Genomic DNA, 57671 nt, shown 5'->3' on the forward strand with positions numbered 1-57671 from the left:
CGCCTCCACCTCCCCCACCCCAGACCATGCTCGACCAGCGCAGCTCGCGGATCCCGAGGTCGGCTGCGAGCACGGGTCCGCTGTGCTCGCCCCCGGCGTAGGAAGTGAACCCGTCGACGTCTCGCGGTGAGATCCCCGCGTCGGCGCATGCCTCCAGGATCGCCTGGAGCACGAGCTCACGCTCGCCGCCCGGCGCCTTGCCACGTGGGTGGTGGATGTCGGCGACCCCCACCACCGCGGTCGTCCCTCGCAGGCTCATCGGTCCTCCCCGCCCGTGAGACGCCAGCGGAGCACCGGCCACTCGGCATTCGTAGGTTGCTGGACGACTCCGGTGACACGGTCTCCGATGGCCGGACGCGGATCTTCGCCGAGGAGGATGCCCAGCAGTCGGACGGGCGCGTCGTCGAGCCGCACCAGGACCGTGACGTACGGGACGGGGACGTCGAGCTCGCTCATGAAGGCGCGGGCGCTGCGCACCCAGGTGTGGACGGTGCCCTCGGGGGCGACCGGAGCCCAGTCGGTGTCGAAGGACCAGCACGCCGCGCACATCGCTCTACCGAGCGGGCGCCACTGCCCACAGGCAGCACACCGCGGCAGCAGCAGTCGGTCGTCCCGCAGCCCTTCCCAGAAGGGCCGATCGCTCTCATCGAGGGCGGGGCCCGCCGGAAGGGTCTCTGGCGCAGCAGCCGTCATCGTGCGCTCGACGGGTCGAAGTTCTCCAGGATGTCAGCCTTCCAGACGCCGTCGACGAGCGCCCAGCCCGAGCGCAGGCCGATGGTGCCGTCCGGGGTGGTGTAGACAGCCTCGCCCACGCGCCGGTCGCCGTCGACCCGCACCGAGACGATCTCGGCGCCGTCGACGTCCTCGCGCGGGACCCGGACACCGACGAAGACCGCGGGGACCGTGCCCGGAGCCATGTCGGCGAGCACCGCCTTCAGGTCGCCGGCGACGACCCCGTCGACGTGACGGCGGTAGGTGGTCTCGAAGTCGGGTGTGGTTGCGGTCATCGGAGCTCTCCTCGCGTAGGAATTTCAGGACGGGTCGAAGGTGGCATCTGCCGAGACATCGAACTTGGCGCCGGCCAGGTCCTCGGTCGTCAGACGCTGGACGACCTCGGGGGCCTCCGATCGCGCCAGCGTGCGGGCGCCTCCGGGCGTACGGAGCGCGGCCATCGCCGTCACCGGCCGGCCCTCGCGGTCGTGCGCGACGGTCCATGCCTCCAGCTCGGCGGGCCCGGTGTAGGTCGGGGCCACCTGAGTGGGAGCGACCGCGTCGGCCTGTGCCTGCGCCGAGGCCCGACGGAACCCGTCCCCGGGCGTGGGCGCGTAGATGCCGACGGCGTGCTTGGTCAGATACCCGCTGTTGGCGGTGACCAGCCCCGGCCGCTGGGTGCGACGCACCTCGCCCAGCATGGTGGCGATGGCGTGGGTGCTGTAGTTGTTCCACGGCCCCCCGGCGAACGTGAGGCCGCCGGTGACGGTGAGCGGGCGAGCAGGGTCGTCGATGGACAGCCCGAGCGCATCGGCGGCGACCTGCACGGCGGAGGGGAAGCAGGAGTAGATGTCGACCGGTCCGAGGTCATCGAGGGTGAGGCCCGCGAGCTCGAGCGCGGTCCGGCCGGCCGCGGCGATCGCGGGCGAGGCATCGAGCCTCGGACGCGCCGCGATCTGGGCGGTGTCGGAGGCCTCGCTCCCCGAGCGAAGGAAGACCCACCGGTCCTCGGGCACACCGTAGCGACGGGCTGCCTCGACGGAGCAGACGAGGACGGCGGCGGCCTGCTCGACGCTGTTGTTGGAGTTCATCAGCTTCGTGTAGGGCGAGCTGACCATCCGGTTGGCCGGTGAGGCGGTGGCGATCTCCTCGGCCGTGCAGGGGCGCTGCACCCAGGCGTCGGGGTTGCCCACCGCGACCTGATTGAAGCGCGCCCACAGTCCTGCGATGACGTCTCGGTGCTCGTCGATGCTGCGCCCGGATGCGACCCGGATCGCCTGTTCGAAGAGGGGATAGACGTAGGCCGGACGGTCCAGGCCCGCCGCGACCTCGGTGGGATCCTTCATGGGGACGTCGGGACGGGTCTCGGGAACCGGCACGGAGTCGTCCTGCCGTGTCCAGTCGGGTCGCTCGCCGCGGGCCTTGAGGCTCATCCGGGTCCGCCATGCCTCAGCACCGCCGACCAGCACGACATCGCAGCGCCCGGAGGCGATGTCCTCGGCGGCGTCGTTGACCAGGGCCTGAGGATGGCTTCCCCCGTGGCCGGTGTAGACGGTGTGCCGCACCCGAGCTGCCAGCCGCTGGGCCACGAGCAGACCCGGGTCGCGGTAGCGCCACGACAGCATCCCGACGATGCGGATCGAGTCGATGCGCTCGACCAGCTCCGCGGCACTGGCGTCCGCGGCCGCGAGCCGAGCCGCCCGGACGATCATGTCGACCGGCTCCACAGGCTCTGATCGCTGGTTGAGCTGCCCGCCGCCGACGAGAACAGGGGTACGTGGATCCAGACTCATGCGCCGGCTCCTGACCGCGCCACGGCGAGCATCTCCTCGACGTCGACCAGCTTCACGCGCGGGCGTCGTGCCGCCCTGCCGGCACCGGTCTCATAGGTGTCGATCTGGCGCCAGCCGTCGAACCCGACATGGCCGGGCAGCCGCGCCTCGATGTCGTCCGCGGGGTCCTGTGGCGAGGGCAACCTACCCGCGTCGAAGTCGTCCAGCAGGTGGCCGACGGTCTCCCGGGCGCACTGCTTGTTGGTTCCGATGACCCCGCTCGGGCCTCGCTTGATCCAGCCGGTCACGAACAGCCCCGGAACCGTCTCACCGGCTTCGTCCACGCGTCCATCGACGTTGGGCACCACGGCACGTACGTCATCGAAGGGCATGCCCGGCACCGCTGACCCGCGGTAGCCGATCGACCGGAGGAGCAGTCCGCACGCGAGCTCCTCGAGGTCGCCGGTCGGCACCGGGCGGACCGTGCCGGAACCGTCGGCCTCGAGCCGGTTGTGCTGCAGCCGGATCCCCGAGACCCAGTCCTCGCCGAGGACGCTCTCGGGCGAGGCGAGGAAGCGGAGCACCACACGGCGCGGAGCGGTCAGTGGGCGAGCGAGCAGCTCCTGCAGCAGTCGCTGCTTCTCTGCCGCGGCGGACCCGAGAGGTGCCGGCTCGGCGAGAGCGAGCTCCTCGCCGCGTACGACGACGTCGATCCCTGGCGTCTGGATCAGGCCGAGCAGCTCCTTGGTGGTGAACGCCGCCTCCTGGGGCCCCCGACGACCGACCACGACGACCTCGCGGATGTTGCTCTCCCTCAGCTGCGCGAGCGCATGGTCGGCGATGTCGGTACCCGCCAGCCGCTCCGGGTCCGAGGCGAGGATCCGGGCCACGTCGAGGGCGACGTTGCCGTTGCCGATGACAACAGCACGGTCGCTGGACAGGTCGAAGGTGCGGTGGGCGAAGTCGGGATGACCGTTGTACCAGGCGACCAGCTCGGTCGCCGAGTGACTGCCGGGAAGGTCCTCCCCCGGGATGCCGAGGCGACGGTCGTCGAGCGCGCCGACAGCGACGATCACGGCGTGGTAGCCGGCGCGCAGCTCGTCGACGGTGATGTCCCGCCCCACCTCGGTGTTGAGGAAGAGCCGCAGGCCCTTCCGCTTCAGTGTTCGCGCGAAGGCGACCGACGTCTGCTTGGTGTCCTGGTGGTCGGGAGCGACCCCGAAGCGGACGAGCCCGCCCGGGATCGGCAGCCGCTCGAACATGTCGACGGCGACGTCGAGGCCGCGCTTCGACAACAGCTCCTCGGCCGCGTACGACGCTGCCGGACCGGATCCCACGATCGCCACCCGAAGCTGCTCCCCCGTCCGTCCGGTCCAGGTCGTGGACCGGGCTTGGACGGGATCCTGCGCGTAGTCGCGGCGCCCGTCACCGTCGAACCAGGAGGCGTTGATCTGCTCGTACGGCTCCTGGTCGGCGGCGAGGTCGTAGTCGGCGCTGATCGCACCGACCGGGCACACCTCGACGCAGGCGGCACAGTCGATGCACACAGCGGGATCGATGTAGAGCATCTCGGCGGTGCCGTAGTCCGCCTCGTCCGGTGTCGGGTGGATGCAGTTGACCGGGCAGACCGGTACGCAGCTGGCGTCGTTGCAGCAGGCTCGGGTGACGACGTGGGTCATGTCGGCTCGTCAGGCGGAGTAGTCGATGACACCGCGGAGGTTGACCCCGGCGTGCATGTCCTCGTAGCCCTGGTTGATCTCCTCCAGGGCGTAACGACGGGTGATGAGCTCCTCGAGCTTGATGTTGCCCTGGCGCCACAGCTCCAGGATGTCCGGCACCGCCCGGGTGGGCTGCATCATCCCGAACAGCGACCCCTGGATCCGCTTCTGGTACATCGCCAGCTCGAACAGGCTCACCGGGATGCCGTACTCGGTCACGTTGCACATGCTGGTGAGCACCACCGTGCCCGCCTTGCGGATCGCTCCGAAGGCCTCGGCGACGTGCTCGCCGTTGGCGACGCCGACGGTCACGATCGCCGAGGCGGCGCCCTGGCCGTTGGTGAGCTGCTGGGCACGGTCGGTGGCCTGGGCGATGTTGACGAACGCCTCGGTCGCACCGAGCTCGAGCGCCTTCTCCCGGTGGAACTCCACCGGGTCGACGGCGAGGATGTGCGAGGCGCCGGCGAACTTGGCGCCCTGGACCGCGTTGATCCCGATGCCGCCGATGCCCATGACCACGACAACGTCGCCAGGACGTACCTGGGCGGCGTTGACCGAGGAACCCCACCCAGTCGGAACCCCGCAGCCGATCAGCGCGGCGATGTCGAGCGGGATGTCGTCGTCGATCTTGATCGCGCCCCACTCGGGAAGCACGGAGTACTCGGAGAACGTCGAGACCAGAGAGCACTGACCGACGTCGGTGCCATCCTCGGTGTGCAGGCGGAAGGTGCCGTCGAGCTGGGTGCCCATCATCATGTAGGCGCCGTTGTCGCACAGGTTCTGCATGCCGCGGGCACACCAGGTGCACCGCCCACAGCCGGGGATGAAGGCGGCCACCACGTGGTCGCCGACCTTCAGGTCGCGTACGCCCGGACCGACCTTCTCCACGATGCCGGCGCCCTCGTGGCCGCCGGCGAACGGGTAGGCCATCGCGGGGACGTCCCCCTGGGCGTAATGATCGTCGGAGTGACACAGACCTGCGTGCGTGAACCGCACCAGGACCTCGAACTCCTTGGGCTCGTCGACCTCGACCTCGATGACATCCCACTTGCCGGGGCCGTCGAGGAGAACCGCTGCTCGTGATTTCATCTGCTCAGATCCTCACTCGAAGTCGATCTTGGCCATGGTTTCCTGGATGTACATGAACGCAGGCATGTTCTTGAGCATCTGCGCCATCTTGCCGCGCACGCGCAGCTTGCCCCGGGTCATCGCGACGGTGGGGTTGATGCTTCCGTCGAAGCAGCCCTTCCAGGTGTCGCTGGAGCCGCTGATCAGGAAGTCGGCGTTGTCGAGGTCCTCCTGGCTGGCGTCACGTACGGCGGTCACCTGGCCCTTGTCGAAGCTGACGAAGAACTGGCCCTCGAGCGGTGCCTCGTACTTGTAGGCCATGTTGAAGTCGATGTTCTTGCCCTTGTCGGCCCAGACCGGGTCGCTGTTGAGGGCATCGCCCATCGCCTGGTAGAACTCCACGGTTCCGAACTTGACGGTCATCTCGGGTACTCCTTTGTTGTGGGATGCGAGTTGTGGTGCGGCGGGTCAGAGGGACTCGCCGAGGATGAGCGGGAGCGAGACCACGCCCTTGACCTGGCTCAGGTGCCGCTCCGGCGCGTTGTCGGGGTCCAGCCGGTAGTCCGGGATCCGGCGGTGCAGCTCCTCGAAGGCGACCCTCAGCTCGAGCCGGGCCAGGTGGGAGCCGACGCACCGGTGGTTTCCGGCCCCGAAGGCGAGGTGCGGGTTGGGGTCGCGGGTCAGGTCGACCACATCGGCGTCGGGATACACGCTGGTGTCGTGGTTGGCCGAGCCGAACGGGATCAGGATCTTGTCGCCGGCCTTCAGCTGTACGCCGTCGAGGACGTAGTCCTCCTTGACGACCCTGGCGGGACAGACCGCCGACTCCCAGCGGAGCATCTCCTCGACCGCGGTGGGCACCAGCCCGGGGTCGTCGACGAGTTGCTTGCGCACCTCGGGGTGCTCGGCGAGGTAGATGACCGAGTGGGCCAGCTGGCCCTGCACGGTGTGCAGTCCGCCGATGAGGAAGAGGAACAGGATGTTGAGCACCTCGAACTGAGTCAGCTCGCGGTCCTCGAAGGTGCCGTTGATGAGGATCTGGGTGATGTCGTCGGCATCACCGGACTCGGCACGCTCGTCGATCATCTCGCCGAAGTAGGCGTAGACCTCCATCGCGGCCGCCATGCGCACCTCGGTGGCGCGCTCCTCGCTTGCGCCCGGCTCCCCCAGCACGATGGTGTCGGCCCAGTGGTTGAACCGGGCGCTGTCCTCGAGGTTCCAGCCCATCATCGCCAGGAAGACCCGGCTCGGGAACTCCTTGGCGAAGGCCTGGATGAAGTCGACCTGCTTGTTCTCCAGCATCTGGTCGATGAGCTCGTTCGCGATGTCACGGATCTGGGGCTCCAGCGCCGCCATCCGCTTCGGCGAGAACAGCGGGTTGATCAGCTTGCGGTAGATGCCGTGGTCGGGCGGGTCCACCTCGATCGGGATCATCGGCCCGTCCTGCCCGATGGTGCCGGGCACGTTGACCGACTCGCTGGAGAAGACCGTCGGGTTCTTCAGGACCTCCTGGATGTCGTCGTACTTCGTCGCGACCCAGTGCCCGCCGTAGTGCGAGCTGTGGGCCACGGGGCACTTGCTCCGCATCTCGGCGTAGACGTCATAGACGGTGTCGGCGATGTCGGGTGAGTGGATGTCGAAATCGGTCTGGATCTCCGGGCTCTCGGCGTCCTTGAGCTCGCTCATGACGGTGTCTCCTTCTTCCGGGTGGGCTAGTGCGTGGCTGCGGAGGACGCGAACGCGATCGCGCGCTCCGGACAGTTGTTGACGGCGCGTTCGAGGGCGGCGGTGTCGCCCGGTGTCGTGGCCTCGCCGACCACGACGCCGAATCCCTCGTCGTCGGAGTCGAAGACCGCGGGCGCCGACATGTAGCAGCGGCCGTGGCCCTTGCAGAGCTGACGATCGATCGATGCCTGGCTGTGGTCGCTCATGCTCACTCCCATTCGCTGCCCACGACGCCGTACGCGCGCAGGTCGATGTCGCGGTCCAGGGCCGTGTAGAGGCTGCGGACCTTGGTGTAGGCGAGGAGGCCGTCGCGACCGTTCTCCTGGCCGACGCCGCTCATCCCGCGCCCGGCGAGCGGGGTCTTGGTCACGTCCGCCTGGGCGGCGTCGTTGATCCAGGTGAGCCCACCCCGCATCCGCAGGGCGACCTCCCGGGCCCTGACCAGGTCGTTGCCCCACACCGCGGCGGCGAGGCCGTAACGGGTGTCGTTGGCGATCCGGATCCCGTCCTCGACATCGGAGTAGCGGATCACCGAGAGCACCGGCCCGAAGATCTCCTCGTGCGCGGCAGGGTTGTCGTTGTCGAGGTCGACCAGGACGGTCGGGCTGACGTAGTGGCCGCCGGCGGGCACGCCCGCGGGGGCGTCACCACCGACGATCGCGCGGGCACCTGCCTCCAGCCCGGCGGCGACGAACTTCTCGACCTTGATGCGGGCGGCGTCCGAGATGACCGGGCCGACATCGGTGGCGAAGTCGGCGGCATGGCCGACGTTCAGCACCTTGGCCCGCTGCTCGAGCAGCTCGACGAACTCGTCGTAGCGCGAGTCCGGCACCAGCATCCGGGTCAGAGCCACGCAGGCCTGGCCGGCGTGCATCATGCTGGAGAAGAGCATGCCGCGCACGGTCAGCTCGGCGTCGGCGTCGGGCAGCACCAGGCCGGCCGACTTGCCGCCGAGCTCGAGGATGACGTCCTTGGCGGTCGCGGCGGCCGAGGCCATCACCTGGGTCCCGACCGCAGTGCTGCCGGTGAAGCTGACCAGGTCCACGTCGGGGTGGGCGACCAGTGCCTCGCCGGCGACTCGGTCGCCGTGGACCAGGTTGATCACGCCGGCCGGAATGCCTGCCTCCAGGCTGGCGGCCGCGAGGGCCTCGGGTCCGATCGGGGTCAGCGGTGAGGGCTTCAGGACCACCGTGTTGCCGGCGAGCAGCGCCGGTGCGATCTTCCAGACCGTCATGAAGAGCGGGAAGTTGTAGGGCGTGAACGCCCCGACCACTCCGACCGGCTCGCGGTGCAGCTCCCACTGGCCCAGCGCCGGTCCCGCCTGAAGCGGGAAGGACTCCGGGGTGTCCAGGTGGTGGGCCATGTCGGCGAAGTCGCGCAGATGGGCAAGAGGCGCGCCCACCTGCAGCATCGGGGCGAACCGAGCCGTCGCGCCGGTGTCCATGATCAGCTCCTCGACCAGCGCGTCGAATCGCTTCTCCAGCACACCGGCCAGACGGCGCAGCGCCTCGGCGCGGTCACCGACCGACATGCGGGCCCAGGGTCCGTCGAAAGCTGTCCGCGCGGCCCGGACGGCGGCGTCGACGGTGGCGGCGTCGGAGTCCGGGACCATCCCGTAGACCTCGCCCGTGGACGGGTCGTCGGCAGGGAGCACGCCCTCGGCGTCGATCCATTCGCCGCCGATCAAGTTCCTGAATGCACGCATCACATGTCCTTCGTTCACTTGCTGCACGAGGGAGCCGGTGTGGCGCCCCTCACAGTCGCAAAACTTATACAATTAGGTTTAAGCGGTCAATGCCCTGCCCGGCACACGGCGTGGCGATCCGTTCTCAGAGGGGCCTGACGTAGAGAAGGTCCGACTGGTCATGCTGAAATCCGAGCTCCCTGGAGGCGCCCACGAAGGCCTCGGAGAGCGCATCGACGTACATCTGGGCAACCCGGGCGCCGTCGGCCTGAACGCGCAGGAGCGCCGTTGCCAGCAGGGTTCGGAGGTCGCCGGCACTCGCGTCCTCAGGGTCGAGGGCGATACAGGCCGACTGCCCGGCCGGATCGGGCCCATCGACGCCGACGAGAACACTTCCGACAGGAGTGGCCAAGCGGGTCCGCCCCCGAGCGAGCACGGATCGCTCGCCGGGCGCGATGCCGGTCAGATGCCCCTCGACCATCTCGGCCGGACCATCAGGGGCGGCCTCGACGGCCACCCCCGCACCGTCCCCGGCGAAGGGACGGGACCCTCCGATGAACCGCAGGGTCTTGAAGAGCGCATGGTCCGTACGAGCGCCGAACCGCCGTGCCATCCGTTCAGCGGCGGGGTGGGCGCCGTGCGACCAGGCCCGGAGGCGGCGTACGCCGGCGATCGAGGACCACCCGGTCGGCTGCTCGTCGAGGAGCTCGGCCAGCAACGTCGCCACTCCATGGGAACGGAACTCCGGACGCACCACGAGCTGGACGTCGGCAACGTCACCGAGCACGTCGAGGCGCAGATAGGCCACCACGGGCACATCCGGCAACCGGTCGAGCGCAACGCTCCCCCGCTCTCCGGGCGGTGCGATCGAGACCAGCAGGTGATGGACCTCCCCGCGTCCCGCCGCGGCCGGGGTGGCGGTCGAGAAACCCGCCTCGGCGTCATACTCCACCGCCTGCTCGAGCAGGCTCTCGACGTCCTCCAGCTCGGCGCCGGCGAGCGTCGTACGCCATGCGTAGGTGATCATGCGTCGTCCGCCTCGGCCAGGAGGCGCTTGAGCAGGCGCCGGAACACCTGGTTGGCGACCTCGTTGCGACCCAGCACCATGGACCCGGCATCGCTGCTGCCCAGGGCGCGTTGAGAGTCACGCAGCACCGGGAAGTCCTCGGCGTGGAGCACGGCGAGGAGGATCTGCCAGTTCTTCTCCCACAGGTACTCCCAGCGCTCCTGCGTGATCCCGGCCTCCTCCGCCGACGGCACGATCAGGCGCATCTCCATGACGGAGTGGGTCGGCGAGGTCGGATGCGGGCGGAAGGTGAGCAGCTGGAAGTGGTCGGGCTGCTTGAGCAGCGTGCTGTTCGGACCGAGGAAGTGGGTCTCGGTGACGTCGTCCACCAGACTGCGGTCACCCGGTTCCTCCTCCAGCCAGCGGTCGATGCTCTTACGGGGCGCGATGAACCGGCAGTGCCGATCGAAGTCCTCGAAGACCATCACGTTGGTGTGGATGTACTTCGCGGCAGAGTTCGGGTGGGCGTACTGGATGTGGTAGCCATCCAGGAAGGCGTCCTGCATCACCTTCCAGTTCACCGGCTCCTCGAAGCCCTCGGCGCGAATGCAGCCGAGTCCGTCGAGGTGGTAGCCGGCGAGGATCTCGTCCATCTCCGGCCCCAGCCAGGAGGCGACGTCGATCTCCGCGTCGGCATTGTCCACGACCCAGACGAAGCCGTGGCGCTCCTCGGCAGGGAGCTCGACGAGCCCGTAATCGGCCTGGTCGAGGTCTCCGACCGTAGTGTCCCGGGTGATGGTTCGCAGCGTGCCGTCGATGTCGTAGGACCAGCGGTGGTACGGGCACGAGAAGAGCCGGCGCTTGCCGCAGGGGTCCCCCTCCAGGAGGCCGCCGCGGTGGCGGCAGAGGTTGACCAGAGCCTTGACACCCCCGTCGCGCTGACGGGTGATGATGATGTTGTTGCGCGGCAGCTGCACGGTCTTGAAGTCGTACGTCTTCACGATCTCGGATCCATGGGCAACGATCGTCGGCACCCGGCCGAAGATCAGGTCGCGCTCCCGTGCCGCCAGCTCGGGGTCGGTGAACTCGTGTGCTTCGAACGGCTCGACCTTCTCGAACTGATCGGTCGTGTCGTTGCGAAGGTGGTCCAGAGCACGCCTGATCCGCGCTTCGCGGTCGATGCTGACGTCGTCCGTCACGACATACCTCCTCTTAACTAATGATTTTAGATATCTCGAGCTATGAATGTACGCCGCCGACCCAACGGGCACCGGCGGGTCAGGTCCTTGCGGTGCCCTCGGGCCGGCGCAGCATCGACTGCCACGAGAGCCGCTCGGAGACGGCCGTGCGCAGCTTCATGAGCGGGCCGGTGCGGTCGAAGCCGAAGGCACCTACCAGCTGGCCGTCGTAGCGGTACTGGGCGAGGAACGGGTCGGTGGCGCCACCATGGCCGACGAGCTCGACCTCGTCGGCCGGCTCGCCGAGGAGCTGGAGCTTGTGGCCGTACCACTCCGACCAGAAGTACGGCGTGATGCTGCACGGCCGGCGGTCGGTGGTCAGCGCGTTGCGCACGACGAACTCGGCCTGTTCCCCGGTGGAGGTCCAGTGCTCCATCCGGGTCGACAGACCATTCCACGGATTGACCCACCGGGCGACGTCGCCCACGGCGTAGACACCGGGGACCGTGCTCTCCAGGTAGGGCGAGCAGGCCACCCCATCGCTGATCGCCACTCCTGAGCCGCGTAGCCATCCGGTGGCCGGCTCGACACCGATGCCCACCACCACGAGGTCGGCCGGAACGGTGGTGCCGTCGCTGAGCGACACCTTCTCCGCCCGGCCGTGGCCACGGATCTGGCGCACCTTGGTGCGCGTGAGGAGCTCGACGTCGTACTGCCGGTGCAGATAGGCGAGGCGCTCGGCGACGAGCGAGCCCACCGCACCCACCAGGGGAAGCTCCAGGGCCTCGACCAACGTCACGTCCGCGCCGCGGGCTCGAGCACTGGAGGCGACCTCGCCGCCGATGAAGCCGGCTCCCACGACGACGACGCGTACGCCCGGCTCGAGGGCCTCTCTGATGGCGCGTGCCTGGTCCAGCGTACGCAGCGTGGTGACCCCCTCCAGCTGGGCGCCCTCGACGTCGAGGGGCCGAGGCTGCGCACCCACGGCGATCACCAGCGCGTCGTAGTCGATGTCCCACTTGTCGGTGCGTACCCGCCGGTTGCGGGAGTCCAGGGAGAGCGCCTTCGTGCCCGTGAAGAGCTTGACACCTTGCGACTCAGGGTCGGGAAGGTGCCAGAACGGCGCGGGGTCGTCCTCGCCCGTCCTGAACTCCTTGGCTAAGAACTCCTTGGTGAGCGGCGGACGGTCGTAGGGTCCGTGCGGCTCCTCGCCGATGACGGTGATCTCGCCGTCGAAACCGATCCGGCGCGCCTCCTCCACGACACGCGCGGCACCCAGCGACGCGCCCACGATGACGAGCCGCCGGACCCCGTCGACCAGCTCGACGTCGGCCATGTCAGCGGCCCTTCCACTCAGGATCGCGTCTCTCGGCGAATGCCCGGGTGCCTTCTCTGAAGTCCTCGGAGCGCATGATCCGGGCCATCGCCCGGTCGTTGATCTCCCAGGGCTCCCCGTCCCAGTCGGAACCGGCTGCGAGGGTGCGGTGAACGGCTTCCTTGGTCGCCGCCACCGACAGCGGCGCGTTCGCGGCGATGCGGTCAGCGAGCTCCAGAGCGACCTCGAGCGCGGTTCCGCTCGGGGCCACCCGGTTGGCCAGGCCGAGCTCGACAGCCCGCTCCGCGCCCACCGGGTCGCCGGTGAGCGCGATCTCGAGGGCGTGCTTGAGCGGCACCTGCCGCTGCGTGCGGATCACGCCGCCCGCCGCGGCCATCAGCCCACGCCTGACCTCAGGAAGACCGAGCTGCGCTCCCTCGTCGATCACGGCCAGGTCGGAGGCGAGGACGATCTCGGTGCCCCCACCCAGGGCGAACCCGTTGACCGCCGCGATCGTCGGGATCGAGACGTAATGGCGTACGTAGCCGGCGAAGCCCCACTCGGGATGGTCGGGGTCGTCGACCCGCTCGCCCCGGGAGAGCGCCTTCAGATCCGCGCCGGCGCAGAACGCCCGCCCCGTTCCGGTGACCACCAGCACGCGTACGTCCTCGTCCGCATCAGCCTCGGCCAGGGCCGCACCGAGGCCGACCGAGACGGCCGAGTTGACCGCGTTCATCGCGTCCGGGCGACGGATGGTCGCCACTGCCACATGGCCTCTGCGTTCGAGGGTGACGATCTGGTTGTCGGCTTCGACCTGGGCGGTGCTCATGGGTGGCTTCCTTGTCGTCGTGCGGCGTCGTGCGGCGTGGTGCGGGCGGGCGGGCGTCGGACGGGTCAGCGGACCTTCTGGTACTGCTCGACCAGGTCGGCGTACTCGGTGCGGATGTCGGTCTTGCTGATCTTTCCGCTGGGCAGCCGCGGCAGCGGCGCGTCACGGAGCACGACATAGCGGGGCACCTTGAAGTCGGCCAGCACCTTCGACGCCTCGCGGATCACGTCCTCCTCGGTGAGCTCACCGCTGGCCTGGATGATCGCCGCCGGCGTCTCCCCGAACTTCGGATCGGCGGCCGCGATCACGGCGACCTCGCCGACCCCGGGAATCGCGGCGAGCACCTGCTCCAGCTCGACCGGCGAGACGTTGATCCCTCCGGTGATGATCAGGTCCTTGAGCCGGTCGACGAACCTGATCCGGCCGTCCTCGTCGCAGACGCCCAGGTCACCGGAGTGCAGCCAGCCGTCACGGAAGACCTGTGCGTTGATGTCGGGTGACTCCCAGTAGCCGGGAGTCACACCCGGCCCCTTGATCACCAGCTCGCCGGTCTCGCCGGGAGCGGCGAGCTCGCCGTCGGCGTTCATCACGGCGACCTCGGTGAAGATGTGGCCCGCACCGCAGCTGTCGGGGTGATCGCGGAACTCGCTGACAGGCGTGGACGTGGCGATCCCGCCGGCCTCGGTCATGCCGTAGATCTGGCGTAGCGCGACATCCTTCTTCGCCCAGGCCTCCAGCAGGGTGACCGGCACCGCGGCGCCGCCGACGACGGCGGTGCTGAGGGAGGACAGATCGGCGTCGGCGAACTCCGGCGCTCCGGCGATCGCGTGGTAGATCAGCGGCACACCGAAGATGGCCTCGATGCGGTGCTCCTCGATGAGCCGCACCGCTCGCGAGGGCACCAGCTGCTTCTCGATCACGAGCTTTCCACCGAGCACCGTCGACATCAGCATGCCCCACACCAGCCCCGGGGTGAACGCCAACGGCAGCACCAGAATCGCGCTCGAGCCTCGATGGAAGCCCTCCTCGACGAGGCTGGCCTCGAAGACGATGTTGAGCAGCGTGCGGTTGGTCAGGACGACGCCCTTGGATCGGCCCGTGGATCCGCTGGTGAAGATGATCGAGATCGGGTCCTCCTCGCCTCGATCGACCCGGAAGGTCTCCGGACCGCCCTCGCGCAGCGCGGCCAGGTCGGCGAAGGGGACCACCGCGACCGAGGCCCCGATCGCGCCGGCCTCGGTGGCGACGTCGACGAGGGAGTCGTCGGTGACCACTGCGGTCGCTCCGGCGTCGTCGAGCACCTTGCGCAGCTCTGCCGCGGTGAAGCGGCTGTTGAGCGGCACCAGGACGGCACCGGCTTTCAGGATCCCGTAGGCGGCGATCGGCCACAGCACGTCATTGGGGGCCATCAGGCCCACCCGGTCGCCGGGCCGGACGCCGTCGGCCTGGAGGCGGAGCGCGACCCGGCTGGACCAGTGCTCCACGGTTGCATAGTCGAGCGTCTCGTCCTCGAAGACGAAGGCTGGTGCGTGCGGCTGTGTCCGCGCCCACCAGGCGAGAGCAGAACCGATGGTCGCGCTCATGGCAGCTCCTTCATTAAACCTATTGGTTGTAGATAACTGAGTTGTACCCGTGACGTGCGTCACTGTCAATGCCCCGAGATCGATTCAGAGGTCAAGAATGAGCGGGCCCGTACGGCAGCGGCCGACGCAGATCATCATGCAGTCGTTGGCAGCCCGCTCGTCGTCGCCGAGCACGGAGTCGCGATGCTCAGGGACTCCACCGAGGACGCCGGTCTCGCAGGTCCCGCACGTCCCCTCACGACAGGAGAAGTCGACGTCGATCCCGGCGCCGGCTAGGGCGTCGATGATGCTTTCGTCCTCCGCCACCACGACCCGCGCCCCGGTCGAGGCGACCTCGACCTCGAAGGCGTCGCCTCCGGTCTCGACCGGCTCCTTCGGGGCGAATCGCTCGGTGTGCAACGACTCTCCCGGTCGCGTACGCATCTCCTGCTCGACCGCAGCCAGCAGCGGCTCCGGCCCACAGCAATAGACGCGCCGCCCGGGCACAGGCTCACCGAGGACCGCCGGTAGGTCCAGCAAACCCCGTTCGTCCTGGGGCCACAGGTCGATCCGGTCGCCGTGCGTCTCGAGATCGCCGAGGAACGCCATCGACCGGCGCGAACGGCCCCCGTAGACCAGACTCCAGTCAGAGCCCGAGGCCGCCACGGTCGCCACCATCGGCAGGATCGGGGTGATGCCGATGCCACCCGCGATGAAGAGGTGGCTCGCGGCCGGCTCCAGGCGGAAGTGGTTGCGCGGGCCACGGAGATCGAGCTCGTCCCCCGCTGAGAGCTTGTCGTGAATACGCACCGAGCCACCGCGGCCGTCGTCGACCCGCAGCACCGCGACGCGATAGCGAGCGCGGTCGCCGGGCGAGCCGCACAGACTGTACTGCCGGACCTCGCCGCCGTCGGGAAGGACATCGACATGCGACCCCGGCTCCCAGGCGGGAAGCTCCCCGCCGAGCGGCTCCAGCACCAGGCCGACGACGCCATCGGCCAAGTCCTGCCTCTCGGCCACCCGGACCCGTCTGGCTTCCTCGGTCATCACGCCTCACCTCTTCTCTGGCTCCACTTTATCTAATGATGTTAGGTTTGTGAACAGCAATGCAGAACTTGACGCCGGAGGTGGCAATGAACCCGCTCGACCTTTTCCGCATGGACGGCCGCACCGTGGTGGTGACCGGCGCGAGCAGCGGCCTCGGCGCCGGCTTCGCCCGCGCCCTCGCTCACGCGGGAGCGAATGTGGTGATCACGGCCCGCCGAGAGGACCGGCTCGCGGCGTTGGCCGAGGAGCTGCGCGAGATCGGTCCGGAGCCGGCGATCGTGGTCGCCGATGTCGCCGACCCCGAGGACTGCACCCGTGTCGCCGACGCGGCGGTCTCGGCGTACGGCGGTATCGACGGCCTGGTCAACAACGCCGGCCTCGGCTCAGCGGTCACGGCCCTCAAGGAGACACCCGAGGGTTTCCGCCGGCTGATCGACGTCAATCTCAACGGCACGTTCTGGATGGCCCAGGCATGCGCCGCACGGATGGAGAACGGCGGCTCCATCGTCAACGTGGCGAGCGTTCTGGGGCAGGTCGCACCGCGCTACCCGCAAGCCGCCTACGCGGCCAGCAAGGCGGGCGTCATCGGCCTGACCCGCGACCTCGCGGGTGAGTGGTCAGCACGCCGCAGGATCAGGGTCAACGCGCTGTGCCCCGGCTACTTCGACTCCGAGATGACGGCCGGCGAGGGCGAGCTGCTCCGCGAGATGGTCGCCGAGCAGAGCATGCTCCGCCGCTTCGGAGAGCAGCACGAGCTCGACACCGCGATGCTCTTCCTGGTCAGCCCGGCCTCGACGTACGTCACCGGCACGACCCTCAGCGTCGACGGCGGCCTCACCGCCTACTGAGGCCCGGCCACCGCGGGCCGTACTCGGGGTAGTCGCGCGGCACCCGGAGCGGGAAGGCCGGGTCACGCTTCTCGAGGAACGCCGCGACACCCTCGCCGACATCACCGAGGCCGGGCAGCTCGTAGACACCGCGCGACTCCACCAGATGGGCGTCCCACGGGCTCGGCGCCGCCCACATGCTCCACAGCAGCTGCTTCGAGAGCGATACGCCCACGGTCGAGGCGCGCCCGGCGATCTCGGTCGCGACGGCGTACGCGGTGTCGAGGACATCGGCGTCGGCCACGACCCGGCCCGCCAGTCCGCCGGCGACCACCTCACCGGCGGACAGCAGGCGGCCCGTGAGGACCCACTCGGTGGCACGGGCGGTGCCCACCAGGCGCGGCAGGAACCAGCTCGCGGCCGACTCGATGAGCATCCCGCGCCGCGCGTAGACGAACCCGACCAGGGTCGACTCCCCCACCACCCGGACATCGGCGGGCAGGATCATCGAGGCGCCACCGCCGACGGCCGCACCGTTGACTGCGGCCACCATCGGCTTGAGCATCGCCGCCATCCGGAGGGTGACCACACCGCCCGCATCCCTAGGCACGCCGTCGGCGGTGCCGAAGCGCTCGACGAAGGCCGTATGCTCGGGCAAGGGTTCGCGGTCACCATGATGGAACCCCTCCTCGAGGTCGGCGCCGACACAGAAGTTCCGGCCGTTTCCGGTCAGCACGACCGCCGCTACCTCGTCGTCGGCCTCCGCTCGGTCGATCGCATCGACCAGCTCGCTGCACAGACGCAGCGTCATGGCATTGCCGTGCTCAGGACGGTCGAGGGCGATGGTCGCCACCCTGTCCTTGACCTGATAGTCGACGACGGGACCAGCAGTCATCTCAAAGCTCCTGACATTGGCAGACAAACCGAATGGCATTAGATTAGTCTGAATCAAGGAGGAACAACATGGCTGCTGCTGAACTGCTCTTGACCGGAGTCCGAGTCGCCGATCTGGGAGACGCCGTCGGAGAGGCGGCCGCCCGCCTCTTGGCCGATCTCGGCGCCGAGACGCTCAAGATCGAACCGCCGGAGGGCGCACGGACCCGGAACGACGAACCTGTGATCGGCGGCCATTCGCTGCCGTACAGCGTTCGCAACGCCAACAAGTCGGCACTGGCCGCCGACCTCAGCACACCCGAGGGCAGGGCCGGAGCGCAGGCGCTGGTCGCGGACGCGGACATCGTCTTCCTCTCCCCCGCCACGGCCGATGCGATCGTGTTGGAGAAGATCCGCGAGACCAGCCCAGGTCTGGTCGCCGTGATCTCCTCACCGTTCGGCCTCACCGGTCCGCGACGGGATTGGCAGGCGACCGGACGTACGCTGCTCGCCCTCAGTGGGGCGATGTCACGCTCCGGCCGCCCAGGCGCACCGCCGCTGGTCCCGCCCGAGCAGCTCGCGACCGCAACGGCCACCGCACACGCGGCGTGGCTCGCGTTGGTGGCCTACACACAGCGCATGCGGACCGGTTGGGGACAGACCATCGATCTGTCCCATCACGAGGCCGTGGTGACCGGGCTCGACCCGGCGTTCGGCGTGCAGGGGTCGGCTGCGGCCGGACGGTCGGGGAAGTTCCGGCGCGGACGCCCACCCGCCGACTCCTACCCGATCTACCGATGTGCGGACGGTTTCGTACGCCTGTGCCTGCTGTCCAAGCGTCAGTGGCGGGGCATGTTCGGCTGGCTCGGGGAGCCTGCCGAGTTCGCCGACCCCGCCTACGACTCGATCACCGCCCGCGTGGCGGCCGCCGACCGGCTCGAGCTGCTCATCGAGGCGCATTTCGCTGACCGCACCGCGGCCGAGCTGGTCGACGAGGCCGCCACGCGAGGCGTGCCGCTCGCCCAGGTGCTCTCGCTCGGGGAGGCGCTCGCCGCCGACCACTTCACCAAGGCCGGAACCGTCGCGCGCACCGAGGTGGCTCCTGGACTGACCGCGACCGTGCCGGTCGGCTACCTCGCCTCCGACGGACAGCTGCTCGGCATGCGGACGCCGAGCCCCGAGCTGCCGACACGTACCGCCTCGGACAGCGCGTGGACCCGACGCGAGGAGCCGGCCCACCAGGATCTGACGCCGGGCACGGACGGATCCCCGTTCGCCGGTCTCCGGGTCCTCGATCTCGGCGTCATCGTGTTCGGCGCCGAGGCGGGGCGCGCCTTCGCCGACCTCGGCGCCGACGTGATCAAGGTCGAGAGCCGCACCTACCCCGACGGGCTGCGCCAGACCCGGCACGGCGAGGCGATGAACGCCTCGTTCGCGTGGGGGAACCGTGGCAAGCGCAGCCTCGGGCTGGACCTGCGTACCGAGGAGGGGAAGCGACTCTTCATCGACCTCGTCCGGCGCAGCGACGTCGTGCTCTCCAACTTCAAGCCAGGCACCCTCGACTCTCTCGGAATCGGGTTCGCGACACTGACCGCGGCCAACCCGGGCATCATCGTCCTGGAGAGCTCGGCCTTCAGCGCGGACGGCCCGTGGGCGCAGCGCCTCGGCTACGGCCCGCTGGTGCGGGCGGCCTGCGGCGTGACCAGCCTGTGGAAGTACGCCGCCGGTGACATCGCTTCCTGGGACGGGGTGACGGTCTTCCCGGACCATGTCGCCGCCCGCCTCGGCGCACTCTCGGTGGCCGCCGCCCTGCTCGCCCGCAGCCGCGACGGTCGTGGGCGTCACCTGCAGATGGCCCAGTCCGACGTGGTCCTTCACCAGCTCGCCGATCTGGCCCTGCTGGAGAGCCTGCGCCCCGGCTCGGTCGACGCGGTCGGCAACCGGGGCCGAGAGGTCTTCGGTGGCATCTTCGCCTGTGCGGGCGACGACGAGTGGTGCGTGGTCGAGGCGCGCACCGCAGAGGAGACCGCGGCGCTGCGCGCGGTGGTGGGAGCCGGCGAGTGGGATCTCGCGGACGCGGTCGCCGCGTGGACAGCCGTACGCTCCCCCGCGGAGGTCGGCGACGAGCTCCAGCGGCACCGTCTGCCCGCGGCGCCGATGCTCCGGCTGCCCGAGCTGCTCGATGATCCGCAGCTGGCCCATCGCGGGACCTACACGACCCTCGACCACCCGCTCCTGGGGCAGACGCTCCCGGCGGAGGATCCCTCGGCGGCATACGAGCGGCTCGAGGTGTCCGGTCTCGGGCCGGCTCCGTTGGCGGGAGCCGACACCGAGTCGATCTGTCGCGAGCTGCTGGGCCTCGACGAGCACCGGCTCGCGGGACTGCTGGACCGAGGGGTCGTCTTCGTGCCCTGAGGAGCGGGGCTGAGGCACGGGCTGAGCGCCCGGGCCTCAGGGCGCTCAGTCCGCAGGGGTGGCGGGCGGAGCGTCCGGGTCCTTGGGACGGTAGTCGTTGGCGTACTCGACCTCGGCGGCCTTGATCTGGCGGCCCAGCCACTTGTTCCAGGCCTTGGTCTGGGCCTGGGTCGTCAGCGTCTGGGTCAGCGTCTGGGCGGCGTCCTCGAGACCGACGGGGATCGGCTCGGTGACGTCGGTGACGACGCCCACGTTCCAGCCGCTGCTCGTCCGGACCGGACCGAAGACCTTGCCCTTGGCCGCACCGAACGCGGCCTTGGCGTAGGTGTCCTCGAGCTGCGACTTCTGGACGGCGCCGAGGCTTCCGCCCTTGGCGGCGGTGCCGGAGTCGCGCGAGCTGCTCCGGGCGACCGCCGCGAACTCGGTCCCCTTGGCGAGCTCCGCGAGCACCTGGTCCGCCTCGGCTTCGGTGGCGACCACGATATTGCTGATCGAGCGCTGCTCAGGGGTGACCATCTCGGCCTTGTGGTCCTCGTAGTAGCTCTTGACCTCGGCCTGGGTGACCTCGGGGACGCTCGCGGTGATGTCGGAGTAGAGCCGGCTGGTCGCGATGACACGAGTGATCTCGGAGAGCACCTCGGACTCGGTGACGCCGGCAGTGGCCAGGAACTGCTCGTAGGTCTTCTGGTCGCCGAGCATCTGGGACTCGATCACCTTGTCCAGCTGCTGTTGCGCCTGGGTGCGGGTCACGGTGATGCCCTTGCTCTTCGCAGCGCGCTCCAGGATGAGACTGACGGCCATCGACTTGGCAGCGTCGCGGCGGAAGGACGCCTTCTCGGTGGCGTCGGTCGGCTGCTTGACGTTGTAGAGGCCGGAGAGGACCTTGATCCGCTTGTCGAGCTCGGAGATCTTCACCGTCCGGCCGCCGACCTTCATCGCGGCGTCGGACGGCAGCGCGTTGGCCCGTTGCACGACCAGGAACGCGCCGGCGCCGACCACGGCGACCGCCACCACCGCGGCGAGCAGCCGCGGCCACCAGGACGGGATCAGGGAACGTACGTTGATCGGTTTGATGGCGAGCTGGGTCATGCGCTGGCCTCCTGGAGTTCTCGTGAGGACGGGTGTTCGGGTGTCTCTGGCTCCGGGGTGCGATGCTCGGGATCGCGGAGCACCCGGGCCACCAGCTGTGCCGCGGCGTAGGAGCTGACGACCCCGGCGGCGAGCAGGAGCCCGAAGTCGCGGAGCACGGTCAGGCCGGAGAGCCCCAGAGCGAGATAGCCGACGGCGCCGGCGACGGCCGCGGTCAGGACCGTGCGTCCGGCCGACCTGAGCAGCCGTCGTTCGCTGAGCATGGTGACGAACTCGCACGAGGTCACCGTGACCAGCGCACCGATGGCGAGAGTGAGTGGGCTCAGGTCGATGCCCGCGAGCCGGATGACGCCGAAGAGCCAGCCGGCAGCGAGCAGAGCGGTGAGAAGGACGCGTACGCCTGCACGCCATGAGCGTAGGCCGAGCCCGACCGCGAGCGCGGCCACGAGGATCCCGACCGCGTTGACGGTGTAGCGCGCGTCCTCCATCGCGCTCAGGCCGCCGGCGGCGAGCACGGGCAGGCCGACGATCTCGACCCGGTATCCCTTCGGCGGGTCCGGCAGCTCCTGACGCAACGACTCGATGAGCCGGCGTTGGGCGCTTACGTCGTCGAGCGTGATGCCGTAGGTGGCGACCGCAGCCTCGTGGTTGCTCGCGAGCACGGCATCGGTGAGGTAGTCGGGAAGGACCTCGGTGCCGGCGGCGACCTGTGCGGCGGTGGCGCCGCCACCGAGGAACGCGAGCAGCTGACTGTAGGTCAACAGTGGCCGCATCTGGTCGGCGTGCTCGCGTACGACGAGGCTCTGGGCCTTCTGCGACCACGCGATCGCCTCCGGCGAGGCGACGTTCTTGCCACGCAGCACGATGTCGAGCTCGCCGGAGAAGCCCAACGTCTGCTCGATGCGGGCGGCGTCGGCCAGCTCGGGCACGCCCTTGGCGAGCTCTTCGGGGCTGGACTGGATCCGCATGCCCGGCAACAGCAGCCAGCCCGCGACAGCGACCGCCGCGAGCACGGCCGCGATGCCGTTGAACCACACCGACCGCGGGTGGCGGGACACTGCACCCCCGCTCGCGGCGGCTCGCGGGCGGATCCGTCCGCCGAACCGGCGCAGCACCAGAGCCCAACCCACGGTCAGGACCAGACCCAGGCCAAGGGCGAGACCGAACTCGCGTACGAACGGCAGCGGGGTCAGCGCGAGGCTGGCGAAGGCGGCAGCCGCGGCTCCTGCCGTGACCAGCACCCCGCGTACGCGTTCGGACTGCAGCAGATAGAGCGGGAAGTCGCTGCCGACCCCGAGCAGCACCGGCAGGAACGCGGCGGCCCCGAGGGAGAGCGGCACCCCGGCCAGACCGAAGGCCGCGACCGTCGTCGCGGTGCCGAGGAGTGCACAGCCGAGCGGAAGCAGGCTGTGGCGACGCCGCCGGCTCCAGCCCGACAGGACGAGCACCAGCGCGACCGCACCGAGCGCCACCGCGCCGAGACGGAGGATCTCCGTGTGGGCACGATCGGCGACACCGGAGACGACGACGGGCACGCCGGAGACGACCGGGCGCTCGATGCTCAGTCCTGAGGTGCGTACGGCCTTGCGGATCTGCGCCACCATGCGACGGGTCTGTTCTTGGTCCAGGCCGGGCTCCGGCCGGATCAGCAGCGTCGCCGACTTGGCGGTGGGCACCAGGAACCGCCACTCCGGACGCGGGTTGCCGGCACGGTCCATCAGCACCGAGGCGACGAACTTCTGGTTCTGCACGGTGGGGAGGCCGACCGGTAGCGCCTCGGCGAGCAGCTTGCCGTAGCGGCGGTCGAACGGCACGAGCGCGGCATCGCCGGCCGCGGTCACCTCGGCCTTGCTCTTGTGCTGCCGCCTCGCCTTGGCCTCGGCGACGTTGCGGATCTGGTCGCGCGCGCCGGCGACCTGCGCCAGCATGCCCTTGACCGATCCGGCGGTCTGGTTGAGGACCGTTCCGGGACCGTAGACGCTGTGCACGTTGGGCACCCCCGCCAGCGCGCCTTCCAGGCGGATCAGGCGCACCAGCTCGGTGGGATCCAGGACCAGCCCCAGCTGGGTGGTGCCGGTCATCTCCACGACGACGGCATCGCCGCCGAACGTACGCTGATAGCTCCGCAACTGCCGGTCGGCGCTGTCCCCAGCGGGCACGAACGAGTCGACCTTGGTGTCGACCTCCACCCGGGAGATGCCCAGGCCCACCAGCCCGAGCGCGAGGAGCATCAGCAGCGCTGATGCGACCTGGCGACGGGTGGGCCGCGGGAAACCGCGCGGCAGCCCGGGCCCCCAGGTCACTTGTCCTCCTCGACGCGCGGGACCTTGCCCTTGAACGGCCCCGGGTCATCCGCCTGCCCCGGCGCCGGGTAGGGGTTGTTCCAGTGCAGCGGATTGATCGTCTGCAGGTTCAGCGGGTTCCCTCGCACGGAGTACTCGTTGAAGATCGTGGCCAACCGCGCCGGCGCGACACCGTTCTCGAGCGGGATGTCGAACGCGCCACCGAAGTTCCCGAAGAAGGAGCCGATGTCGTTGGCGTACGGCTCGATGTAGGTAAGCATCGGGTTGACGTTGCGCAGCAGCAGATCGAGATAGGGCGTGATCGCGATCAGGTTGCGCGAGAGCGTCGGCAGCTGGTTGACGGTCTCCGGCGCGATCTCGAGCGCTCCGTTCATGTAGGGAAGCAGCGCCTCGAGGCTGGCCGTGACCGACGGCAGGTTGACCAGCGCCGCGTTGAGGTCGGGGGCCGCCTGGTCCAGCGACCGTACGACCGGGCTGAGATCGCCGGAGAGCTCTCCGAGGGAACCGGTCGCCTCGCGTGCACTGCTCATCAGTCCGGGCAGGCGCTGCACCGTGGCTGCCAGCGCCTCCTGCTGGCCCGCGGTCGCCTGGGTGATCTGCTGGGTGTTGTCGATCACCGAGACGATCGCTCCGCGGTTGGTGTCGGCCGCCGCCAGGATCGCGTTGGTCTCCTGCACCAGGGACTGCAGATCGTCGTTCTGTGCCGCGAGCGCGTCGACCGCGGTGTATCCGGTCCCGCCGATCTGGCCCAGACCCTCCATCACCTGCGTGATGCTCTGTTGAGTCCCATCGGTCGTGGTGCCGAGATCGGTGAGGGCGGCGGCGAGCTGCTTGCGGGTCTGCGGGGTGAACGTACGCACGACCTCGTCGATGTCCGTGGCCGCCTTGACCGACGTCGACGGCAGAGCGGTCCCGTCCGCGATCTCCTCACCGCTGCCGTCCTTGACGTCCACGAACGACTGCCCGATGACGGACTTGACGCCGACCCGGACGGTTGCCCCCTGATGGAGCGGCGCCACCTCCTCGTCCAGGTTCAGCACCACGCGGGCGGTGCGTCCCTCGACCTTCGTCGAGGCGACCGTGCCGACGACGACGCCGGCGATCCGGACCTCGCCGGCCTCCTGCAGGTTCTTCAGGTCCTCCGACTCGAAGGACACCTGGTAGGCACCGTCAGCACCCGGGAAGGTGCCCCCGGCGCCCTTCCACAGATAGCCGAAACCGAGCACGCACAGCAGGCTGATAGCCAGGATGACCACGACCGACGTACGTGGCCGGAATCGAGTGCGAGTGGTCGGGATCGTGCGCAGCGTGACACTCATGGGGTGTCTCCCTTCTTGCCCGGCTCGATGCCTTCGTCGGCGAGTCCTCCGGTGGGGTTGGTGAGGTCGAGGTGCAGGTTGGCGCGGCCCATGCCTCCGTTGGCGTCGTAGAGGCTGAAGGAGGACGAGGTCTGGTAGGTGAAGGCGGCCAGGTCATCCATCCAGGGCACCAGCTCCTTGGTGGCCTGGGGCAGGTAGCCGACGACCGGCTTCAGGTCGGCCAGCGCCGGATTGGCGTCGGCGACGAAGGGACGCAGGTCGTCGACCACAGGACCGGCACGATCGACCACCGGGGCAGCGCCGTTGATGAAGTTGTGGACCGAGCCCACGGTGCCGTCGAGGTTCTCGACCGCCTCGGGCAGTTCGCCGGAGGCCTTGTCGAGGTCCTTCAAGGTCGGGTTGAGCTGGCCGGTCAGGTCGTTGACCTCTCCCATGGACCCGGACAGCTGCTCGGTGAAGCCGGGCAGCGTGTCCAACGACGCCGAGAGCTGTTGATCACGCTTGGCGACGGCGGACAGCGTCTTGTCCATCGATGTCGTCAGCTCGGTGAGCCGCTGCCTGTCGTGACCCACCGACTCCGAGATGGTGGTCAGCGACGTGACCAGCTGGGAGATGTTCGTACGCCGCTCGTTGAGCGCGTTGATGACCGGCTCCCACTGCTTCATGGTGGCGGCGGTCGCATCGAGACCGGCGGGCAGTGTCGTCGGCGCGTCCTCGAGGCCGACCTGCGTCTGGTCGATGAGTGAGGTCAGCGCCGCCCGCGTCCGTGCGTCGAGCTTGTCGAGCACCTCGTACGGCTGGACGGCCCGCTTGGTCTGCGCGACCGGGATCGTTCCGTCGTCGTCCAGCAGATCTGCGGGCGGGCCGCCCGGCTCGAGCTCGATGTACATGACGTTGAGCGGGGCCTTGGTGCGGAGGATCGCCCTGGCGTTGCTGTAGATCCGCTGGTCGTGCTCGAACTCCATGGTGACCTTGGCGGTGCCCGAGTCGGTCGGATCGGCCGCCGTGATCCGGCCCACCGGCACACCGGCGATCCGAACCTCCTGGACGGCTTCGGGACGTACGCCGGGTGCCGCGGTGAACTCCGCCGCGACCGACTGCCGGTCCTGCCATGGGAACGATATGTGCTGGTTGCTGAGCACGTAGACGGACGCGGCGAGACCTGCGACGAGCGCGACGGCCACGGCGATCGAGTCGCGCTTGAGCCCGGGGGTGTTCCGGATCCGGTCGACGAGAGTGCTGAGACGTGCCATCAGTCGCTACCTTTCAGCTGCGGAATCAGCTGGGCGAGGGCGTCGTCCAGGTTGAGCGGGGCGACGCTGCCGGCGCTGACGCCGGCCTGGAAGTTGAGCAGGCTGCCCTGCGCGTCCTGGGTCATCGAGGCACGGTCGAGATTGGTCACCATGTAGGCGAGCTCCTCGTAGAACTTGTTGTCCGCCTGGACACCGCCCCCGGTGTCCTTGAACGGACCCTTGCCCCGGTAGGTGCTCCCCAGGGACTCGAGGACAGGTCCGTTGACACGGTCGATCACCGGGCCCTTGATGTCCTTCAGGATCGGCTTGGTGGTCTTGGCCGTCGGCACCAGGTCCTGGACCAACGGCTGCGCGTCCTCGAGCAGACCGGGCAGCTTGGCCGCGACAGGTCTGGCGTCCACGAGGGTCGGCTCGAGCGTCCTGACCAGCGGACCGACGCGCTCGGCTGTGGGCTGCAGACCGGTTGCGGTGCGATCGAGCTGGTGCAGCGTCGGCGTGAGCTCGTCGGTGGCGGCCTTCGTCTTGTCCAGCGCCGTGGGAAGACCCGCGATCGTGGTGGAGAGGTCGCCGCTGTGCTGGGCGAGGGTGGTGGTCGTGGTGTTCAGGTTCACCAGGCTGCGGGCGAGGGCGGCATCCTGCTGGTTGAGCGTCGCCGCGATGCTCTCGACGTTGCCGACCAGCTGTGGCAGATCGGTCTGCGGCTTCGTTCCCTGGACGGCGGTCAGGAGGGTCGTCGAGGGGTCGAGGACCCGCGGCGCCTGACGGGTGAAGGAGCGGATGGACTTCTGATTCTCGTCCGACAGGGTCGCGCCTGCCTCCTTGATGGTCCCCTGCAGATTCTTCCGGGTCCTGCTCGGCAGCGCGGCGAGGATCGCGTCGAGCTCGACCGGGACATGGGTACGGCTCTTCGGGATCGCCTTGTCGGCGTACTCCCCCGCTCCGCCGGGCACCAGGTTCAGCGCGTACTCGCCACCGAGGACGGTCAGCGGCTCCACGCGAGCACTCGGTGTCGATCCGAGTCGCTCGGTGACCCCGTCATCGACCTTCATGTCGACATGGGTCGTGCCGTCAGCGTCCTGCTGTACGTCCGAGACCACGCCGACCTGCAGCCCGGCGATCTTCACCTTCGTCTTGCCGGAGACCAGGCCGTAGTTCTGCCCGAACGTGGCGTGGATCGTGTCGCCCGACCTGAACAGCAGCGACAGCTGGGTCTTGAACGCCAGCGCGGTGAGGACGGCGGCCACGACGACGATGAGAACCACCGCCCGGCGGGTCAGCGGTGATCCGGCCGCCCGGAACCAGTTGGTGAGCGCGGACATCAGCACTTCCCCTTTCCGTACTTCAGGCCGTGCGAGAACGCCACGCCCGGCCCCGAGTAGGGATCGACGTTCGCGAGCGGGTCGGGCTGGCTGGCGACGTAGACGCCCGGGAAGACGAGCATCGCGCTGAAGTAGTGCTTGTCCGGTCCGTAGTTCCCGCTGAGCAGGTCGTGCTCGCAGAAGAGCGTGCCTGCGTCCGGGGCATAGGGGCTGAGCACCTCCAGCGTCGGCGCGGTCTTGCCGAGTGTCTTGCGAGCACGGCCGACGGTCGGCTCTGCCTTGGTGACGGCCGGCACCAGCGTCCCGACCGGCTCCGCCGAGCCCTTGGCGAACTTGCGTACGGTGACCGCGACCGGCGGCGCCTCGACGAGGAAGTCCCGAAGGTTCGGCACCGACTCGACGAGGTCATCGACGCCGGGTCGCAGCTCGGTGACGGCGTCGGCGGTGTCGTCGAGAGCCGGATTGATCTCGGACAACCCCTGGCGTGCGGTGACCAGCGTCTTGGGCGCATCGGCCACCGTCCGTCGCAGCGGCTCGGTGTCATCGGTGTTGACCGCGCCGAGAGTCGTGCTGGAGGTCGTGACGAGGGTCTGGATCTGCCGCTCGTGCCCGTGGATGTGGGAGACGAGCCTGTCGCCGGTGACGAGCAGCCCGTCGAGGTCGGTCTTCGGGTCGGCGGCCGTGTCGAGCAAGATCGTGGCGTCGTCCATCATGCCGGGGGCGACCTGGAGTGCGCTGTAGAGATCCTTGTGATGGCCGGAGACTCCTCCACCGACCTCGTGCAGCCCTGTCTGCAGACCTTCGCGGGCCTTGGGAGGCAGCGCGGAGAGCACGGTGTTCAGGTCGGCGGAGCTGGTGGTCTGCTTTGCCGTGATCGGCTTCCCGCCGAGCAGGCCGGAGCTCGCGGTGCCGGGGTCGAGCGCGACGAACTTGCGGCCGAGAACCGAGGCGTTGCCGACCGATGCGGTCGCGTCGGCGTACAGATCGCGGTCTCCGTCCAGGCGCATCCTCACCAGGGCCTGGTCGTTCTCGTAGGAGATGTCGGTGACGACGCCGATGCGGATTCCGTTCTGGGTGACGTTCTGCTGGGGCTTCAGGGTCCCGACGTCGTCGAAGTACGCAGAGACCTCGGTGTGGTCCTTCAGCGGCAGCGCCCCGCCGCCCTGGACCAGGGTGCCGACGTAGGCGATGACGCCGCCGGCCGCGATCGCGACGATCCCGATCAGGAGCCGCCGGGCGTCTTGGCGATGTAGTCGTGCGCTCATGAGTGGCCTCCGATGAGCTGGTCGAGAAGGTTCTGCTCCTGCGAGGAGGAGAGTCCCGTCGCACTGTTGGGGTCGTCGGTGGCACCGCCGGTCAAGGGGCCGGTGAGGTCCGGGAGTCCTCCCCCGGTCTCGTCACCTTCCCCGGCCGACGGACCCTGTCCGCCCACGGTGCCGATGTTCGGCAGCACCTCGGCGCCGACGAGCGAGTTGAGCGCCTCGGGGGTGACGTGGACCAGGCCGCGGAAGTAGTGGCTCAGCCCGTCGCGTGAGTTGGTGCTCAGCGCCCACTTGGTGACGAACGACATCAGGTCGCCCAGGTGCTCGTCGAGGAGCTCGTCGCCCACGGGACGCAGCTCGGACGCGGTCGTACGCAGGTTGTCGCCGGAGGCTCGCAGGTCCTCGGTGATCGGCTTGATCCTCTTCAACAGTGCGTCGAGCTCGGCGAAGAGAGGCCCGAAGGCGTTGAAGGCCGGGTCCGCGTAGGGCGAGAACCTGTTGATCTCGTCGGCGATCTCGGCCAGGTCGCGGGTGACCGGGCGGGCCTTCTTCAGTGTCGGGGTGACGGTCTCGGAGACCGTCCGGAGAGAGGTCAGCGTGTGCTGTGCCTCCTCGAGCGTGGCCGGCAGCTCGGCGATGGTCGACTCGAGTGCTGCCTGCTCGTCGGCGAGGGCATCGAGCGTCTCCCGAGCGCGCGCGATCAGCAGGTCGAGCTGCTTGCCGTTCTCTCCGGTGAGGGATGCGGCGACCGGGTCGGCCTTGGCGATCAGGTCGGTGAGCACCTTGTTCTGGCTCTCCAGGATCGCGCCGACCTGGTCGAGGTTCTCCATCAACGGCGCGAGCGCCTTGAGCGCGTCCGCCATCTTCTGGCCGCCGCCGTTCATCGTGCCCTCGCCCAGCGTGCTGACCAGCGCGGCGAGCGCGGTGGAGGTCGGGTCGTCGAGGGTGTCCAGGACGTCTTGGAGGGTGACGGCCGAGTCGGTCTGCTTCAGCGGGACCGTGTTGCTCGTCAGGTAGGGCGAGGACTGCTTCCCGGGTTCGATGGAGACATAGTTCTCGCCGAGGGCGTTGATCGGCTGGATCAGCAGCTTCGCGTCCTGGTGGACCGGGAGCACGTCCTCGTCGAGGTCGAGCGTGACCCTGGCGACGCCCTTCTCGAGCTTGATCGACTTGACCTTGCCGACCTGCACACCCGAGGTGCGGACCTCGTTGCCGACCTCGAGCGGGCTGGCGTCCTTGAAGTAGCCGACCAGCTCGGACTTGCCCACCGACGTCCCCATCAGGTTGACGCCCGTGACGGCCGTCGCTGCCCCGACCACGACAGTGGCGGAGATGGCGGTGACTTTCGAGATGAGCATCAGTTGATCCCGTCCCCTTCTGCATCGGTCCACGGCTGGCCGGCGATCGAGCCCGGCAGCGGCCGCGCGTCCTGTTTCATGCCCGGCGGCATCACGCCGGGGTTCTGGTCGAAGCTGCTGGCCGAGGCGGTGATGAGCGCGCGGGCGTAGTGGCCCGAGGCGTCCCTGCTGCCGAAGACCCCGTTCCAGTTGCTGAGCCAGCCGACGAGCTCCGGCGTGTAGGGCCGCAGGTAGGAGACCATCGGGTCGGCCTGCTCCAGGGCGCTGGTCGCGGTCGGCAGGATGGCATTCGCGTCGTTGACCAGGCCGGGGGTGTACTGCAGCAGCGTCTGCGCGTCCTCGAGAGTGCCGGGCAGCATCGCCAGGGCGGGACGTACGTCGGCGAGCACCGGGTTCGCCTGCTTGGCGATCGCCGGGAGACGGTCGGTCGAGGGCCGCAGCGTGCGCAGCAGCGTCCGGGTGGAGTCGACCGGCTCCGGAACCGCCTCCAACGCGGTGGTGGCCGAGTCGATCGTCCCGGGCAGCTTCTCGATCGTCCGGGAGATCTCGCTCTGGCGGTCGGCGATCTGGGTCGTGAGCGTGTTGAGGTTGTTGATGCTCGCGGCGAGCTCGGCATCGTTGGCCGAGACGTTGGAGGTCACGCCGTGCAGCTCCTTGATGATCTTCTTCAACGCCGGCCCGTCCTGGGCGATGGCGCTGAGCAGGTCGGCGATGGCCTTCACGGTCGGCCCGGCCCTGGTCAGCGTCTTCTGCAGGTCTGGCTGCGTGCCCGCGAGCGTCTTGTTGAGCTGAGCGACCAGGGTCTGCAGCTGCTTGCGGGTGGGGGCGTCGAGAGTGCTGAGCAGCTCGTCGATGTCGACGGCCTCGGCGTTGCCGGTGACGAGGTGGCCCGAGGGCATCTCGGGGTTGGTCTCCGCGCCGGGGACGAGCTCGATCATGCGGGTCCCGAGCACCGAGGCCCACTTGATCCGGGCGGTGGTGCCGGCGTGGAGCGGGGCGTACTCGTCGTCGATGGCGACCTTGACCTCGGCCTGCCCGTCGCGGACACCGACCGAGGTCACGTGTCCGACCCGCTGGCCCTTGATCATGACGCCGCCGTCCTTGAAGGCGGTGCTGGCCGAGGGCATCAGCAAGGTCAGGTTGTAGTCGGGCCCGGAGCTGAGCTTGACGATGCCCCAGGTGAGGAGCGAGCCGACGGCGACCAGGGCGATGACGCCCTTGACGCCGACCTTCTGAAGAATCGCGGTCATCGTGGCCCCCTCAGTCCATCCCGAGCGGGCCGTCGGCGGCACCGGCCAGGAACTGACGTACGAACGGGTCGCGGGAGGCGAAGGTCTCCTCCGCGCTGCCCGCGTGGACGATCTGGCCCTTCCACAGCACCGCGACGTGGTCGCTGACCTCTCGCGCGGTCGGGATGTCGTGGGTGATCACGATGTACGTGCCACCGTGCTGGCGGTGGACCTTCTGGATCAGCCGTCCCAGCAGCTTGGTGCGCACCGGGTCGAGACCGGAGTCGGGCTCGTCGAAGAGCACCACGTCGGGACGCATCACCAAGGCCCTCGCGAACCCGGCACGCTTACGCATCCCGCCGGAGATCTCGTTGGGTGCCTTGTCCACCGCGGCTTCGAGGCCCACCTCGCTGAGATGAGACATCACGATGTCTCGGATCTCGGCCTCGGAAAGGCCGGTGTGCTTGCGCAGCGGGAACGCGACGTTGTCGTAGATGTTCATCGACCCGAAGAGCGCGCCGTCCTGGAACAGCACGCCGAAGCGCTTGCGCAGCTCGTAGCGCTCGTGTTCGGAGACGCCCCAGATGTCGCTGCCGAAGACGCGCACCTCGCCCTCGTCCGGCTCGAGCAGGCCGACGATGTGCTTGAGCAGCACGCTCTTGCCGGTGCCGGACGGGCCGAGCACCGTGGTGATCGCGTTGTGGACGAACGTCAGGTCGATGCCGTCGAGGATGTTGCCCGACCCGAACGACTTGCGCACGCCGACCAGCTCGATGCTGTGCGGACTGTTCGGCGGCTGCTCGAAGTCGGTGTGCGGAATCGTGAGATTCGCGGTCATCTTTTCCTCCCGTGGACGTGGCGCGCGAGTCATCTAGTTGCCGATCGGTGCGTTGGGGGTGTTGCCGTAGAAGAGCTGGACCAGCGCCATCCCGATGACGCTGACGAGGACGAGGTTGACGAGCATCGACCGCGCCGTATTCAGGCCCACACCGACCGGACCGCCCTTGGCCGTGTAGCCGTAGAAGGAGGCGACGGTGAGGATCACGATGCCCAGGACCGTGCCCCAGATGACGGCGAGGACGAAGTCACGTGGGTTCTGGAACAGGAAGAGGTAGTACTGGAACCCGCCGGGGCTCACCGTCTGCAGCAGCTCTACGTTGAAGAGGAAGCCGGCGAAGAAGTTGACCACCATCGAGGTGACGAAGATCAACGGCATCGTGATGGCTCCTGCGATCACGCGCGTACTGACCAGGTAGGGGATCGATCGGACACCCATGACCTCCATGGCGTCGATCTCCTCCGAGATGCGCATCGCCCCGACCTCGGCCACGATGCCGCAGCCGATCTTGGCCGCGACCATCCAGCCGAAGACCACCTGGATGATCCCGCGCACGCCGGCAACCGCGTTGACGGCGGCGATGTAGGAGTCGATGCCGATGCTGGCGAAGAGGAAGTTGGCGGTCAGGCCCATGACCGCGCCCATCATGAACAGCATCGCGAGGATCACCAGGCTGTTCTCCCTCACGATCGCGCTGGCGTGCCGGACGATCTCCGAGGGGTAGAGACGGATCGCGACCGGGATCTCAGCGAAGACCTTGCCGACGAAGCCGACGAACTCGCCCACACCGTCCAGGCGGCCCTTGGCCGGCGTCGCTGCACGGCGCCGGGCGACAGCCGGCACGACGGGACGTACGGGCTCGGCGGCGGTCATCGGAAGTTCCCCAGGTTCGGGAAGAGACCGAGCAGCAGGGCGTTGAAGGCGAGCTGAAGCACCCACACGCCCACGAATGAGAGCACCACCGCCTGGTTGACGGCGCGGCCCAGGCCGATCGCGCCACCCGAGGCGTTGAGCCCCTTGTAGCAGCAGATCGTGCCGATCAGCAGGCCGACGAGGAAGCAGTTGGCGACCACCGCCAGGACCTGGACCGGCGACACGTTGGCGAACAGGTTGCTGTGGAAGTCGGCGCCGGACTGGCCGGCGACATAGTTGGCACCCACCTGCATCGAGACGATCGTGACGATGATCGACGGCACCGAGATCAGCGTCGTAAGCAGGGTCAGCGAGACCACCCGCGGAACGGCGAGGTCGCGGATCGGGTCGACGCCCATGACCTCCATCGCGTCGATCTCCTCGCGGACCTTCCGAGCCCCGATGTCGGCGGTCAACGCCGAGCCGATCACGCCCGCGACCACCATGGACACGATCCACATCGTGAACGTGCGCATCGCCTGCAGCAGGAGCAGCGGGCCGAAGAGCTGAGTGGCTCCGGCCATCGCGAAGAACTGGACGGTCAGGATCGACATGAAGATGAGGAACCCGAAGATCGCCGCGGCGATGGGGAGCGAAGCCTGCTTCAGGGTCTGGTACATGTCGTCGGCGACGTCGATCCAGTAGCCGCGCGGATGCATCACCGCGCTCTTCACGATCTTCACGAGCAGGTCGACCATCCCGCCCGCCTCGACCACAGGTCCCCGCACCTTCGGCGGCAACCATCTGAGCGAGTTGGACAACGGGTTGTCGTAAGGACCACGCCTGGTGATCGGCGGGGCAGCGGCACCTGTGCTCATACCTGTCTGCGCTCCTCGTGCAACTTGATGGGGCGAGCCGAAACACCGTCAGAGGCGGGTTCCAGCTCGGCGCATCGGGATGCGACGCGCATCACACTCAACGAGGTCATGTGATGCAGGTTACGGGAGAATCCGTATGCCTTTAGGTTTTTTTTCTATAGGCATTAGTTTTACGTTTCGGATGCCTCACCGGCCTCGATCCCCTGACGAGCAGTCGCCCGCCAAGCGTTGTCGGTCGGTCGACATCAGTGCGCATGCACCAGAGATGCGGCCATCGGACCGAAGCCGCCCGAGTCTGCCCCAGGACGTCGCACAGCGGCCCCGGGACCGGAAACGACAACTGCGCCCCAAATGCGATCAAGCCGGGTTCTCAACCTTCGGTGAAGGTTCAGAACCCGGCTCTGATCAGGTGTTTCGGTGGAGGTGAGGGGACTCGAACCCCTGACCCTCTGCACTGTTGCGCGGATTCTCGACGCCTTGGAAAACCTTGTGGTTCCTCGGTCGATCGGCCTCTGACCTGGGCCAATGCCCTGAATCATGGGCACCTTGCGAGGCAGACTCTACCTCGACAGCACGGGAGTTCTCGACCAATCCTGCCCCAATTCTGACTCACACAGTGGGACAAATCTGGGCTCGCACCGAAATCCCAGGGCCTGCGACCATGCGGCATCGATTAGGTCTGTCGAGCCCAGAGAACTTGAACGCCCCGATATGTCCGGACAACACACCGCGCCCGGGAGATCTACGATCCCATCGACCGAGAGGGACATATGCCACTCATTGTGGTTGCCCGCGCCAGCTCGCACTCACGGGCCCCGGATGGCGCCTCCAGGAATGCCGGCTTCTCTCGCATTGGCTTCCGCGCCGCGATGAACCCACCGCTGCGGCAGCTCAGACCCGCTATCGATGTGACCGGCGTTCCCGGACTCACCTCCACATCGAATGGTCATCCGCGGTCCCCCACCTGAGCAGACCTCGCCACTGACGGTCGGAGCCCAACCGTGCAACCGTTAGTCAGCATGTCAGGCCAGAATCAGGCGCCCTTTTCTCTGAAGCCCTCGGAGAGCGGGTCCGCCTCGAAGTAGTCGGTCTTGATCTTCAGCCATTCCCCGTTGAGGATCATGTCCTCTAGGATCCCGTCGATCTGCTCCTTGCGCTGGTCACCTTCCCGAACCACGAACACGATCGGGGCCTCCTCCGCCTGGAAGCGGATGGGCTCGGTCAGCGGGATGGGCGCTTCCCTGATGATCGACGCGGCGTAGGGGCGCCATAGAAAGGCGTCGGCCTCGCCGCTCCGCATGGACTGGACCGCTGCGTCTGCGTCCTGAGCCTTGATGACGTTGACGCGCCGGTATTGCTCTTCGAGGTAGCGTTCCTGAACGGTGCCTTCGACGACCACGATGTTCTTGCCGCTGACACCAACGCGACTCCGGATGGGCGAGTCCTTGGGAGCAAGGAAGGAAACGTACGTCACGAAGTACGGAGCACTGAAGTCGTACTTCCGCTCCGCCTCCTCGGTCTTGGTGACCTGGGCACCGATCATGTCGATCTTGCCCGCCTCGAGGGCCGGGAAGAGCTCGTTGAACTCCAACTCCACGAACTCCGGCTCGGCGCCCATGCCTTCGGCGACGCTGCGCACCATCTGGTAGCCGAAGCCCTTGGTCACGCCGTCGGTCTTGTAGTACGCCGGCTCGGCGCTGTCGACGCCGATCCGAAGAGTTCCGCCAACCGGGGCACTTGCCTGGGCGGTCACGGACGGAGCGGAATCGGAGAGCCGACCACTTGAAGACGACCACACCCAAGAGGGCAAGGGCACCGGCGACGACGAACTTGGTCTGGCTCATGCGGGGGATCCTGTTCCAGAGATGAGGGCAGCCCGACAGGATCGACAACCGAGAACCGAACATGGCGACCACAATGTGGCCAAACTGTTGCTAACTCAAATAACAGAACACTCTGCTGTCCAGAGTTTCACCCGCTGACTACGGCTCAGTTTTCACGCGTTGTTGACACCTTGCGTCTGCGACACGGCGCCGGGCTGCGGCCCGCTGGTGGCCCGAATCGCGGAATCTCGATCGACCTGCGGCAGCGACTTCAGTCGTGGGACTGGGTCCGTGGAAGCGCCGCGATCGCGATGCGTGCGATCCCTTCGAGTTCTCGCCGCGGCGCCTCGTCGCGCGCTCGCTGTGCCAGCCCGCTGAGCACAGCCATCACATATGCGGCCACATCTTCGACATCTGTGTCTTCCGGGAGCACCCCAGCTGACACGTCATCCTGGATCTTGCCCTTGAGTCCGCGCGTCTTCTCATTTCGAACGTTCGACAGCCACGCACGCACATCGCTGTCATCAGTGCCGGCGTCTCCGCCGAAAACCAGACACCCGCACGGAAGTCCCTGCCTCGTGTACTGCATCGGCGCTTCGGTCAGGACCCGGCGCATCGCGTCGACCGCCGTTTCCTCCTCGACAAGAGCAACTTCGACGAACCCGCCATACTTGCGGTCGTACACCTCGACAGCCTCATCGAAGAGCGCTCGCTTGCCACTGAAGGCGTTATAGAGGCTCGGCTGCCCAATCCCGAGTTCGCTGCCGAGCTCGCGTACCGATGTTGTCTCATACCCCTTGCGCCAGAACAGACGAACCGCCCGATCTAGGGCTGCTTCACGGTCGAAGCCGCGGGGACGCCCATGTGTCGTCGTGGAGGTCACCAATTGATTTTAGAGCATACGATACAAAAGGAGGCAAGGTTCGTTCTCACCCTGAGCATGTCCATGGTTGGCATCTCACCGCAGTCGCGGTGGATCTTCTTGACGTATGTACGAGCGCGTCCGCAGGGTCCAACCTTCGAGCCGGGCACCACGCCAAGGCCCAAGCGAGACCCGGCCACAACCAGGAAAAGCGCTAGCCTCCGCATACCGAGATGTAGCGGATGTGAGTCCGGGAACGCGCCGCGTGCCATGAGAGTCGTCACGACCGGGATGCCTGTTGTTTCGGCGAGCGCTTGGAGTTCGTGCGAGGCACCTGCGCGGATGACTCCGCCGCCCACATACAGGACCGGTCGCGACGCGTCTCGCAGCAGTTCGGCAGCAGCACGCACGCTTTTCGACCGGGGCTCTCCCGGTACCGCGTGTCCGGGTAGCTGAAGCGGTGAACTCGTGGCGGAGGGGACGGGCGCGAGCAAGGCCGATCTGGTGATGTCGACCAAGACGGGGCCTGGTCGTCCGGTGCCGGCTAGGTGGAAGGCTTCGGCGATCACGCACGGTATGTCTGCCGGGTCGGTCACCAGGTAGCTGTGCTTGAATCGCCCGGGTTACGTGGAGGCTGGTGTGTCCCGGGTTCTACGGCGTTCGTGATTCTGGATTCTGGTGCCTGACACCAGGAGGCCAAGTTGGGAAGACGGGGTTATCCGCCGGAGTTTCGTCGCAAGGTCCTCGACGTGCTCGAGGAGGGTCGCAGCGTTGCGCAGGTCGCGCACGACCTCGACATCAGTGAGCAGTCGATCTACACCTGGCGCCGCCAAGATCGCTTTGACAAGGGACTCGTCCCGGCCTGACGAGCAAGAAGAAGTCAGAGCTGTCGGCGGCGAACAAGCGCATCGCCGAGCTTGAGACCGAGTTGAAGGCAGCCCTTCGAGCGGTCGAGTTGCTGCAGGAGGAGGCGAGCCTCAAAGGAGGTTCTCGGCGGTCGAAATGATGGTCGCCGAGAAGATCCCTGTCTCCCTCGCGTGCCGGGTCCTCGCGGTGTCGGAGTCGGGCTACTACGAGCGCCTCAAGCGCGCACTCTCTGAGCGGGCAGTGCGGCATGCGTGGCTGACCGATCTGATCAAGCAGGTCCACATCGAGGCCCGCGGCACCTATGGAGTTCGGCGCGTCCATGCCGAACTCACCCTCGGTCGCGGCATCGTCGTGGGCCACGGGCAGGTCGAGCTGTTGATGCAGCGCGCCGGCATATGCGGGTGACCGGGCGCCCGAAGTGGAAACGGAACAAGCCCGACAACATCGCCTCCGACAAGGTCAATCGCGTCTTCGGCACGACTGGTCCGAACCAGCTGTGGGTCACCGACAACACCGAACACCCCACCCGCGAGCGCTAGGTCTACTGCTGCGTCGTGTCGTGGGCTGGTCCATCGACGCGTCTCCGACAGCGTCCATGGTGACCAATGCGCTCGGGATGGCAATCGACAGCCGACTCGGGAAGACCTCGTCGGCCGGGACGGTGATCCACTCCGACCAGGGCGTCCAATTCGGCTCCTGGGCATTCACCGATCACGCGAAGGCATCCGGGCTCGTGCCGTCGATGGGCAGCGTCGGGGACTGCTACGACAACTCGATGATCGAATCGTTCTGGTTCCTCATGCAGGTCGAACTGCTAGACCGGAAGAAGTGGAAGACCCGCGTCGAGCTCGCGAACGCGATGTTCGACTATCTCGAAATCTGGCACAACCGGCGCCGACGGCACAGCCAACTCGGATGGCTCACGCCGATAGAGTTCGAACGCAACAGCACCATCACCGTGGCATGAGAATCCAAGAATCACGACTCCTCGGAACCCGGGGCAGACCAGAGCCTCCATCAGACCCGGGGCGATTCACCCGCCTCCGCGTAACAGCGCGTCACTCGTGTGGATAGCGCACGATACCCCGTCGCCGGCGGCCACACTTACCATGATCTGTTGGCAAGGCACTCGATGAACAGCGTGAGCACTTCGTCGTTACGCACCGAACTGACGACGTCGATCATCGGGACTGGTTCTGCCAGATGGTGCGCCGAATCCTCGCCAGCCATTGACCTTCTATCCACGATCGTCTGGCCACGTGCGGGGCCAGGCGTGAGCACGAGCTGCACAGGTCGGTTCTCTATTCCGAACAACTCGGGAGCTACCAACGCGCAAAGTGTCCCGGCGTCGCCAATGCAGTCGTAGATCACCGGCGTTCCGTTGGACGGATCCACCGCCTCGAAGGCGAGTAGGCGACCAGCGACCTGAAGGACCAGATCGTCCGATTCGCAAAGTTGCGCGATCCCCAGAGCGCCGACTCTCATGCTCCACAACACGTCCCAGCCATACATCGTCAGCGGAACTCCGCTGTTGAGCACGATGTGCGCAGCTTCGGGGTCGTGCCAGAAGTTGAACTCGGCGACTGGTGTCGCATTACCAACCGTGGCCGAGCCACCCATGAAGATGATCTGCTTAATACGATCGACGACGTCCGGATACAACCGGAGCAACAGCGCGACGTTGGTCATCGGCGCCAACGCGACGAGGGTCACTTGACACTCGGAGTCCAGCAGGCATCTGCGCATCAGCTCGACGGCGTGGAACGGTTCGACTCGCCTGCCGCTGACAGGCAACTCCACGTTCCCCAGACCATGAGTGCCATGAATCCAGGACGCGTCGCGCGGCGATTCGATGAGGGGATGTCGCGCGCCCAACGCCACCGGAATCTCCGGCGCATCGACGAGGTCGAGGATGCTCAACGTGTTCGCGGCTGCATCTTCGACACTCGTGTTCCCCGCGACACACGTGATCGCCTGGACGTGGATGTCTGGGTGTCTCACCGCGAACATGAGAGCGAGAGCATCGTCTCGCCCAGTGTCAACGTCGAGGAGGATCTGGTGACTCATACGGTTCGAAGGCCTTTCGATCGTCGTTCGCCGACCGCCCACGAGAGGCTGTGGGCAAGGTCAACGACTCGCACAGACTAGAAACGATTCTCTCTCCGTCTTGCAACTCGAGTTCGCTGGATTCTCGCACAATCCTGGCGCCTCGGGCGAGTTCATTGACAGCAAACTCGAATCGATACTACCCTCGGCTGAGGGTAAGATTAGAGGCCGCATTCACGAAGTCACGCCGGCAGGTGGATGGATTCGCGTCATCCCGCGAACCGCACGGCCAAACCGCAACCACCGGATCGCCCGATTTTCTGCGGGCAAAGTGAGGATTGGGAAGATGTCGGACTTCAAGCAGCTTGTGCGCTCGGCTTGGGACGCAGCATGGAACCACGGCGACTCCGATGCGCTCGACGCCATCGTGCACGCGGACTACGCGTTAGAGAATGCCGGACTTGGTCAGACCTCGGGAATCGCTGACCTAAAAGGGCAGATCCGCGATATGCGCGCCGCTATACCGGACCTTCAGACCACGGTGGACATGCTCGTCGTGGATGGCGATGACTTCGCCATCTTCTGGTCCGCCACCGGGACGTTCACGAATCCGTTCGCCGATGTGCCTCCGACGAAACGTTCACTAGAGGCTCACGGCGCAATCCAGGGAACACTGCGCGACGGCCGGATCATCCGAGAGCTTGTCACTTGGGACCCCACCGTCGAGATGTTGTCCGACCTCGGGGCACCGGGCCTCCCCTCGGCGTTCGAGTCTCAGGCCGGCGACTACACCAAGGAGACCGAAGACGGGCCGAGCATAGAAGAGCTCAAGGACTTCAACCGCAAGTTCGTCACGGGTGTCACCGTCGTGACTGCCATCGACTCAGGGGGAAGTCCCCGCGGGCTGGCCGTCAGCGCCTACATGCCGATCTCTCTGGACCCGCCCTTGGTCGTCTTGTGTGTGCAGAAGACGTCGTCGACCTACGCATCCCTTTTCGAGGCTGGTCACCTCGGCGTCAACATCATCGCCAATACTCAGGGGGCCGTCGTCGCCAAGTTCGCGTCGAAGGACCCGGATAAGTTTGCCGAACTTGACTGGCACCCCGCTCCGGCGGGCTCGCCAATGATTGGCGGATCGTCCGCCTCGATCGAGGCAGAGATCAAGGAGCGGTTCCGGGCCAAGACGCACGTCGTGATAGTTGCCCGGGTCACGCACCTGGAGGTCGCCAGCCTTGATCCTCTGGTGTATAAAGCGGGAAAGTTCTACGACGGAGCCTCACTGGCGGAGATGTGAGCGACCCTGGCGCGCAGCGCGCAATCCACACACACGCGAGTGCCTGAACGAGTCTCGCCAACGACAGTTGGCGATACAGATGAATGCGCAGGGCTGGCTAGCCAGCTAAGCATGGGCTCGCTCGGGTGCACGTAGTCCGAGGGTGGAGCTGACTGTGGCGCGGCGCTCAAGCTCGACGACTGAGCGGGCCGCTATGGACACCCGAGTCGAGAATGAGCCGTGGCGAAGTGACGAACGAGATGCCACGCGCGCAGTAGGCCTGGCCGACACTTCAGGCAACGAAGCCGGCCGGCTCATAGACGAGTTCGCGGAGTGCTGGGCGGAGAAATCTATCAAGTTGCCGTGGCTCCACCTCAGATCAGTGGGTGCCTTGCTGAGCACAGCAGTCGGCGAGATCCTCCCCTTTCGGTTGCTGACACCGATGAAGATCGCCGACCGTATTTGGCGGCCTGATGCAACGGAGCGGTCTGCCTAACCGTTGGCAACGAGACCTCTTCGCACGGCGGGTCAGACGGAACGGCCAAAGTTCGCGAAGGGCAAGGACAAACCTGAACAGCGCCCGGTGCTCGACGCGCGCGCCTGGAGTTCGCTTCGAGTTCCACTGCGTAATACGTCATCTGGAGCGGTACGACGCCTCAAGAGCACGAGCGGATCCGAAGGATGGAGTACCGCCCGAGCGTGACCAGGTCACTCGGCGACGACCCGTCTGTCGGCGCGCCAGGGCAATCGGCGCGCCGAATACCCGAGCGCGACGTAGTCACACGCTCCTCAGCGAGGCCTTAAAGCCTGAATCCCACTGGTTAGTGGGTCACGGGTCGAGGAGTCCTGTGGCCTCGTCGGGAGTCTGGGACTTGGCGGTGATCGTCCGGCCAGCGATGTTGATGGTGACCTCGCGCAGTGGTTACAGTGTCTGGACGAGCTTCTTGACACTGATCCCGAAGCGTTCTTGCAGATGGCGGCGATCGCGAGAGCTGTGAAACCTGGTGAGGTGGGCCCTCGATCGACTCGCGCTTGTGGTAGAACATCGGCCGTGCCCGTCGGTCGGCCTTGGACTTCCGAAACGACTGCTCCACGTGGCCGCAATCGTGGCCGCAATCGTGGTCGCTGGCGATGGCATCGGCCGCGGACAGTGTCCGTCCGCCTCGATGGTGACGTAGCCCTTCGAGCCGGCCAATCGCCGTGCGCGAGTCGGTTAGGCCTCGTCAGGCTGGCCACCCCGTTGACGGTCTCAACGAGCATGCTGGTCGATGCCGTCGCATCGACCAGCATGCTCAGATACCTCGGGTCGTCTGTGGAGGCCTGGGCATCCGCGTGCGCGAAGGCAGGGGTCAGTTCTGCAGTTCGCCCTTGTAGCCCCAGTGAGCTGGGTCAACTCCACGCAGAATGATGGCCGTCTCGTTCGCGGCGTCCTCACCGAGGACGGAAGCAACGGCCTGGGTCAGAGCCTCAACCATGTTCTTGCTGAACGTGTCGTCGTCGAACCGATGGTTGAAGAACGATGCTTCGATGTGAGCCATTGTTGCTACTCCTTGTTTGATGGTGAGAATCCGAAACCCTCTTCAACGTCGAGGGCACCTGCAACGGCGCCGGCAACGTCAAGGATTCCCAAGATCGGTCTTGCCTGTTTCAAGACCGAAGACTTCTGTTGCCTCACGCAGGTATCCGGTGACATCGCGACCGGCGCGAACGATGTATCTAAGGTTTGACCGCTGCGCCAGGAGGCTGATTTCTGTGAGCACGTTTCCCTCCACAACAACGACGTCCCCAGCGGCGCCGGACCTCAGCGAACCGAGGTCAGATCGATCCAGCAGCGACGCCGCGTTGGTCGTCGCGGTGGCGAGCGCCTCTTCTGCGGACATCCCATGAGCGACGTAAAGCTCGAGCTCACGGGCGTGAGCGCCGAATGGACACAGCGTGCCTGACGAGTCGGTGCCCATGACCACCTTCACGCCGGCATCCCGGGCATGGACAAAAGACTCAATGGTGCGGTCGTGCGCGTCGCTCAGATCCCCGACCGCGTCTGGGGTGAGGCCGCGGCTGGTCCCTTCGCGCTGACACCAATCGTTGAACGACATCGTCGGAACGAGGAATGTGCCCTTCTCGGCCATCTCGGCAGCGGCGTCTTCACCAAGGTACGAACCGTGCTCGATCGAGTCGACTCCAGCAGCGAGGCTACGTCGAATACCGTCAGCCGAGAGAGCATGAGCGGCCACGCGCAGATCCAGTTCATGCGCTGTCTCGACGATCGTCGTCAACTCAGCCACGCTGTAGTTCGCCCAGTGTGGCTGCTCGCCCTTCGACATGCCCCCGCTGGCCATCACTTTGATGAAATCGGCACCAGCCCGAGCCTGCAACCTCACCAACTTGCGGCACTCTTCCACGCCGTCGGCCGTGTCCCACTTCGTGCGCTTGGTGTATGGGGGGTAGAACAGGTCGCCATGGCCGTTGGTCATTGTGATCCACCACGGCGAGACGACCAGCCGCGGGCCGACCGTAAGGCCCGCGTCGATAAAGTCGCGAAGTTCGACCTCCCCGACGCCTCGGTGACCCATTACTCGAAGAGTGGTGAAACCGGACGCAAGTGCCCGATGAGCGTTTCGCAACCCGTGAAGTAGCTTGCCCGGTCTGCTCACCTGACCCCTGAAAACATCACTGGGGATCACACGGTCGTGGTCGGAGTTCGTCGTCAGGTGAACGTGTGCGTCAATGAGGCCTGGGAGCACGGTGCACCCCTGAGCGTCCAAACGAGGTGTGCCAGCGGGAACTTGCGCCCCACCCTTCGGCCCCGCGTACATCACGGTGCCTGCCTGGATATGCACCAGACCATCCTCGAACAGCTCGCCGAGCCCGGCCCAGACGAGTCCGCCCTCGATGACGATGTCCGCGGTGGTGGTCATCGCAGGTCCAGGAGGCACAGTGATTCCGACATGAGCAATCCCCTCAGAAGGTGTGGTTCTTTCCTCCGAAGACTGCGCTCACGGAGTCATCGGTAAAGATCCTGCTGATTGAGTCAGCGAGCAAGGGTGCACAGGAGAGGACCTTGATCTTGTCGGGGGCACCTGCCCGCAACGGAATCGTGTCCGTCACGACAACCTGCTCGAAGGGCGAAGCGGCCAGGCGCTCGTACGCAGGCCCGCTGAAGACGCCGTGAGTGGCCGCGGCGAGAACTCGGCGGGCACCGGCGTTGATTAGCGCATCGCCTGCCGCACAGAGGGTTCCAGCCGTGTCAATGATGTCGTCGATGACGATCGCAGTCTTTCCACGGACGTCACCGATGACGCTGGTGATCTCGGCGACCTGCTGCTGCGGCCGCTCCTTGTCGAGAATCGCCAGGCCTGCGCCGATCTGGGTCGCGAACTCCTTGTTGAGCTTCACCCGACCAGCGTCCGGAGCGACGATCACCAGGTCGTCGTCAAGGCCGGCGAAGTACTCGCTCAGGATTCCGACCGCGGTCATGTGGTCGACCGGAATCCCGAAGAATCCCTGCAGCTGCCCGGCGTGGAGGTCCATGGTGAGGACTCGGTCGGCACCTGCGGCCTCAAGGGCTCGCGCGACCATACGTGCCGAGATCGGTTCGCGCGGAGCCGACTTCTTGTCCTGCCGAGAGTAGGCGTACCACGGGGTCACTGCGATGACGCGGTGTGCACTTGCACCCACCGCGGCGTCAACCATCACCAGCAGTTCAAGTAGCGAGTCGTTGGTGTTGACGCCGGTCTCCGGATTGCCGCACATCGGCTGAACTATGAAGACATCGGCGCCGCGAATGGACTCATCGAACCGGCTGTACACTTCGCCGCTGGAGAACGTCTTGTGGGTGACCTCGCCCAGCTCGATCTCTAGGCGAGCCGCGATGTCGCCAGCCAGCTTCTCGTTCGACCTCCCTGAGAACATCATCAGTCGCTTGCCGGTCGACTGTAGGGAGATGTCGCTCCGCCAGTGCGGTCCCTGATCGAGTTTCATCTTGGGTTCAACCTTTCGATGACGAGAGTGGTCAATTGCTAAGCGCGGCCAGCGCGCTGAGCGCCTTGGTCTGCGATCAGTGCGTCGATCGCTGCGACGTTGGGCATGCTGGTGCGGGCTCCGGCTGCCTCGACCGACAGGGTCGCGGCGGCGACGCCTCGTTCCGCGGCAGTCTTGATGTCTTGGCCGGCCGCGAGCGCTGCTGCGAAAACACCGTTGAACGTGTCGCCGGCACCGGTGGTGTCGACTACTTGGCGAGCTTTGCCCGCCGCGATCTTCGTAGTGATGCCTGCCGTGTCGCACACGAGCACACCGTCCGCTCCGAGTGTGACTACGACAGCCGACCCCGTGTGACCCGAGACGAAAGCAGCCATTTCTTCGACGGAAGAGTCATCGGTGTGGCCGAGGAGTCGGGACAGGTCCTTCAGTTCGCCGCGGTTCGGAGTGATGATCGGCGCCAACCTAAGCAGATCAAGGATCCCGGGAACCACCGGCGCGGGGTTCAGTACGCATCGCCAGCCTCTTGCGGTCGCTTCTTCGACTGCTGTGATTACGGCCAGCATCGAGATCTCCGTGCTGACCAGGACGCAGCCCGGCCAGCCGTCTGCCCTCTCCACTGCCTTGCGCACGTCGTCTGCGGTGACCGCTGCGTTCGCACCTGCGGCGACGGCGATCTGGTTCTCGCCTGCGCGGTCGACAACGATGACCGCAGCGCCGGTGGCGCACCCTTCCTTGCCTGCGACGTCGGCGACGTCGATCCCTTCAGCGCGCAGTTCCTCCAGCGAGGTCGAACCGAACTCGTCATTACCGACCGCCCCGATGTAGCGGACGTCTGCTCCCGCTCGAGCGGCCGCGACGGCAGAGTTCCCGCCTTTGCCGCCGCCGTGCCGTTGCAGATCGTCGCCAACGACGGTCTCGCCGGGACCAGGCAGGGCGTTCGCAGCTACGACCAAGTCGATGTTGAGGGCGCCGACTACCAGCAGTCGGCCTCTCATGCGGCATCCTCGAGTTTGAACATCGGCTCAAGCACCGGATGCCTGTACGGAGAGCACGGGCACGCCCTGGGCCTGTGCGGTCCACTCCAGGATCGCACTCCACAGTTCGGCGTAGTAGGGCCAGTCGAGGAACTCCTGGGGTGCCCAATGCGGGGCCAGGTCAGAGGCGAACGCCGCGCTCCTTCCGGCGCCGTAGTTGCCGACAACGAGCAACGGGTCGTCTCCGACGCGGGCGATGACGGTCGCGTCAGGCTTAGCGATCAGCCTGTTGTAGCCGAGAAGGTGCGGCCAGCCGGCCGGCGTGCTGCCCAGGGCCGGGTGCTCCGGTTCGCAGACCTCAACTTCGGCGCCTTCAGACATCTCGATGCGGTCGTCGTGGTTGAGCATCGTGACCGGCAGCGGCTCGGCGAGTGGACTCATCCCGAACCGTCCCTTGCCGTCGATGCCGGTGAACGACAGGTACCCGCCGACCATGAGCAGTCCGCCGCCGCGCCGGACGTAGTCCGCAACCAGACCAAGCCGATTCGGAGACTTCTCGGACCGCAGGAACGTCTCGTCGGGCAATAGGAACGAGTTCGACCCGATGTCGGAGATGATGACAATGTCGTAAGCGTCAATCTCATCAGGCGTCCGCGGGAATCTCAGCGTGATCTCGTGGCCGCGGACGTAGGTGACGTCGAAGCCTGCATCGTCGAGGCAACTGAGGAAGAAACCGGCACCCTCTTCGTACTCGGTCGAGTGGAACTGATCGAAGCCCTTCATGTGGATCGTGTGCTTGATCCACGACTCGCCGACAAACAGGACTTTGATCGGAGAACCGGTGATTTTCATTAGTTTGCACTCCTTTGCGCAATTTGCTGCGTTTCTGTCCTGGACACGAGTTGCCGACCGAGTGCGTATGCCTCGCGGATGTCGGTACCCACGTACCTGGCTGCCGCCAGTGACGCCAATGCGGGCGTCGCGTTGACTGCGACCGAGTTCGGAAAGGTTCGAAAGAGTTCCATGTCGCTGGACGAGTCGCCATAGACGACGCAGTCAGCGGGGCTCAGGTTGCGTGCCGCCAAGGCGGAGGCCGTGATGGTGACCTTGGCCATCGGCATCAGGGTTGCGGAGCTTGCGAGCGGCTGGCCGATCTCGACCGTCGAGCCGTGGGCTTCCGCTGCCCCCAACAGCGTCAGGCCCTTCACGAAGAAGGTCGGTGACTGCGAGATGACGATGACGTCTTCGCCTTGCGCCTTGATCGCAGCGAAAGTCTGTTCGATTCCGTCCATCCACGGCGCGTTGTCGAAGGCAGCTTTCAAGTCAGCGTCGGTTGCGTTTCCACATATCTCGAGGAGCTTGAGCCAGAAGTCGTCGTCCGAGATCGAGCCCTCACCCCATTGGCGTTCGATCTCTTCGCCGACCTCGAGGTTCCCCAATTGGCGTGCCAGCTCGATGGTGGCAGTGCCCCTGAGAAGGGTGCCGTCCATGTCGAAGACATGGAGCCGGGAGACGGTTGACCTGTGCAGGTTCACGGCAAGGGCTGCCCTTCAGAGTCGAGGGTTGGCCTCCGGTCGAGCACGACGGTCTTGTTCTCCAGGTAGGGCAGTAGGCCTGCGAGTCCGCCTTCACGGCCGAAACCGGATTCCTTGAATCCGCCGAATCCGATGCCGAAGTCCGCTCGGTTGCCGTTCTGGCCGACGGTGCCGGCCTGGAGGCGGCGCGCGATTGCTCTGGCGCGGTCTGCGTCGTTCGTGAACACCGACGCGTTGAGGCCGAACCGGGAGTCGTTGGCGACGCGGATCGCGTCCTCATCGCTCGCAGCCGGAATCACGGAGAGAACCGGCCCGAAGATCTCTTCTTGGGCGAGCCTGGACCTGTTGTCCACGTTCGCGAACACGGTTGGCTCGACAAACCACCCTCGGTCCAAGCCCTTCGGGCGACCGCCACCGTGGGCAAGTCGCGCGCCCTCTCGCGTGCCAATCTCGATGTAGCCCTCGACCCGGTCGCGCTGCCGCGACGTCGCCAGCGGTCCCATGTTGACGGTGGCGTCGTAGGGGTTCCCGACCTTGATGCGCGAGAAGCAGTCGGTGATCGCGTCCACGAACTCGTCATGCCGGTGCTTGGGAACGATGATGCGTGTCAGTGACGCGCAGATTTGGCCGGACACGAAGCACGCTCCGCCCGACAGGCTGTCGGCGGCCTCGGTCATGTCCATGTCGTCAAGGATGACCGCGGCGGACTTTCCGCCCAGTTCTAACGTGTACCGCCCTATCCGATCAGCCAGGATCCCGGCGATGTGCTTGCCGACTGCCGTTGAGCCAGTGAAGGCGACCTTGTCGACCCGTCGGTCTGTGACGAGTGCCTCGGATGCTTCCCTGTCTGCCGTCAGCACGTTCACGACGCCCGGAGGCAGTCCGATCTCCTCTGCGACCTCAGCTACGATGTACGCAGCACCGGGCGCCTCAGGCGAGCCCTTGATGACCACCGTGCAGCCGGCAGCTAGCGCCGGAGCCAGCTTGAAGGCGATCAGTCCCATCGGGGTGTTCCACGGGATGATGGCTCCGACGACACCGACCGGCTCGGCAACGATCATGCCGAACCCTTCACCGGAGCTGGTGCGAGCTTCCTGCTCGAACGGGTACGTCTCGGCCAGGTCGGCGTAGTAGTCGAACGCTGCGGGAACTTCGGACAGGACTGCTGGGACGATGCTCGCGATGACTCCGGATTCGCGGGGCCAGATCTCGACCATGTCGTCGACGCGCCTTTCGAGGCCGCGGGCCATAGCGCGCAGGAACTCGGCACGCCGCCTCGGAGGCATCCGCGGCCAGGGGCCTTCGTCGAAGGCTCGCCGAGCAGCTTCGACGGCGCGTTCGACATCGGCGGCCTGACCCTCGGCAACACTGTAGAACAACTTTTCAGTGGCTGCTTCGATCACGTTGATCTTGTTGTCAGTCGTCGGCTCGACCCACTCCCCGCCGATGAAGAACTTCCCTGCGTTTGCGATCGGCGCGTTCGCTGTGTTGGTCGCCATTAGTCGATTACCTCCAGTTTCGGATAGGGCAGGAGTGGGGTGTACACCATTCTGGGGACAACCCGAGGATTTGAGTCGCTGGAGAAATTAGGTCACGTCAACAGTTCTTCAAACGGACCAGCGTCCGTCACCCGGCGGCGAATAGCCTGATACAGGGGGCCCGATTTCTCTCGCTTACTGAAGGCGGCGTCCCATTGGGGGTCCTTAATGAATGCTGCCCACTTGGTCTCAAGCTCAGCCAGGTCGCGGAACCGCATGGTGTAGATCAGCTCGTTGAACGAGTTGTCGCCGAGGGTCGTGAAGCCGACGTGAACCAGCTCCATCTCGTGCTTCTTGAAGAGCGGCACTACTTCAGTTTTGAAGAGGTCGACGACATCTCCCAGACGACCAGCAGTGGGGACGTACTCTCGAACTTCGTAGATCATCTGGGCTGTCTCCTCGTGGTTACCTTGAGCATTGAGTCTCAACGCGCGCTCCGTACCGTCCTGCCCCGGGCACGGGGTTCAAGGCTTCGGTACATTCGTGAACTCGGCTCGCTAATCGGCGAACGCGGGAAGCACTTCCTCGGACATAAACTTGAGGTTCTTCACGATGTCGTCGGCTGGCTGGCCGACAGCGATCAGGCACGCGAGATGGTCGACGCCAACCTTTTCGTAGCTCTTGAAGCGCTCGATCATCTTGTCGGGCGTTGTAAGGATCGGATCGGCGTACTTCTCCAGGAGGTTCTCCCTGGAGAATGAGTGGTTCTCCGGCGTCATCCTTCCGCGGTGGACGTAGTCACGGCTTTCGCCCACATCGCGAGTCGCGAGCCGGCCTTCCTTCGTGTCCACAGTGCCGGGACCCTTCACCAGAGCCATGTAGTAGTTGTACTCGTTGACGACATCGTCGAAGTACTCGAGAGCCTCTTCTTCGGTCCGGCCGAGCCAGGTGTGGCGGAGAACCATCACCTCACCCCGCGTGTTGCCAGAGGTCTCGATCTCCTCGTTGTACGCAGCGAGAAGATCCTCCAGGTCACCGTATGGCTCGAAGTTGCCGTAGTTCGGCGCCGTGATGAGGTTCAGGCCCTGCTGTGCGACCTTGCGGACCCCGTCAGTGCTCTGGGACGCGACCCAGATGTCCGGGTGCGGCTGGCTGGCTGGCTTGGGGACCAGGGTGGTCGGCGGGAACGAGTAGTACTGGCCGTCGTGGGCGACGTCGTCTTCGGTGAAGAGCCGTCGGATGATCTCCAGACCCTCTTCGTACATCGCCCGCTGGTCGGCAGGTTTGACCCCGAGCCGGTCCAATTGGAATCGGCTGCCTCCACGGGCGACGCCGATTCCGACTCGCCCGGGGGCAAGGTTGTCGAGGAGGCTCATCTCCGATGCGACGAGCAGAGGGTTGTACGCCGGCAGCACGACAACGCCAGGAACGATGCGGAGCCGCTTGGTCCGCTGAGCTGCCACGGTGGCGAACATCATCGCCGAGGGGTTGGTGACGTAGTTCTGGAACTGGTTCTCGTTGATCGTGATGCCCTCGAATCCATACTCCTCGGCAGCATCAACGATCTTGATCATGCCGTCCAGGACCTCGGACCAGGGGCGGCTCATGTCCGGATAGAAGAAGGGCGCCGTTACCCAAATCTTCATTCCCATCGTGTTCTCCTCAACTTGGTGTTTCGCGCTCTGCCTTGCGCCTGAAGGGTTGTTCAGGTTTGTTCGGTTGGGTGCGGCGGGGGAATGCCGTCTGCACCGCACCCAACCGAGGGTTAGCCGACGGCCCCGGCGAGGGGCTCGACCAGCATCGGGGCGAGGTAGTCGCCGTACCACTCCTGCGGCACGGGTGCCTCGCTCGCGGAGATCAATTCGGAGAAGTCCCACTTCTTGAGAAGCTTGCCGTTGCGGAAGATGGGCTTCAGCAGGTTCTGCTCGGAGCTGACCGAGTCGCGACGGACGGTCCTGTACTCGCCGTCCTCGAGGATCAGTGCGAGGCGTCCGGCCTTGGAGACTTTGAAGTCCGCCCCGGTCGGCGCTTTAGCGATGTCGCGCCACTCCCCGTTGACACAGACGGCGTTGGCCTTCTGCGCGAAGTTGTTCGTGTCGCGGTTGACGTGCTGAAGGAGGCCGCCACCCATGCCGAAGACAGCGTTGTCGGCTGCCAATCCGCGGCGCTCGAGCTCTTTGAACACCTCGCGCAGGCTCGGGCCAGTGACGCCGTCACCCTGAACGACCCGGATGAACGGCGGAAGGATCTTGAAGCCCTTACTGTTGACCTCGTACCCGAACGCGTCCATGAGCCACTCGGTCGTGTCGGCGGTGACCTGAACGATGTCGCCGGAGTCGGGGCGAGCGCCCACCAGACCGGGGAACTTCTGGACCATATCCTTGAGCTCGCCGCCCAGGATGTTCTTGATGCAGTTCTCGTGGTCGTATGTGTCGGTCAGAACGAGCGCAAACCCGTGCTCGCGGTACGTCTCAAGCATGTTGCGGATCGCGTCGACCTCGTGGTCACGGCCCCAGGCCGTAAATCCCGCATGCTCGGAGTTCGGGCCCGAGTTCGACGGGGCGACCGCGTTGTACCAGCGCTTGGCTGCCAAGATGCCCGGAGTGGTGTCGCTCTGGTTGAAGTTGACCAGATGCGCCATGCCGCCGAGCGCAGCGGACTGCTGCGAACTGACGCCGCGGGCGCCGTAGTCATGCAACATGTGCCGCAGGATGCCCTCGTTGTCGGAGGTCCGCTCCAGGGCGGTCCGGATAACCTGCTTGCAGAGCCAGCTCAGCGTGCCGATCGTTGTCGGGTACCAGATGCCGCGCAGCAGGGCGGTCTCGAAGAAGCTGGTCACCCAGTAGTACTTCGGGTCCGTGTTGATGATCTGGACCAAGACGTTCCGGCTGGGCAGAACTGTGCCCTCGGGGATCGCCTCGATCTCCACGGGCAGGTAGCCGTCATGGTCGTTGAGGATGCCCATCCAGTTCTCGCGGTTGAAGTGCATCCCCTGCTCACGCATCAGGAACTCTGCAGCGTCGATGTCCTCGAGGGTGATCGGACGCATCAGGTAGTCCCGGATGTAGGCCTGGAGGCCGACGAACATCGTCACCGGGAACTCGCCACCCCGCGATTCGATGTAGGACGAGATGTACTCGGTGCCCGGCGGGTAGAGCGAATAGTGACAGTGCTTGTAGTTGTCGGTGTTGATCAGGATGTTGTCGAACTGGTCACCCAAGGACATCGCAGCTGCTCCTTTATGTCAGTCGGCCCTCCGACCCGCGGTCGGGATCGGGACTAGTATCGATTCTAGGTATGTCGCTATGACCTCGTGAACTTCCGCATAGCGCCCGCTCTTCTAGGAAGTAGAAACCTTTCTACGTCGAGAACGGTACAACGTGATCTAGGTCATGTAAACAGTTCTTCCCGAGGAACTTCGATCGTCCACTTCCTTCGCCGTAGTAGCGCTGCACGGGAACCGGCCTCTCGACCAGGTCGACGTGCACCAGCGTTCGACAGTCGGGCGCCGAAGCCGATGTACCCACCGGCCTCGCGCCGGCCGACCGCGGCCACTCCCAACAGCGTTGCCGCTGCTCGTAGGCACTTTGACCCGGTTCGCGGCGTGCGCGCGGCATTGGAAGACCACCCGGCAGAACTCAGACCATGCGCCGCCTTCGCGACGAGTCTGGAGGTAACTGACACTCCAAATTGCGACCGTGCATGACCTTGGCGGATGGCCGCGAAAGCGTTCTAGCGCCGGATCATCACATGTTGATCCCCGGCTGCCGCGTCCTAGCGCGACAGAGCCAGGTAGAATCGAGTAAAGTTTGCACTATGCGGCCGAGCGTGTCGCTCGAGGATGGGAGGTGATCGTGGCCCGAGACTCAGAGGCCAAACCGGCGCGCAGGCCGACCATGAAGGACGTCGCTGATCGTGCAGGCGTTGTTGTCAGCACCGTTAGCTACGTGCTGAACAACAGCGGACCCGTGGCGCCCGACCGTCGCGAGCGGGTGCTCGAGGCGGTCAGCGCACTCGGATACCTGCCGAACGAGTCGGCACGAAACCTGAAACGCCGAAGCGTTGCCACCATCGGTCTCGTGGTCCCGGATCTGGTCAACCAGTACTTCGCGATGATCGCCGAAGGCGTGGAGCATGCCGCATCCGAGAAGGATGTCTTGGTTGTCTTCTGCACGCCCGAATCGACTGGCACTGGCGAGTCTTGGAACAGCCGACTGCTGCGCAGCCAACGACTCGACGGTCTGATCTACCTGTCGGGCGCCGAGACTCGAATGGCGTCCCTCGTTGACCTGACCAGGGTCGGCCCAGTCGTCCTCGTCGACGAGAAGTTGCCCGGGTTCGATCTGCCCTCAGTGGTGTCGCAGAACCGGCACGGGGCGAAGGCAATCGCGACCCACCTCACGTCGCTCGGTCACCGACGATTAGCCATTCTCGGAGGCCCCGTCGAGCTCTGGACGGCGGATCAGCGTCTGTCGGGGTATCGCGAAGCCGTCGCGGCTGCCGGAATTGACCCAGACATCGTTCCTGTCCTCGAAGGCGACTATCGCATTTCGTCGGGCGAAAAGCTGGCAGCTGAGTTGCTGGACCGTCCCGCGAACGACCGACCCACAGCCCTGATCTGCGCGAACGACCTAATGGCCATCGGTGCGCTCTCGTACTGCCGACGCGTGGGGTTGCGTGTCCCCGAGGACGTCTCAGTTGTGGGATTTGACGACCTCCCGTTCGCTTCGCTACTTACGCCTAGTTTGACCACAGTCCGACAGCCCGCCCGAGAGATGGGCATCGCCGCGACCAGGCTTCTGCTCGGAATGGTTGAAGGCGAAAACCCCACGGCCCCTCCACCGGTGGCCGTCACTCCGATGATTCGAGATTCGACCGGTCCCGCTTCTGAGACTTGACCCGTCACGAGCACAACCGGTGTGTTGATTGCCGGCTAAACGACGCCTTCGTGTGGCGCCGCTTGGAATGACGCCACCGGTGGCCTAGTCGCCGCCAACCTCGTTCTCGGATCCTGCGGTCGCGGTTGGCGACGCGTCCACAGGCTCCATCGGTGACCAGCCTGTCACCTCAGTCGCATTTGGATCACCAGCTCTGGTCGCATCGCCATGGTGTGTCCGAGCGCTCAGTGTCCCAAGGTCTTCCAGAACAACGACGCCAGGCTGGACGGTCTGCCCGACCTCGCCTCGCTGCGGTCCGCGAAGCTGAACGCGGCCGTGCCTGCGTTCACGCCAATCCAGCGCAGCGGCTCGGGTTCCCATCGGGGCGAGGTTCGTCCTGCCCATGGCAGGGCGCGGATGTCGGAGTCGAGGTCGAGAATCTCCGCCGCCAGCGTGCGGCCGGCAAGGTTCGCCGTCGCGACACCGTCTCCGACGTATCCGCCCGCCTGCGCGAGACCGGTTCGCCTGTCGTAGGAGACCGACGGGAACCAGTCCCGTGGGATGCCTAGGTTGCCGCCCCAGGCATGCGTGAACTCCACTCCAGCGAGCTGGGGGAAGAGCTCAACTAGCGTGCCCCGCAACATGTCGTGGACTCCCTCGTCACAGTCGAACTCGGGCCGCACCTTTGAACCAAAGTGGTAAGGCGCGCCACGGCCCCCGAAAGCGATGCGGCCGTCGCGCGTGCGCTGGCCATAGATCCGGAGGTGGCGTTTGTCGCTGAAGGTCTCGCGCTCCGCCAGCCCGACCTCCTGGAGGAGATCGGTCGGGAGCGGCGCGGTCGCGACCATGAGGGAGTACATCGGCACGATGTCTCGATGCGCACCAATCAGTTGCGGCGTATAACCCTCGGTGGCGCGCACCACTGCCTTTGCCCGGACGTCCCCACGGCTCGTACGCACGACTCCGGGAGCGAGTTCGATGGCCTCCGTGTTCTCGTAGAGCTGTACGCTGCGAGCGCGGACCGTCTCCGCGAGACCGCGTACAAGCTTCGCCGGCTGCACAGCCGCACAATGGGGCGTGAACGTCCCACCCAACACGTTCGAAGCGCCAACGCGTCGACTCGCCTCCGCGCCGTCTACGAACTCGAGGTCGCCCTGGCTGAAACCCCAGTTCCGCCAGTTCGCTACCTCTGCGTGAGCGCGGGCAAGCTGGGCCTCGTTACGAGCGACGGACACATAGCCGCCATGTGTCCAATCGCAGTCGATCTCTTCAAGATCGACAACTCGACCAATCTCGCTGACAGTCTCGAACATCGCCCGTTGCATGGCGAGCGCTGCCTCGCGTGAGCTCTCGGTTGCAACCTTACGGAATGTAGCCGGGAAGATCGCCGAACACCAACCGCCGTTGCGGCCAGACGCGCCGAACCCGACGAACTCCTTCTCCAAGATCGCGATCTTCAACGACGGATCCGCTTCCGAGAGGTAGTACGCAGCCCAGAGACCGGTGTAGCCTCCGCCGACGATCACCACATCCACATCTATGTCCCCCGGGAGCACCGCCTTCACGGTGCCATCCATGCCGGCATCTTCGTGCCACAGGCTCAGGTATGCGGGGACGCGTTGAGTGCTCATGGACGAACACTGACATCTCGGTGCCGCCGACTGAATCGGACGTTGATCACAAGCTCACCGTCCGAACTGTCGTTCAGCACAACGCGCCAATTGGACGCACCTGGGCGCCGCCGGTGGTGTTGTCGCACCGCTCGGCGATGGCCGACGACTGCTGGAACCGCTACTGGTGACGTTCGATTTACAGAACCCATCGGCAGTCCTCAGAAAGATACGGCTCACACGCCAGGCAGCGTGGCTCGTCACAACCCCCGCAGGGCACAAGTTGACCCCCGCAATCGTCGCAGGCCAAACGATTTCGGGACTGAGTCTTCGACCAACCGGTCTTCGCGGTCCTCGGCCAAGGCCTTGTTCCCGCGGATTGCCGTGTCACCGTCATTGTCTCCAGGCTCCTCGATCCTTGGCTTCCGCAGATTTGCAGTGCCACAGGATCAGTGTGACGCCCCGAGACTCTCGCTACTTTGTCGGATTCAGAAGGAGGAAGTGGGCCGATGTCGCCTTCCTTGCAACGGCAAAGACAGGCCGAAGACCAGCAGACTCTGGCCATGTCAACTCCGGTGCCGCTGAACAACTTGGAGCCTTGGGGCGGTCGGTGGTTATAACCGAACGTTTGGCCATCGGCACACCGCCCCGCGGTGCCGGGCTCGGCGACTTACTGGTTGGATCACTCACCGACCGAGGTGACTATCGAATCCTCTGATCCGCTGGGATTCACCGGGAAATCAGTCCAGAGGATCGCTGAACGCGCCCCTCCGAACAAGCCGCAGCGGCTCACGCTTGTATGGTAGCGCGATCGCTGGGTTGGGCGACTCGAACTCGCGCGCAAGTCTGTGACCCTCGAACGTTACATCGGCCAGCGGGCGCGGCGAGAGCGCATCCCCGATGCAGTGGACAGCTTCGATTCCCGCTTCTTCCAGCGCCTCATGATCACGGACGAGTTCCTGGTACAAACCGTCGACCGGGACCCGCACGGTCACCAACACGAGTGCATCGGTTTCCAGCGTGAAGGGCTCCTCGAATTGACCCACTCCATAGATCCGCCCGAATTGGGCGGCACTCAACAACACCTCACGATGCATGGCCACGCCGCTGCCGTGAAGCGAATCACGGATCGCCGATCCCTCCAACGTCATATCCGCCTCAGCTGCCACCTGAGCATGTGGCGTGACAAGATCGACTTTATACCCCTCGTCGGCGAGGAGCTGGGCAACGCCAGCGCCCATGTAATAGCCCTCAGCGTCGTAAACGGTGACTTGGCTCCCTTCAACGGGACGCCGACCCTCAATCAGCAGCTGCTCGGGGGTAAACACCCAGTCGGCCCCTTCGACGACGCCCTCCAGTGGGGCGTGCGTACCGGGCGTGAGCCCCGTGCCCGACCACTGAGCCCCGGTCGCGACGACCACATGCGATGCCCCGTAGTCGCGGATGTCGTCTGCATCCAACCTGGTCGATGGGATGAACTGCAGATTCGGGAGCTTCCCAATTTGGATCATCCGATGGTCAATGAAACGCGTCCATTCCTGCAGACCCGACAGTCTCCCGACTGGTCGAAGATGCCCGCCGAGATGCTCCGCGGCGTCCACGAGGTGCACCATGTCCGCTCCTCGTTTCGCCAGACCGATCGCCGCCTCCATACCCGCTGGACCGGCGCCCACAACCAGGACGCTGACTTCGGGACGGGCGAGAACGTCGAAACGCTCCGGGTGCCACCCGCGCCTGAACTCCTCGCCCGAGGTGGCATTCTGTGCACAGGTAAGATTTCCCCGGTCGAGGCTGCTGATGCAGTGGTTGATCCCCATGCATTCGCGGATGTCCTCGGTGCGCCCCTCCAGGACCTTCTGCGGGAAGAAGGGATCCGCGATTGACTGACGGGCGGATCCAACGATGTCGATGAGCCCGGATCGGACTGCCTGCGCCATGAGATCAGGACTTGTCAGTCGCGAGACTCCCACCACCGGCTTCTGCGCGGCGCGGCGCACACGCCCGAAGAGCTCCAGGTTGCGGCCTTCGGGAATGACCCGCGAGGGACTGATATCGCTCCCCCAATCCAGGGAGCCGACGTTCAGGTCCCAGAGGTCGACCAGCGGATCGGCCATTCGTACCAGCGCCACGGTGTCGTCAATGCTCTGTCCCCACGGACCTTGCGTTTCGACTGCCAATCGCGTCGCAATGGCGCAGTCACCACCCACGGCGTCCCGGACTTGACTGAGCGTCTCGAGCCAGAACCGTGCGCGGTTCCCCAACGATCCGCCATACCCGTCCGTACGGTGGTTGTGAAAGGGCGACAGGAACTGCGCGCACAGGTAGCCATACCCCGCAAGCACGTCCACGATGTCATAACCGACATCGCGAGCGCGCACCGCGGCATTTACGAAGGACTGCTGGACCCTTTCGATGTCGTTCCGGCTCATGATCTTCGGAGTCCCCGGCGGGCACGCCGGCGGGGGCAGGTCAGAGGACATGCCGGACGCGGAGAGAGCGGGCTCACGGGAGAGCCGACGCAGCGCGTGGACGCCGCCGTGATGGAGTTCGATGCTCGCCAGAGCGCCATGATCATGCACGGAATCCACCATCAATTTATGGCGACAGGCGTCTTCCTCGTCCCAGATGTCGCTTGAGTGTAAGGGCCACTCGTCACTGCTGGGATCGACACTGGAAAATTCCGTCGACACGACTGCCCATCCGCCTTCCGCACGAGCTGCCCGGTATGACGCCCAGGTGGCCGGGCGGAGCGTCCCGTATGCGGTACCGTGCGGGACATTGTAAAGGCGGTTACGGAGAGTCTTGGGCCCGATGTCAATTGGCTCGAAGAGGACCTTGTGATGTTCAGCTGGGGGCACGAGTACGGACCTCATGTTGATAATCGTCGGTGATCGCGGGACAGCACCGTCCGGTAC

General features: G+C 66.3%; 51 protein-coding genes and 1 pseudogene. 8 read left to right on the plus strand and 44 right to left on the minus strand.

What is annotated here, in order from left to right:
* The 16 genes and pseudogenes from ACFX43_RS05995 to ACFX43_RS06070 form a co-directional block, all read right to left on the minus strand.
* Positions 1-259 (minus strand): annotated as a pseudogene (locus ACFX43_RS05995) (thiolase); the annotation flags it as partial.
* Complete coding sequence (locus ACFX43_RS06000) at positions 256-693, minus strand: Zn-ribbon domain-containing OB-fold protein (RefSeq protein ID WP_378818203.1); 438 nt, start codon at positions 691-693, stop codon at positions 256-258. The gene ACFX43_RS06000 and the pseudogene ACFX43_RS05995, both read right to left, overlap by 4 nt.
* Positions 690-1007 (minus strand): hypothetical protein, encoded by a 318-nt coding sequence (locus tag ACFX43_RS06005; protein WP_378818206.1) that lies wholly within the window; start codon positions 1005-1007, stop codon positions 690-692. The genes ACFX43_RS06000 and ACFX43_RS06005 overlap by 4 nt, the downstream gene beginning before the upstream one ends.
* 24 nt (positions 1008-1031) lie before the next feature.
* Positions 1032-2504: an acetyl-CoA acetyltransferase gene (locus tag ACFX43_RS06010; RefSeq protein WP_378818208.1), complete on the minus strand. Its 1473-nt coding sequence runs from the start codon at positions 2502-2504 to the stop codon at positions 1032-1034.
* On the minus strand, positions 2501-4162 hold the full coding sequence (locus tag ACFX43_RS06015; RefSeq protein WP_378818211.1) for an FAD-dependent oxidoreductase: 1662 nt from the start codon (positions 4160-4162) through the stop codon (positions 2501-2503). The genes ACFX43_RS06010 and ACFX43_RS06015 overlap by 4 nt, the downstream gene beginning before the upstream one ends.
* Positions 4163-4171: 9 nt before the next feature.
* Complete coding sequence (locus tag ACFX43_RS06020) at positions 4172-5290, minus strand: NDMA-dependent alcohol dehydrogenase (protein ID WP_378818213.1); 1119 nt, start codon at positions 5288-5290, stop codon at positions 4172-4174.
* Between the two features lie 12 nt (positions 5291-5302).
* A complete protein-coding gene (locus tag ACFX43_RS06025) occupies positions 5303-5692 on the minus strand; it encodes an SCP2 sterol-binding domain-containing protein (RefSeq protein WP_378818216.1) in 390 nt (129 codons plus the stop codon).
* 45 nt (positions 5693-5737) lie between these two features.
* On the minus strand, positions 5738-6955 hold the full coding sequence (locus tag ACFX43_RS06030) for a cytochrome P450 (protein ID WP_378818219.1): 1218 nt from the start codon (positions 6953-6955) through the stop codon (positions 5738-5740).
* A 26-nt stretch (positions 6956-6981) separates the two neighbouring features.
* Positions 6982-7200, minus strand: coding sequence for a ferredoxin (locus tag ACFX43_RS06035; RefSeq protein ID WP_378818222.1), 219 nt, complete (start codon positions 7198-7200; stop codon positions 6982-6984).
* 2 nt (positions 7201-7202) lie between these two features.
* Entirely contained in the window at positions 7203-8699 is a 1497-nt protein-coding gene (locus tag ACFX43_RS06040; protein ID WP_378818225.1) for an aldehyde dehydrogenase family protein, read from the minus strand.
* A 124-nt stretch (positions 8700-8823) separates the two neighbouring features.
* A complete protein-coding gene (locus ACFX43_RS06045; RefSeq protein WP_378818227.1) occupies positions 8824-9705 on the minus strand; it encodes a GNAT family N-acetyltransferase in 882 nt (293 codons plus the stop codon).
* The gene (locus ACFX43_RS06050; protein WP_378818230.1) at positions 9702-10883 is read right to left on the minus strand and encodes an aromatic ring-hydroxylating dioxygenase subunit alpha; all 1182 of its coding nucleotides are present in this window, start codon (positions 10881-10883) and stop codon (positions 9702-9704) included. The genes ACFX43_RS06045 and ACFX43_RS06050 overlap by 4 nt, the downstream gene beginning before the upstream one ends.
* A gap of 79 nt (positions 10884-10962) precedes the next feature.
* Complete coding sequence (locus tag ACFX43_RS06055; protein WP_378818233.1) at positions 10963-12198, minus strand: NAD(P)/FAD-dependent oxidoreductase; 1236 nt, start codon at positions 12196-12198, stop codon at positions 10963-10965.
* 1 nt (position 12199) lies between these two features.
* Positions 12200-13006 carry a crotonase/enoyl-CoA hydratase family protein gene (locus ACFX43_RS06060; RefSeq protein WP_378818235.1) on the minus strand — a complete coding sequence of 269 codons (807 nt, stop codon included), beginning with the start codon at positions 13004-13006 and terminating at the stop codon, positions 12200-12202.
* 65 nt (positions 13007-13071) lie between these two features.
* Positions 13072-14589, minus strand: a complete 1518-nt coding sequence (locus ACFX43_RS06065; protein ID WP_378818238.1) for a class I adenylate-forming enzyme family protein — start codon at positions 14587-14589, stop codon at positions 13072-13074.
* A gap of 84 nt (positions 14590-14673) precedes the next feature.
* On the minus strand, positions 14674-15615 hold the full coding sequence (locus ACFX43_RS06070; protein WP_378818241.1) for a PDR/VanB family oxidoreductase: 942 nt from the start codon (positions 15613-15615) through the stop codon (positions 14674-14676).
* Between the two features lie 59 nt (positions 15616-15674).
* Between ACFX43_RS06070 and ACFX43_RS06075 the strand changes: the two genes are divergently transcribed.
* Complete coding sequence (locus ACFX43_RS06075; RefSeq protein WP_378818244.1) at positions 15675-16463, plus strand: SDR family NAD(P)-dependent oxidoreductase; 789 nt, start codon at positions 15675-15677, stop codon at positions 16461-16463.
* Here the strand turns inward: ACFX43_RS06075 and ACFX43_RS06080 are convergent.
* Entirely contained in the window at positions 16450-17337 is an 888-nt protein-coding gene (locus ACFX43_RS06080; protein WP_378818246.1) for an enoyl-CoA hydratase-related protein, read from the minus strand. The genes ACFX43_RS06075 and ACFX43_RS06080 overlap by 14 nt on opposite strands.
* 68 nt (positions 17338-17405) lie before the next feature.
* Here ACFX43_RS06080 and ACFX43_RS06085 point away from each other — a divergent pair, with 68 nt between their 5' ends.
* Positions 17406-19730 carry a CoA transferase gene (locus ACFX43_RS06085; RefSeq protein ID WP_378818248.1) on the plus strand — a complete coding sequence of 775 codons (2325 nt, stop codon included), beginning with the start codon at positions 17406-17408 and terminating at the stop codon, positions 19728-19730.
* Between the two features lie 45 nt (positions 19731-19775).
* Here the strand turns inward: ACFX43_RS06085 and ACFX43_RS06090 are convergent, their stop codons facing one another.
* From ACFX43_RS06090 to ACFX43_RS06155, 14 genes are all read right to left on the minus strand, one after another.
* Complete coding sequence (locus ACFX43_RS06090) at positions 19776-20819, minus strand: peptidyl-prolyl cis-trans isomerase (protein ID WP_378818251.1); 1044 nt, start codon at positions 20817-20819, stop codon at positions 19776-19778.
* Positions 20816-23122: an MMPL family transporter gene (locus ACFX43_RS06095; protein ID WP_378818254.1), complete on the minus strand. Its 2307-nt coding sequence runs from the start codon at positions 23120-23122 to the stop codon at positions 20816-20818. Before ACFX43_RS06095 ends, ACFX43_RS06090 begins: the two co-directional genes overlap by 4 nt.
* Positions 23119-24441 (minus strand): MlaD family protein, encoded by a 1323-nt coding sequence (locus ACFX43_RS06100; RefSeq protein WP_378818257.1) that lies wholly within the window; start codon positions 24439-24441, stop codon positions 23119-23121. The genes ACFX43_RS06095 and ACFX43_RS06100 overlap by 4 nt, the downstream gene beginning before the upstream one ends.
* Positions 24438-25694: an MlaD family protein gene (locus ACFX43_RS06105; protein WP_378818259.1), complete on the minus strand. Its 1257-nt coding sequence runs from the start codon at positions 25692-25694 to the stop codon at positions 24438-24440. Before ACFX43_RS06105 ends, ACFX43_RS06100 begins: the two co-directional genes overlap by 4 nt.
* Complete coding sequence (locus tag ACFX43_RS06110; RefSeq protein WP_378818262.1) at positions 25694-27013, minus strand: MlaD family protein; 1320 nt, start codon at positions 27011-27013, stop codon at positions 25694-25696. The genes ACFX43_RS06105 and ACFX43_RS06110 overlap by 1 nt, the downstream gene beginning before the upstream one ends.
* Entirely contained in the window at positions 27013-28278 is a 1266-nt protein-coding gene (locus ACFX43_RS06115) for an MlaD family protein (protein ID WP_378818265.1), read from the minus strand. Before ACFX43_RS06115 ends, ACFX43_RS06110 begins: the two co-directional genes overlap by 1 nt.
* Positions 28275-29633: an MlaD family protein gene (locus ACFX43_RS06120; RefSeq protein WP_378818268.1), complete on the minus strand. Its 1359-nt coding sequence runs from the start codon at positions 29631-29633 to the stop codon at positions 28275-28277. Before ACFX43_RS06120 ends, ACFX43_RS06115 begins: the two co-directional genes overlap by 4 nt.
* Positions 29633-30883 carry an MlaD family protein gene (locus tag ACFX43_RS06125; RefSeq protein WP_378818271.1) on the minus strand — a complete coding sequence of 417 codons (1251 nt, stop codon included), beginning with the start codon at positions 30881-30883 and terminating at the stop codon, positions 29633-29635. The genes ACFX43_RS06120 and ACFX43_RS06125 overlap by 1 nt, the downstream gene beginning before the upstream one ends.
* Before the next feature lie 10 nt (positions 30884-30893).
* Positions 30894-31700 carry an ABC transporter ATP-binding protein gene (locus ACFX43_RS06130; protein ID WP_378818273.1) on the minus strand — a complete coding sequence of 269 codons (807 nt, stop codon included), beginning with the start codon at positions 31698-31700 and terminating at the stop codon, positions 30894-30896.
* A 33-nt stretch (positions 31701-31733) separates the two neighbouring features.
* The gene (locus ACFX43_RS06135; protein WP_378818276.1) at positions 31734-32573 is read right to left on the minus strand and encodes an MlaE family ABC transporter permease; all 840 of its coding nucleotides are present in this window, start codon (positions 32571-32573) and stop codon (positions 31734-31736) included.
* Positions 32570-33430 carry an MlaE family ABC transporter permease gene (locus ACFX43_RS06140; RefSeq protein WP_378818279.1) on the minus strand — a complete coding sequence of 287 codons (861 nt, stop codon included), beginning with the start codon at positions 33428-33430 and terminating at the stop codon, positions 32570-32572. The genes ACFX43_RS06135 and ACFX43_RS06140 overlap by 4 nt, the downstream gene beginning before the upstream one ends.
* Before the next feature lie 1033 nt (positions 33431-34463).
* Positions 34464-35183: a substrate-binding periplasmic protein gene (locus ACFX43_RS06145; RefSeq protein WP_378818281.1), complete on the minus strand. Its 720-nt coding sequence runs from the start codon at positions 35181-35183 to the stop codon at positions 34464-34466.
* A gap of 341 nt (positions 35184-35524) precedes the next feature.
* Complete coding sequence (locus ACFX43_RS06150; protein WP_378818284.1) at positions 35525-36136, minus strand: TetR/AcrR family transcriptional regulator; 612 nt, start codon at positions 36134-36136, stop codon at positions 35525-35527.
* Complete coding sequence (locus tag ACFX43_RS06155; protein ID WP_378818287.1) at positions 36133-36711, minus strand: hypothetical protein; 579 nt, start codon at positions 36709-36711, stop codon at positions 36133-36135. Before ACFX43_RS06155 ends, ACFX43_RS06150 begins: the two co-directional genes overlap by 4 nt.
* A 105-nt stretch (positions 36712-36816) precedes the next feature.
* Between ACFX43_RS06155 and ACFX43_RS06160 the strand changes: the two genes are divergently transcribed.
* The 4 genes from ACFX43_RS06160 (at position 36817) to ACFX43_RS06175 (ending at position 37949) form a co-directional block, all read left to right on the plus strand.
* A complete protein-coding gene (locus tag ACFX43_RS06160) occupies positions 36817-36981 on the plus strand; it encodes a transposase (protein ID WP_378818290.1) in 165 nt (54 codons plus the stop codon).
* A gap of 136 nt (positions 36982-37117) precedes the next feature.
* Complete coding sequence (locus ACFX43_RS06165) at positions 37118-37387, plus strand: IS3 family transposase (RefSeq protein WP_378818292.1); 270 nt, start codon at positions 37118-37120, stop codon at positions 37385-37387.
* Entirely contained in the window at positions 37384-37521 is a 138-nt protein-coding gene (locus ACFX43_RS06170; protein ID WP_378818294.1) for a hypothetical protein, read from the plus strand. Before ACFX43_RS06165 ends, ACFX43_RS06170 begins: the two co-directional genes overlap by 4 nt.
* A gap of 20 nt (positions 37522-37541) precedes the next feature.
* Positions 37542-37949 (plus strand): transposase, encoded by a 408-nt coding sequence (locus tag ACFX43_RS06175; RefSeq protein WP_378818296.1) that lies wholly within the window; start codon positions 37542-37544, stop codon positions 37947-37949.
* A 137-nt stretch (positions 37950-38086) separates the two neighbouring features.
* On the opposite strand, the gene ACFX43_RS06180 is transcribed toward ACFX43_RS06175, so the two are convergent.
* Positions 38087-39049 carry a nucleoside hydrolase gene (locus ACFX43_RS06180; protein WP_378818299.1) on the minus strand — a complete coding sequence of 321 codons (963 nt, stop codon included), beginning with the start codon at positions 39047-39049 and terminating at the stop codon, positions 38087-38089.
* A 100-nt stretch (positions 39050-39149) separates the two neighbouring features.
* Between ACFX43_RS06180 and ACFX43_RS06185 the strand changes: the two genes are divergently transcribed.
* On the plus strand, positions 39150-40322 hold the full coding sequence (locus tag ACFX43_RS06185; protein ID WP_378818302.1) for a flavin reductase: 1173 nt from the start codon (positions 39150-39152) through the stop codon (positions 40320-40322).
* 1328 nt (positions 40323-41650) lie between these two features.
* Here ACFX43_RS06185 and ACFX43_RS06190 read toward each other — a convergent pair.
* The 10 genes from ACFX43_RS06190 to ACFX43_RS06235 form a co-directional block, all read right to left on the minus strand.
* The gene (locus ACFX43_RS06190) at positions 41651-41839 is read right to left on the minus strand and encodes a 4-oxalocrotonate tautomerase family protein (RefSeq protein ID WP_378818305.1); all 189 of its coding nucleotides are present in this window, start codon (positions 41837-41839) and stop codon (positions 41651-41653) included.
* A gap of 78 nt (positions 41840-41917) precedes the next feature.
* Positions 41918-43219: an amidohydrolase family protein gene (locus ACFX43_RS06195; protein WP_378818307.1), complete on the minus strand. Its 1302-nt coding sequence runs from the start codon at positions 43217-43219 to the stop codon at positions 41918-41920.
* 43 nt (positions 43220-43262) lie between these two features.
* Positions 43263-44282: a ribose-phosphate diphosphokinase gene (locus tag ACFX43_RS06200; RefSeq protein ID WP_378818309.1), complete on the minus strand. Its 1020-nt coding sequence runs from the start codon at positions 44280-44282 to the stop codon at positions 43263-43265.
* A gap of 38 nt (positions 44283-44320) precedes the next feature.
* Complete coding sequence (locus tag ACFX43_RS06205; RefSeq protein WP_378818312.1) at positions 44321-45277, minus strand: PfkB family carbohydrate kinase; 957 nt, start codon at positions 45275-45277, stop codon at positions 44321-44323.
* A gap of 27 nt (positions 45278-45304) precedes the next feature.
* Positions 45305-46108 carry a glutamine amidotransferase gene (locus ACFX43_RS06210; RefSeq protein WP_378818315.1) on the minus strand — a complete coding sequence of 268 codons (804 nt, stop codon included), beginning with the start codon at positions 46106-46108 and terminating at the stop codon, positions 45305-45307.
* Positions 46108-46791, minus strand: a complete 684-nt coding sequence (locus tag ACFX43_RS06215; RefSeq protein WP_378818318.1) for an HAD family hydrolase — start codon at positions 46789-46791, stop codon at positions 46108-46110. Before ACFX43_RS06215 ends, ACFX43_RS06210 begins: the two co-directional genes overlap by 1 nt.
* On the minus strand, positions 46788-48290 hold the full coding sequence (locus ACFX43_RS06220; RefSeq protein WP_378818319.1) for an aldehyde dehydrogenase: 1503 nt from the start codon (positions 48288-48290) through the stop codon (positions 46788-46790). Before ACFX43_RS06220 ends, ACFX43_RS06215 begins: the two co-directional genes overlap by 4 nt.
* A gap of 92 nt (positions 48291-48382) precedes the next feature.
* On the minus strand, positions 48383-48715 hold the full coding sequence (locus ACFX43_RS06225; protein WP_378818321.1) for an NIPSNAP family protein: 333 nt from the start codon (positions 48713-48715) through the stop codon (positions 48383-48385).
* 111 nt (positions 48716-48826) lie between these two features.
* A complete protein-coding gene (locus ACFX43_RS06230; protein ID WP_378818324.1) occupies positions 48827-49921 on the minus strand; it encodes an LLM class flavin-dependent oxidoreductase in 1095 nt (364 codons plus the stop codon).
* Between the two features lie 113 nt (positions 49922-50034).
* Positions 50035-51495, minus strand: coding sequence for a nicotinate phosphoribosyltransferase (locus ACFX43_RS06235; RefSeq protein ID WP_378818326.1), 1461 nt, complete (start codon positions 51493-51495; stop codon positions 50035-50037).
* A 622-nt stretch (positions 51496-52117) separates the two neighbouring features.
* On the opposite strand from ACFX43_RS06235, the gene ACFX43_RS06240 reads away from it, so the two are divergent.
* The gene (locus tag ACFX43_RS06240; RefSeq protein ID WP_378818329.1) at positions 52118-53167 is read left to right on the plus strand and encodes a LacI family DNA-binding transcriptional regulator; all 1050 of its coding nucleotides are present in this window, start codon (positions 52118-52120) and stop codon (positions 53165-53167) included.
* Between the two features lie 224 nt (positions 53168-53391).
* Here the strand turns inward: ACFX43_RS06240 and ACFX43_RS06245 are convergent, their stop codons facing one another.
* Together ACFX43_RS06245 and ACFX43_RS06250 are read right to left on the minus strand one after the other, a co-directional pair.
* On the minus strand, positions 53392-54777 hold the full coding sequence (locus ACFX43_RS06245) for an NAD(P)/FAD-dependent oxidoreductase (protein WP_378818331.1): 1386 nt from the start codon (positions 54775-54777) through the stop codon (positions 53392-53394).
* Positions 54778-55496: 719 nt separating this feature from the next.
* On the minus strand, positions 55497-57629 hold the full coding sequence (locus ACFX43_RS06250; protein WP_378818335.1) for an NAD(P)-binding protein: 2133 nt from the start codon (positions 57627-57629) through the stop codon (positions 55497-55499).
* Positions 57630-57671: the final 42 nt, after the last annotated feature.

Source organism: Nocardioides sp. YIM B13467 (assembly GCF_042788075.1).
Classification (GTDB): domain Bacteria; phylum Actinomycetota; class Actinomycetes; order Propionibacteriales; family Nocardioidaceae; genus Nocardioides.

Excerpts from the sequence above, each read along its gene's own strand:
- ACFX43_RS06245 (WP_378818331.1), bottom strand. The coding sequence starts at position 54,777 with ATGAGCACTCAACGCGTCCCCGCATACCTGAGCCTGTGGCACGAAGAT.
- ACFX43_RS06010 (WP_378818208.1), bottom strand. The coding sequence starts at position 2,504 with ATGAGTCTGGATCCACGTACCCCTGTTCTCGTCGGCGGCGGGCAGCTC.
- ACFX43_RS06000 (WP_378818203.1), bottom strand. The coding sequence starts at position 693 with ATGACGGCTGCTGCGCCAGAGACCCTTCCGGCGGGCCCCGCCCTCGAT.
- ACFX43_RS06140 (WP_378818279.1), bottom strand. The coding sequence starts at position 33,430 with ATGAGCACAGGTGCCGCTGCCCCGCCGATCACCAGGCGTGGTCCTTAC.
- ACFX43_RS06035 (WP_378818222.1), bottom strand. The coding sequence starts at position 7,200 with ATGAGCGACCACAGCCAGGCATCGATCGATCGTCAGCTCTGCAAGGGC.
- ACFX43_RS06045 (WP_378818227.1), bottom strand. The coding sequence starts at position 9,705 with ATGATCACCTACGCATGGCGTACGACGCTCGCCGGCGCCGAGCTGGAG.
- ACFX43_RS06210 (WP_378818315.1), bottom strand. The coding sequence starts at position 46,108 with ATGAAAATCACCGGTTCTCCGATCAAAGTCCTGTTTGTCGGCGAGTCG.
- ACFX43_RS06115 (WP_378818265.1), bottom strand. The coding sequence starts at position 28,278 with ATGAGCGCACGACTACATCGCCAAGACGCCCGGCGGCTCCTGATCGGG.
- ACFX43_RS06025 (WP_378818216.1), bottom strand. The coding sequence starts at position 5,692 with ATGACCGTCAAGTTCGGAACCGTGGAGTTCTACCAGGCGATGGGCGAT.
- ACFX43_RS06135 (WP_378818276.1), bottom strand. The coding sequence starts at position 32,573 with ATGACCGCCGCCGAGCCCGTACGTCCCGTCGTGCCGGCTGTCGCCCGG.
- ACFX43_RS06055 (WP_378818233.1), bottom strand. The coding sequence starts at position 12,198 with ATGGCCGACGTCGAGCTGGTCGACGGGGTCCGGCGGCTCGTCATCGTG.
- ACFX43_RS06120 (WP_378818268.1), bottom strand. The coding sequence starts at position 29,633 with ATGCTCATCTCGAAAGTCACCGCCATCTCCGCCACTGTCGTGGTCGGG.
- ACFX43_RS06235 (WP_378818326.1), bottom strand. The coding sequence starts at position 51,495 with ATGTCCTTGGGTGACCAGTTCGACAACATCCTGATCAACACCGACAAC.
- ACFX43_RS06130 (WP_378818273.1), bottom strand. The coding sequence starts at position 31,700 with ATGACCGCGAATCTCACGATTCCGCACACCGACTTCGAGCAGCCGCCG.
- ACFX43_RS06180 (WP_378818299.1), bottom strand. The coding sequence starts at position 39,049 with ATGAGTCACCAGATCCTCCTCGACGTTGACACTGGGCGAGACGATGCT.
- ACFX43_RS06165 (WP_378818292.1), top strand. The coding sequence starts at position 37,118 with ATGATGGTCGCCGAGAAGATCCCTGTCTCCCTCGCGTGCCGGGTCCTC.
- ACFX43_RS06195 (WP_378818307.1), bottom strand. The coding sequence starts at position 43,219 with ATGACCACCACCGCGGACATCGTCATCGAGGGCGGACTCGTCTGGGCC.
- ACFX43_RS06060 (WP_378818235.1), bottom strand. The coding sequence starts at position 13,006 with ATGAGCACCGCCCAGGTCGAAGCCGACAACCAGATCGTCACCCTCGAA.
- ACFX43_RS06040 (WP_378818225.1), bottom strand. The coding sequence starts at position 8,699 with ATGCGTGCATTCAGGAACTTGATCGGCGGCGAATGGATCGACGCCGAG.
- ACFX43_RS06030 (WP_378818219.1), bottom strand. The coding sequence starts at position 6,955 with ATGAGCGAGCTCAAGGACGCCGAGAGCCCGGAGATCCAGACCGATTTC.
- ACFX43_RS06205 (WP_378818312.1), bottom strand. The coding sequence starts at position 45,277 with ATGAGAGGCCGACTGCTGGTAGTCGGCGCCCTCAACATCGACTTGGTC.
- ACFX43_RS06085 (WP_378818248.1), top strand. The coding sequence starts at position 17,406 with ATGGCTGCTGCTGAACTGCTCTTGACCGGAGTCCGAGTCGCCGATCTG.
- ACFX43_RS06090 (WP_378818251.1), bottom strand. The coding sequence starts at position 20,819 with ATGACCCAGCTCGCCATCAAACCGATCAACGTACGTTCCCTGATCCCG.
- ACFX43_RS06125 (WP_378818271.1), bottom strand. The coding sequence starts at position 30,883 with ATGACCGCGATTCTTCAGAAGGTCGGCGTCAAGGGCGTCATCGCCCTG.
- ACFX43_RS06005 (WP_378818206.1), bottom strand. The coding sequence starts at position 1,007 with ATGACCGCAACCACACCCGACTTCGAGACCACCTACCGCCGTCACGTC.
- ACFX43_RS06100 (WP_378818257.1), bottom strand. The coding sequence starts at position 24,441 with ATGAGTGTCACGCTGCGCACGATCCCGACCACTCGCACTCGATTCCGG.
- ACFX43_RS06075 (WP_378818244.1), top strand. The coding sequence starts at position 15,675 with ATGCAGAACTTGACGCCGGAGGTGGCAATGAACCCGCTCGACCTTTTC.
- ACFX43_RS06015 (WP_378818211.1), bottom strand. The coding sequence starts at position 4,162 with ATGACCCACGTCGTCACCCGAGCCTGCTGCAACGACGCCAGCTGCGTA.
- ACFX43_RS06020 (WP_378818213.1), bottom strand. The coding sequence starts at position 5,290 with ATGAAATCACGAGCAGCGGTTCTCCTCGACGGCCCCGGCAAGTGGGAT.
- ACFX43_RS06080 (WP_378818246.1), bottom strand. The coding sequence starts at position 17,337 with ATGACTGCTGGTCCCGTCGTCGACTATCAGGTCAAGGACAGGGTGGCG.
- ACFX43_RS06250 (WP_378818335.1), bottom strand. The coding sequence starts at position 57,629 with ATGAGGTCCGTACTCGTGCCCCCAGCTGAACATCACAAGGTCCTCTTC.
- ACFX43_RS06220 (WP_378818319.1), bottom strand. The coding sequence starts at position 48,290 with ATGGCGACCAACACAGCGAACGCGCCGATCGCAAACGCAGGGAAGTTC.
- ACFX43_RS06105 (WP_378818259.1), bottom strand. The coding sequence starts at position 25,694 with ATGGCACGTCTCAGCACTCTCGTCGACCGGATCCGGAACACCCCCGGG.
- ACFX43_RS06065 (WP_378818238.1), bottom strand. The coding sequence starts at position 14,589 with ATGAGCGCGACCATCGGTTCTGCTCTCGCCTGGTGGGCGCGGACACAG.
- ACFX43_RS06190 (WP_378818305.1), bottom strand. The coding sequence starts at position 41,839 with ATGGCTCACATCGAAGCATCGTTCTTCAACCATCGGTTCGACGACGAC.
- ACFX43_RS06110 (WP_378818262.1), bottom strand. The coding sequence starts at position 27,013 with ATGTCCGCGCTCACCAACTGGTTCCGGGCGGCCGGATCACCGCTGACC.
- ACFX43_RS06230 (WP_378818324.1), bottom strand. The coding sequence starts at position 49,921 with ATGGGAATGAAGATTTGGGTAACGGCGCCCTTCTTCTATCCGGACATG.
- ACFX43_RS06070 (WP_378818241.1), bottom strand. The coding sequence starts at position 15,615 with ATGACCGAGGAAGCCAGACGGGTCCGGGTGGCCGAGAGGCAGGACTTG.
- ACFX43_RS06200 (WP_378818309.1), bottom strand. The coding sequence starts at position 44,282 with ATGAAACTCGATCAGGGACCGCACTGGCGGAGCGACATCTCCCTACAG.
- ACFX43_RS06225 (WP_378818321.1), bottom strand. The coding sequence starts at position 48,715 with ATGATCTACGAAGTTCGAGAGTACGTCCCCACTGCTGGTCGTCTGGGA.